48 protein-coding genes (2 of these 48 running past the window's edge) are annotated in these 57,671 nt (G+C 40.0%); 42 read left to right on the forward strand and 6 right to left on the reverse strand.

The window, feature by feature from the left end:
* From J7E81_RS18430 to J7E81_RS18495, 14 genes are all read left to right on the forward strand, one after another.
* Positions 1–462, forward strand: the 3' portion of a protein-coding gene (locus J7E81_RS18430; RefSeq protein WP_215044685.1) for a xylulokinase. It extends 1,137 nt beyond the left edge of the window; the window shows 462 of its 1,599 coding nt (coding positions 1,138–1,599); its start codon lies beyond the left edge, outside the window; it ends in the stop codon at positions 460–462.
* A gap of 356 nt (positions 463–818) precedes the next feature.
* Complete coding sequence (gene araD / locus J7E81_RS18435) at positions 819–1,514, forward strand: L-ribulose-5-phosphate 4-epimerase (protein WP_215044687.1); 696 nt, start codon at positions 819–821, stop codon at positions 1,512–1,514.
* A gap of 111 nt (positions 1,515–1,625) precedes the next feature.
* Entirely contained in the window at positions 1,626–3,113 is a 1,488-nt protein-coding gene (araA, locus tag J7E81_RS18440) for an L-arabinose isomerase (protein WP_215044689.1), read from the forward strand.
* A gap of 136 nt (positions 3,114–3,249) precedes the next feature.
* Entirely contained in the window at positions 3,250–4,752 is a 1,503-nt protein-coding gene (locus J7E81_RS18445) for an alpha-N-arabinofuranosidase (protein WP_215044691.1), read from the forward strand.
* A 20-nt stretch (positions 4,753–4,772) separates the two neighbouring features.
* On the forward strand, positions 4,773–5,045 hold the full coding sequence (locus J7E81_RS18450; protein WP_215044693.1) for a DUF6171 family protein: 273 nt from the start codon (positions 4,773–4,775) through the stop codon (positions 5,043–5,045).
* 64 nt (positions 5,046–5,109) lie between these two features.
* A complete protein-coding gene (arfA, locus tag J7E81_RS18455) occupies positions 5,110–6,621 on the forward strand; it encodes an arabinosylfuranosidase ArfA (RefSeq protein ID WP_215044695.1) in 1,512 nt (503 codons plus the stop codon).
* 87 nt (positions 6,622–6,708) lie between these two features.
* On the forward strand, positions 6,709–7,761 hold the full coding sequence (locus J7E81_RS18460; protein WP_215044697.1) for an aldose epimerase family protein: 1,053 nt from the start codon (positions 6,709–6,711) through the stop codon (positions 7,759–7,761).
* Between the two features lie 38 nt (positions 7,762–7,799).
* The gene (locus J7E81_RS18465) at positions 7,800–9,041 is read left to right on the forward strand and encodes a sn-glycerol-1-phosphate dehydrogenase (protein ID WP_215044699.1); all 1,242 of its coding nucleotides are present in this window, start codon (positions 7,800–7,802) and stop codon (positions 9,039–9,041) included.
* Positions 9,042–9,064: 23 nt separating this feature from the next.
* A complete protein-coding gene (locus tag J7E81_RS18470; protein WP_215044701.1) occupies positions 9,065–10,018 on the forward strand; it encodes a glycoside hydrolase family 43 protein in 954 nt (317 codons plus the stop codon).
* Between the two features lie 36 nt (positions 10,019–10,054).
* The gene (locus tag J7E81_RS18475; protein WP_215044703.1) at positions 10,055–11,020 is read left to right on the forward strand and encodes a glycoside hydrolase family 43 protein; all 966 of its coding nucleotides are present in this window, start codon (positions 10,055–10,057) and stop codon (positions 11,018–11,020) included.
* Between the two features lie 120 nt (positions 11,021–11,140).
* Positions 11,141–12,508, forward strand: coding sequence for an MATE family efflux transporter (locus J7E81_RS18480; protein WP_215044705.1), 1,368 nt, complete (start codon positions 11,141–11,143; stop codon positions 12,506–12,508).
* 27 nt (positions 12,509–12,535) lie between these two features.
* Positions 12,536–13,510, forward strand: a complete 975-nt coding sequence (locus tag J7E81_RS18485) for an aldo/keto reductase family protein (RefSeq protein ID WP_215044707.1) — start codon at positions 12,536–12,538, stop codon at positions 13,508–13,510.
* Positions 13,511–13,702: 192 nt separating this feature from the next.
* Positions 13,703–14,551 carry an MBL fold metallo-hydrolase gene (locus tag J7E81_RS18490; protein WP_215044709.1) on the forward strand — a complete coding sequence of 283 codons (849 nt, stop codon included), beginning with the start codon at positions 13,703–13,705 and terminating at the stop codon, positions 14,549–14,551.
* A gap of 138 nt (positions 14,552–14,689) precedes the next feature.
* On the forward strand, positions 14,690–15,637 hold the full coding sequence (locus J7E81_RS18495; RefSeq protein ID WP_215044711.1) for an ArsR/SmtB family transcription factor: 948 nt from the start codon (positions 14,690–14,692) through the stop codon (positions 15,635–15,637).
* Between the two features lie 46 nt (positions 15,638–15,683).
* Here the strand turns inward: J7E81_RS18495 and J7E81_RS18500 are convergent, their stop codons facing one another.
* Entirely contained in the window at positions 15,684–18,239 is a 2,556-nt protein-coding gene (locus J7E81_RS18500) for a LamG-like jellyroll fold domain-containing protein (RefSeq protein ID WP_215044713.1), read from the reverse strand.
* A 318-nt stretch (positions 18,240–18,557) separates the two neighbouring features.
* On the opposite strand from J7E81_RS18500, the gene J7E81_RS18505 reads away from it, so the two are divergent.
* Entirely contained in the window at positions 18,558–19,499 is a 942-nt protein-coding gene (locus J7E81_RS18505) for a family 43 glycosylhydrolase (protein ID WP_215044715.1), read from the forward strand.
* Between the two features lie 127 nt (positions 19,500–19,626).
* Here J7E81_RS18505 and J7E81_RS18510 read toward each other — a convergent pair whose 3' ends face one another.
* Complete coding sequence (locus tag J7E81_RS18510) at positions 19,627–20,526, reverse strand: AraC family transcriptional regulator (protein ID WP_215044717.1); 900 nt, start codon at positions 20,524–20,526, stop codon at positions 19,627–19,629.
* Between the two features lie 375 nt (positions 20,527–20,901).
* Between J7E81_RS18510 and J7E81_RS18515 the strand changes: the two genes are divergently transcribed.
* The 9 genes from J7E81_RS18515 to J7E81_RS18555 all read left to right on the forward strand — a co-directional run bounded on the left by J7E81_RS18515 (position 20,902) and on the right by J7E81_RS18555 (position 31,090).
* The gene (locus J7E81_RS18515; RefSeq protein ID WP_215044719.1) at positions 20,902–22,536 is read left to right on the forward strand and encodes an extracellular solute-binding protein; all 1,635 of its coding nucleotides are present in this window, start codon (positions 20,902–20,904) and stop codon (positions 22,534–22,536) included.
* Between the two features lie 194 nt (positions 22,537–22,730).
* Positions 22,731–23,588, forward strand: coding sequence for an ABC transporter permease (locus J7E81_RS18520; RefSeq protein WP_144566409.1), 858 nt, complete (start codon positions 22,731–22,733; stop codon positions 23,586–23,588).
* Positions 23,589–23,693: 105 nt separating this feature from the next.
* Positions 23,694–24,542, forward strand: a complete 849-nt coding sequence (locus J7E81_RS18525) for a carbohydrate ABC transporter permease (RefSeq protein ID WP_251028741.1) — start codon at positions 23,694–23,696, stop codon at positions 24,540–24,542.
* A gap of 117 nt (positions 24,543–24,659) precedes the next feature.
* Positions 24,660–26,942 carry a glycoside hydrolase family 127 protein gene (locus tag J7E81_RS18530; protein WP_215044723.1) on the forward strand — a complete coding sequence of 761 codons (2,283 nt, stop codon included), beginning with the start codon at positions 24,660–24,662 and terminating at the stop codon, positions 26,940–26,942.
* Positions 26,943–26,982: 40 nt separating this feature from the next.
* The gene (locus J7E81_RS18535) at positions 26,983–28,962 is read left to right on the forward strand and encodes a glycoside hydrolase family 31 protein (protein ID WP_215044725.1); all 1,980 of its coding nucleotides are present in this window, start codon (positions 26,983–26,985) and stop codon (positions 28,960–28,962) included.
* 57 nt (positions 28,963–29,019) lie between these two features.
* A complete protein-coding gene (locus tag J7E81_RS18540; protein WP_308162236.1) occupies positions 29,020–29,169 on the forward strand; it encodes a helix-turn-helix domain-containing protein in 150 nt (49 codons plus the stop codon).
* A 28-nt stretch (positions 29,170–29,197) separates the two neighbouring features.
* Entirely contained in the window at positions 29,198–29,839 is a 642-nt protein-coding gene (locus tag J7E81_RS18545) for a YesL family protein (protein WP_215044727.1), read from the forward strand.
* Between the two features lie 137 nt (positions 29,840–29,976).
* Positions 29,977–30,681 carry a DsbA family protein gene (locus J7E81_RS18550; protein WP_215044729.1) on the forward strand — a complete coding sequence of 235 codons (705 nt, stop codon included), beginning with the start codon at positions 29,977–29,979 and terminating at the stop codon, positions 30,679–30,681.
* A gap of 1 nt (position 30,682) precedes the next feature.
* Positions 30,683–31,090 carry a disulfide oxidoreductase gene (locus J7E81_RS18555; protein WP_215044731.1) on the forward strand — a complete coding sequence of 136 codons (408 nt, stop codon included), beginning with the start codon at positions 30,683–30,685 and terminating at the stop codon, positions 31,088–31,090.
* Positions 31,091–31,168: 78 nt separating this feature from the next.
* On the opposite strand, the gene J7E81_RS18560 is transcribed toward J7E81_RS18555, so the two are convergent.
* Complete coding sequence (locus tag J7E81_RS18560) at positions 31,169–31,252, reverse strand: YjcZ family sporulation protein (protein ID WP_215044821.1); 84 nt, start codon at positions 31,250–31,252, stop codon at positions 31,169–31,171.
* A gap of 232 nt (positions 31,253–31,484) precedes the next feature.
* Between J7E81_RS18560 and J7E81_RS18565 the strand changes: the two genes are divergently transcribed.
* Together J7E81_RS18565 and J7E81_RS18570 are read left to right on the forward strand one after the other, a co-directional pair.
* Complete coding sequence (locus tag J7E81_RS18565) at positions 31,485–31,760, forward strand: AbrB/MazE/SpoVT family DNA-binding domain-containing protein (protein ID WP_251028733.1); 276 nt, start codon at positions 31,485–31,487, stop codon at positions 31,758–31,760.
* Between the two features lie 77 nt (positions 31,761–31,837).
* The gene (locus J7E81_RS18570) at positions 31,838–33,517 is read left to right on the forward strand and encodes an ABC1 kinase family protein (protein ID WP_215044734.1); all 1,680 of its coding nucleotides are present in this window, start codon (positions 31,838–31,840) and stop codon (positions 33,515–33,517) included.
* Between the two features lie 63 nt (positions 33,518–33,580).
* On the opposite strand, the gene J7E81_RS18575 is transcribed toward J7E81_RS18570, so the two are convergent.
* The gene (locus J7E81_RS18575) at positions 33,581–34,027 is read right to left on the reverse strand and encodes a Dps family protein (RefSeq protein WP_215044736.1); all 447 of its coding nucleotides are present in this window, start codon (positions 34,025–34,027) and stop codon (positions 33,581–33,583) included.
* A 418-nt stretch (positions 34,028–34,445) separates the two neighbouring features.
* Between J7E81_RS18575 and J7E81_RS18580 the strand changes: the two genes are divergently transcribed.
* The 14 genes from J7E81_RS18580 (at position 34,446) to thrB (ending at position 51,212) form a co-directional block, all read left to right on the forward strand.
* Positions 34,446–35,003: a cell wall hydrolase gene (locus J7E81_RS18580; RefSeq protein WP_215044823.1), complete on the forward strand. Its 558-nt coding sequence runs from the start codon at positions 34,446–34,448 to the stop codon at positions 35,001–35,003.
* A gap of 331 nt (positions 35,004–35,334) precedes the next feature.
* Positions 35,335–36,687: an APC family permease gene (locus J7E81_RS18585; RefSeq protein WP_215044738.1), complete on the forward strand. Its 1,353-nt coding sequence runs from the start codon at positions 35,335–35,337 to the stop codon at positions 36,685–36,687.
* A 237-nt stretch (positions 36,688–36,924) separates the two neighbouring features.
* Positions 36,925–38,208, forward strand: a complete 1,284-nt coding sequence (locus J7E81_RS18590) for a Glu/Leu/Phe/Val family dehydrogenase (protein ID WP_215044825.1) — start codon at positions 36,925–36,927, stop codon at positions 38,206–38,208.
* A gap of 25 nt (positions 38,209–38,233) precedes the next feature.
* Positions 38,234–38,530: an SAV0927 family protein gene (locus J7E81_RS18595; protein ID WP_215044740.1), complete on the forward strand. Its 297-nt coding sequence runs from the start codon at positions 38,234–38,236 to the stop codon at positions 38,528–38,530.
* A gap of 11 nt (positions 38,531–38,541) precedes the next feature.
* Entirely contained in the window at positions 38,542–38,790 is a 249-nt protein-coding gene (locus J7E81_RS18600) for a biotin/lipoyl attachment domain-containing protein (protein ID WP_215044742.1), read from the forward strand.
* Positions 38,791–38,967: 177 nt separating this feature from the next.
* Positions 38,968–41,091: a sigma 54-interacting transcriptional regulator gene (locus J7E81_RS18605; RefSeq protein WP_215044744.1), complete on the forward strand. Its 2,124-nt coding sequence runs from the start codon at positions 38,968–38,970 to the stop codon at positions 41,089–41,091.
* Positions 41,092–41,307: 216 nt separating this feature from the next.
* Entirely contained in the window at positions 41,308–42,765 is a 1,458-nt protein-coding gene (locus J7E81_RS18610) for an aldehyde dehydrogenase family protein (protein WP_374104066.1), read from the forward strand.
* A 55-nt stretch (positions 42,766–42,820) separates the two neighbouring features.
* The gene (locus J7E81_RS18615) at positions 42,821–44,194 is read left to right on the forward strand and encodes a putrescine aminotransferase (protein ID WP_215044748.1); all 1,374 of its coding nucleotides are present in this window, start codon (positions 42,821–42,823) and stop codon (positions 44,192–44,194) included.
* A 77-nt stretch (positions 44,195–44,271) separates the two neighbouring features.
* Complete coding sequence (gene gabT / locus J7E81_RS18620) at positions 44,272–45,642, forward strand: 4-aminobutyrate--2-oxoglutarate transaminase (RefSeq protein ID WP_215044750.1); 1,371 nt, start codon at positions 44,272–44,274, stop codon at positions 45,640–45,642.
* Between the two features lie 37 nt (positions 45,643–45,679).
* Complete coding sequence (locus tag J7E81_RS18625; protein WP_215044827.1) at positions 45,680–47,101, forward strand: NAD-dependent succinate-semialdehyde dehydrogenase; 1,422 nt, start codon at positions 45,680–45,682, stop codon at positions 47,099–47,101.
* 142 nt (positions 47,102–47,243) lie between these two features.
* A complete protein-coding gene (locus J7E81_RS30615; protein ID WP_374104063.1) occupies positions 47,244–47,480 on the forward strand; it encodes a CoA transferase in 237 nt (78 codons plus the stop codon).
* Positions 47,481–47,564: 84 nt separating this feature from the next.
* The gene (locus J7E81_RS18635) at positions 47,565–48,689 is read left to right on the forward strand and encodes an HAD family hydrolase (protein ID WP_215044752.1); all 1,125 of its coding nucleotides are present in this window, start codon (positions 47,565–47,567) and stop codon (positions 48,687–48,689) included.
* A gap of 221 nt (positions 48,690–48,910) precedes the next feature.
* Positions 48,911–50,206, forward strand: a complete 1,296-nt coding sequence (locus J7E81_RS18640; RefSeq protein WP_215044755.1) for a homoserine dehydrogenase — start codon at positions 48,911–48,913, stop codon at positions 50,204–50,206.
* Positions 50,207–50,303: 97 nt separating this feature from the next.
* The gene (thrB, locus tag J7E81_RS18645; RefSeq protein ID WP_215044757.1) at positions 50,304–51,212 is read left to right on the forward strand and encodes a homoserine kinase; all 909 of its coding nucleotides are present in this window, start codon (positions 50,304–50,306) and stop codon (positions 51,210–51,212) included.
* Positions 51,213–51,251: 39 nt separating this feature from the next.
* Here thrB and J7E81_RS18650 read toward each other — a convergent pair whose 3' ends face one another.
* On the reverse strand, positions 51,252–53,786 hold the full coding sequence (locus tag J7E81_RS18650; protein WP_215044759.1) for a putative bifunctional diguanylate cyclase/phosphodiesterase: 2,535 nt from the start codon (positions 53,784–53,786) through the stop codon (positions 51,252–51,254).
* A gap of 65 nt (positions 53,787–53,851) precedes the next feature.
* Positions 53,852–53,995, reverse strand: a complete 144-nt coding sequence (locus J7E81_RS18655; RefSeq protein WP_215044761.1) for a hypothetical protein — start codon at positions 53,993–53,995, stop codon at positions 53,852–53,854.
* A 157-nt stretch (positions 53,996–54,152) separates the two neighbouring features.
* Here J7E81_RS18655 and J7E81_RS18660 point away from each other — a divergent pair, with 157 nt between their 5' ends.
* Together J7E81_RS18660 and J7E81_RS18665 are read left to right on the forward strand one after the other, a co-directional pair.
* A complete protein-coding gene (locus tag J7E81_RS18660; RefSeq protein WP_215044763.1) occupies positions 54,153–54,905 on the forward strand; it encodes a glucose 1-dehydrogenase in 753 nt (250 codons plus the stop codon).
* Positions 54,906–55,014: 109 nt separating this feature from the next.
* A protein-coding gene (locus tag J7E81_RS18665) for a winged helix-turn-helix domain-containing protein (protein WP_215044765.1) crosses the window boundary here: on the forward strand, positions 55,015–57,671 show its 5' portion. 619 nt of this gene lie beyond the right edge of the window; the window shows 2,657 of its 3,276 coding nt (coding positions 1–2,657); the start codon lies at positions 55,015–55,017; its stop codon lies beyond the right edge, outside the window.

Consider the following 57,671-nt stretch of genomic DNA (forward strand, 5'->3'; position numbering starts at 1 on the left):
GAGGGGCGTCCATTGTTTGTCCGTTCTTCTGATAGTAATTTCAACCTGGCTAATTTCATGCGTGTACATTTATTTACCGCATTGGGCGCGCTGAAGATTGGGATGGACATTCTTCTTAAACAAGAAAAAGTGGAACTAGATGTTATCCTAGGTCACGGCGGCTTGTTTAAAACAAAAGGCGTTGGACAGAACATCATGGCCGCTGCTCTAAATGTTCCTGTTTCTGTTATGGAAACGGCAGGAGAAGGAGGAGCATGGGGGATCGCACTGTTAGCATCTTATATGGTTAACAAATCCCAATATGAAACGTTGGAAGAGTATTTAAGCAGTCATGTATTTGCTGAAAGAGCTGGTACAACTGTGTCCCCTGTTCAAAAGGACGTTGAGGGATATGAGAGTTTTATGAAACGTTATACCAATGGACTTGCAATTGAAAGAGCTGCCATAGACAATTTAAAGTAAATCGTAAAAACGCAAATTAATTTTAAAAATACCATTGAAAAAAAACAGATAGATGGTAAAATTTAATCAAGGTTATACGTACAAGTTGGAGTTGTTGGCATAACTTATCGATAAGATTGTCAATATTATTAATTATCTTGTACGTATCATAATTATATTTTCATAGAATGACTGACTTAGCTATTCATCATCCTTAGATTAAGAAAATATTTTTTTAGATTTGTAAACGTATTCTTATTAAGGAATGTGATTTTCATTGAATAGGCCTGCCTATAATCAACTTTGATCGCAGCGAGAACAATGTGAAGAAAATGATTTAGAAAAAGTTCAATAGAGAAGAGGGAGGAAGAAACCGTATGTTAGAACGTTTGAAAAAAGAGGTCCTAGAAGCAAACTTAGCGCTTCCGGAGCATGGTTTAGTTACGTTTACTTGGGGAAATGTGAGCGGAATTGACCGTGAAACAGGCCTTGTTGTGATTAAACCGAGTGGTGTTCCGTATGATGAGTTACAAATTGATGATCTAGTTGTCTTAGATTTAGATGGAAACATCGTGGAAGGGAGTTTAAGACCTTCTTCCGATACACCAACACACCTTGCCTTGTATCGGGCCTTCCCGCAAATTGGAGGAATTGTTCATACTCACTCCCCAGGTGCGACAAGCTGGGCGCAAGCAGGGCGTCCAATTCCGGCACTCGGAACCACACATGCGGACTACTTTTACGGAGAAATCCCTTGTACGCGCACGTTGACTCAAGAAGAAATTGACAGGGGCTATGAGCTTGAAACGGGAAATGTCATTATTGAGACATTTGAAAAGGAAGGCCTTGACCCTGTGGCCATGCCTGGAATTTTATTATCCGGTCATGCTCCATTTAGCTGGGGGAAAAATGCCAACCAAGCGGTCCATAATGCAGTTGTTTTAGAAGAAGTGGCAAAAATGGCCTTAAACACATTTACGCTTAATCCGCAAATGAAGCCGATCGATCAATTCTTGCTTGATAAACATTATCTCCGTAAGCATGGTGCTAACGCTTATTACGGACAGAAGTAGTCTAACAGAATACTAAATGCCACTACTCCCGGATAACTTGTACGGATGATTAAAAATACAGTACAAATTTAATAAATTACTATCATATTTCCATACTTAGGAGGAATTGCAGTGTTAACTACAAAAGCATATGAATTCTGGTTTGTAACAGGAAGTCAATTATTATACGGAGAAGATGTACTTCGCCAAGTGGAAGAAAACTCAAAAACAATTGTAAAGGGTTTGGATAGTGATCCGTCTGTTTCCTATAAATTAATTTTTAAATCAGTAGTAAAAGATTCTGATTCTATCCGCAAATTGATTCTAGAAGCGAATGCGGATGAAAACTGTGCAGGCATCATTACTTGGATGCACACCTTCTCACCATCAAAAATGTGGATCGCAGGTCTATCTGCCCTACAAAAGCCTTATCTGCACTTAGCTACTCAATTTAACCGTGATATCCCTTGGGATTCAATCGATATGGATTTTATGAACTTGAATCAAGCGGCACACGGTGACCGTGAACATGGATTTATTGCAGCACGTATGAATGTAAAGCGTAAAGTTGTCGTAGGTCATTGGGAAAACCCAGAAGTTAGAGAACGTGTTGGCAGCTGGATGAGAACTGCAGCAGCGTTTGAGGAAAGCAAAAACCTTAAAGTTGCAAGATTTGGTGACAATATGCGCGAAGTAGCGGTAACAGAAGGGGATAAGGTAGAAGCGCAAATCAAGTTTGGCTGGACCGTCAACGGTTATGGTGTAGGCGATCTTGTTCAGCGCATGAATGATGTAACAGAACAAGAGATTGACCAGTTAATGGCTGAATACGAGGAGCAATATGATATTACCCCAGAAGGATTGACTGATGGGCCGGTTCGTGATTCCATCCGTTATCAAGCTAGAATTGAACTTGGTATGAAAGCTTTCTTAACAGAAGGCGGTTATACTGCATTCACAACTACTTTTGAAGATTTACATGGTATTCGTCAGCTTCCTGGTTTAGCCGTACAGCGTTTGATGGAACAAGGATATGGTTTCGCTGGTGAGGGTGACTGGAAAACAGCAGCTCTAGTAAGATTGATGAAAATTATTTCAGGTAATGAAGGAACATCCTTCATGGAAGATTATACGTATAATTTTGAGCCAGGGAATGAAATGGTTCTTGGTTCTCACATGCTTGAAGTTTGTCCAACCATTGCTGCAACTCGCCCAAGAATCGAAGTTCATCCACTTGGAATCGGCGGTAAAGAAGACCCAGCACGAATTGTATTTAATGGAAAAGGCGGTTTGACAGCATTGAATGCAACGATCGTGGACCTCGGACATCGTTTCCGTCTACTTGTAAATGAGGTAGATGCGGTAGAGATTGAAAAGGATATGCCAAAGCTTCCTGTTGCACGTGTACTTTGGAAGACTCAGCCATCTTTAAGCCAAGCGGTTGAAAACTGGATCCAAGCGGGCGGAGCGCACCACACTGGCTTCTCTTATAAGGTAACAACTGAACAGCTTAGAGACTTTGCTGAGCTAGCTGGAATTGAGTTCCTAGTAATCAATAATAATACAAACACTCATGCATTCAACAACGAAATCCGCTGGAACAACGTTATCTTTCGTTAATTAAAAAGGTTAAAGACTACTAAATAAAAATAACAGGGCTATTAGAAAATAATAGCCCTAATGTTAAGTTGAGACATATTTCGATTGTCTTCAAAACGATTAGGAATCGAATCAACGTTTCAGAAAACATCAAAAAATGGAGGCGTTTTTTTTGGCAAACAAAGTAATTATCAACGCTGATGTTCAAAAAGGGAAAATAAATAAGAATATTTATGGTCATTTTGCAGAACACCTTGGAAGATGTATTTATGAAGGTATTTGGGTAGGGGAGGATTCCTCCATCCCCAATACAAAAGGGATTCGCAATGATGTATTAGCAGCATTAAAGAATATTAAAGTTCCGGTTCTTCGCTGGCCGGGCGGATGTTTTGCCGATGAATACCACTGGAAAGATGGTATTGGTCCTAAGGAAAACCGCAAGCGCATGGTTAACACTCATTGGGGCGGTGTTGTCGAAAACAACCATTTTGGTACACACGAATTTATGCTTTTGTGTGAATTACTAGAGTGTGAGCCATATATTTGCGGAAACGTTGGAAGTGGTACGGTTCAAGAGATGTCTGAGTGGGTTGAATACATGACCTTTGAAGGCGAATCACCAATGGCCAACTGGCGCCGTGAAAATGGCCGCGAGGAGCCTTGGAAATTAACGTATTTCGGTGTAGGTAATGAAAACTGGGGCTGCGGCGGAAACATGCGTCCTGAATACTATGCAGATCTATATCGCCGTTATCAAACGTATGTAAGAAATTACGGCGATAACAAAATCTATAAGATTGCCGGCGGCGCCAATGTCGATGACTATAACTGGACAGAAGTATTAATGAAAAACGCCCACTGGTTAATGGACGGACTAAGCCTTCACTATTACACGATCCCAGGTGAATTCTGGACAGGGAAGGGCTCTGCTATTGATTTCCCTGAAGATGAATGGTTTATCACCATGAAAAAGGCGCTTCATATGGATGAATTAATTACCAAACACAGCACCATTATGGATAAGTATGACCCACAAAAACGTGTTGGCATGATCATTGATGAATGGGGCACATGGTTTGATGTGGAACCAGGCACAAACCCAGGCTTCTTATACCAGCAAAATACCATCCGTGATGCGTTAGTAGCCGGATTACACTTTAACATCTTCCACAATCATGCAGATCGTGTTCAAATGACAAACATTGCGCAAACGGTTAACGTACTGCAAGCAATGATTCTGACTGAAGGCGAGAAGATGATCCTTACTCCAACGTATCATGTATTTGATATGTACAAGGTTCACCAGGATGCAGAAGTTTTAGCAGTTGATTCTTCCTTCGGTGCTTATGAGTACAATGGTGAAACATTGCCGCAGGTAACGGTATCTGCATCGAAAAATGCCGAAGGCAAAATCCATGTAAGCTTATGTAATATCGATCACCAAAACGGGGCTGAACTAGATTTAGACCTGCGCGGTATTATTGCAGCGAATACAAAGGTGTCAGGCACCATTATCACTGCGGACACGATGAATGCTCATAATACGTTTGAACAGCCGGATGTTGTGAAACCAGTTGAATTCACTGGTGTAGTGGTTGAAAATGATAAATTAGCCATCAAGCTTCCAGCTATGTCTGTTGTGACATTAGTAATCGAGTAAAAGAAAGGCGGGGAATTACGGTGAATCAAAAAAGTCTTTGTAAAGGCTGCGTAGAAAGTGTGATGGTGACAGAAGAGGTCATTCAGGAACTAGTAAAAGAAGCTGAAGAGAATCCAACTGTAATTGTTTCTGACGAGGTCTATCTAGTAAGACTGAAGACTTGCGAGAGCTGTCCTTCCCTGCAATATGGTACCACTTGTGCACATAGCGGATGTATCGTCCGCTACCGGGCCAAGTTTAAAAACAAAGCTTGTCCATTTGCAGGTAAACCCAAATGGGATAAAGTCAGTTAACTAGAATTTATAGGATATTCTCAAGTACATGATCATTCATTTTGACATGGGAGGTAAAAGGAACATGACCACTACTAAAGCAAAAATGATTTTAGAAAAGGATTTTAAAGTATCTGAGATCGATAACCGAATTTACGGTTCTTTTATCGAACATTTAGGACGTGCCGTTTATGGCGGTATTTACGAACCAGGTCACCCTCAAGCAGATGAAAACGGCTTCCGCCAAGACGTGATTGAAATGGTAAAAGAACTGCAAATACCGCTTGTTCGTTATCCAGGCGGAAACTTTGTATCCGGATACAATTGGGAAGATGGCGTGGGCCCTGTCGAAAGCCGACCGCGTCGCTTAGAACTAGCCTGGCGTACAACGGAAACAAACGAAATGGGTACAAATGAGTTCATGAAATGGGCCCAGCTCGTAAACGCGGATGTAAACATGGCCGTTAACCTTGGAACACGCGGGATTGATGCTGCTCGTAACTTAGTCGAATATTGTAACCATCCTGGCGGCTCTTATTATAGTGATCTACGAATTTCTCATGGAGTTAAAGATCCATATAACATTAAAACTTGGTGCTTAGGGAACGAAATGGATGGTCCGTGGCAGATTGGACACAAGACTGCTGCTGAATATGGCCGTCTTGCCCAAGAAGCGGCAAAAGTAATGAAGTGGGTGGACCCATCAATCGAGCTAGTTGCCTGCGGAAGCTCAAACAGAAATATGCCTACATTTGCAGATTGGGAAGCTACTGTACTTGACCACACTTATGACCATGTGGAATTTATTTCGCTTCACCAATATTACGGTAATCGTGAAAATGAGATTTCAAACTATTTAGCCCTTTCCTTAGAAATGGATGATTTTATTAAATCTGTCATTTCTATTGCAGACTACATTAAAGCGAAAAAACGCGGCAAAAAGAATATTAATCTATCTTTTGACGAGTGGAACGTTTGGTATCACAGCAATGAGCAGGATAAACGAATTGAACCATGGAGCATTGCACCACCACAATTAGAAGATATATATAACTTTGAAGATGCTTTATTAGTAGGCTGTATGCTGATTACATTGTTAAAGCATGCGGACCGCGTGAAAATTGCCTGCCTTGCACAATTGGTGAACGTTATTGCACCGATTATGACAGAGGATAACGGACCTGCTTGGAAGCAAACGATTTTCTATCCATACATGCATACATCTGTATTCGGACGTGGAGTTTCGCTGAATCCTATCATTTCAAGTCCTAAATATGATAGCAAGGATTTCACAGATGTTCCATATTTAGAGTCAACAGCTGTCTACAATGAAGAGGAAGAAACATTAACCATTTTTGCCGTAAACCGTCACCTTCAAGAAGGCTTAGACCTAGAAGTCGATATCCGTAATTTTGAAGGCTACGAAGTAGTCGAGCATATTGTCCTAGAAAATGACGATCTTAAGCAAACGAATTCAGCTAAGGGAACTCCTGTAGCTCCTCATTCTAACGGAAATGCAAAGACCGAGAATGGCGGGGTAACGGCTGTGCTTTCAAAACTTTCTTGGAATGTAATCCGTTTAGCGAAACGTAAGTAATTCTTTCTATTCCATATCCTCATAGTCAACAAGACTACTAGGATATGGACTATTTTTTATTTGAATGATAGGAAAGGCAGGAGGAATATGAAGGTTATCCAAGAAAAGTTTGGTGAATTAAACAATCAAACTGTTAATTCTTATACACTCGTTAACGACCAGGGTATGGAGCTTACTTGTCTGAATTATGGTTGTATTATTACTAAAATCATCACTCCTGATCAGAACGGAAACTTTGAAAATATTGTTTTGGGATATGATACATTAGCAGAATATGTAAGTGGCAGTTATTTCCTCGGTACAGTTGTCGGACGGGTAGCCGGCCGTATAAAGGAAGGATCGTTTGATCTTGACGGAAAAACCTATACCCTCGCAAAAAATGAAAACAACAACCATCTCCATGGGGGAAATAAAGGGTTCGATAAAGTGATTTGGAATGCTTCTATTGATGAGAATGACGAAGAAGTAAGTGTTCAATTTTCCTACCTGAGCCCTGATGGTGAAGAAGGTTACCCAGGAAATGTAAATATAAAAGTAATGTATACACTTAATAATCAGAATGAACTAACCATCCACTATTCAGGAATTTCGGATGAAAAGACATTATTAAATCTTACCAATCATTCCTATTTTAACCTAAGTGGAAATATTAAACGGGATATTCTCAATCATTCACTATCAATTAAAAGTGATAAATTCCTAGAATTAAATGATGAATTGCTTCCAACCGGAGAATTGCTGGACGTTTTTGGGACACCGTTTGATTTTACTAGTGAACGATTGATTCAATCGGGGGTTGAAGCCAATCATCCGCAAAATCAATTAGCCGGCCAAGGATATGATCATCCCTTTTTACTATCATCCAACCATGACCAGGAAATTGTTCTTACAGATTCCGTGAGCGGACGTACATTGACCATTGAAACCGATGAGCCAGGAGTCGTTGTCTATTCTGGAAACCAAATGAAATCAGAAGGTGAGATCTACGGTGTTCCGTCCCGTAAATACCTGGGCATTTGTTTGGAAACGCAAGGGCTGCCAGATGCCATCCACCATCCTAACTTTCCTTCCTGGGTCTTAGAAAAAGACCAAGAGTACACATCTGTGACAAAGTATAAATTCGGAGTTGCAGCTAAATAAATAGGGGGAAAAAAGTTGAAGGAGCAGGAGAAACTATAATGGAAAAAATAATAACGGAAATGATGAGTTTAGCCAATAGTTGTGACTGCGGCAATCATCATAATCAGATTCCGATTGAGACAATTTTAGTAGGAAACAATGTTTTAGGGGATGCCGCTGCTTATTTGGAAAAGAAATCTTTTAAAAAAGCAATCATCATTGCAGACGATCAGACTTTTCGTGCTGCTGGGAAAGAACTAACCAAGCATCTATTCACAACCAAGGTCGGCTATTCTACCTGTTTGCTGCAGCCTGACGAGAATAATGATGTAGTGGCAGATGAAAAGTCTTTAGTACAAGCATTGTTGGAAACGTCACAAGATACGGATGTCATTATAGCCGTAGGTTCTGGAACTATCCATGATATCGCTCGCTTTACAAGTACGAAAATGAAAATTCCGTTCATTTCTGTTCCTACTGCTCCTTCCGTTGATGGATTTACATCAATGGGAGCCCCGCTAATTGTGAGAGGAAGGAAGAAAACCTTTCAAATGAAGGCGCCTATTGCGGTATTTGCTGATTTAATTGTATTAAAAAATGCGCCTAAGAAAATGATTGCGGCCGGATTTGGGAATATGTTAGCCAAATATACCTCTCTTGCGGATTGGCAATTTGGGCATCTAGTTTATGGTGAACCCTATTGTCCCCTTGTTGCAACTATTACGAGGGAGGCTCTTAATCTATGTGTTGAGAAAGCGGATAAAATTGCCGCCTCTGATGAAGAAGGGATCCGCTTTTTAATTGAAGCCCTTATTCAATCTGGATTAGCAATGTTACTATTTGGCCAATCCCATCCTGCTTCAGGAGGGGAGCATCATCTCTCACACTATTGGGAGATGGAATTTTTACGACAAAACCGCCCACAAGTCCTTCACGGGGTCAAGGTGGGGGTGGCGGTTGCTCTCCTGGCAGAAGTATATGAAAGAGAATTTATCCCATTTCTCTATATACTGAGAAAATTAGATGATACGATCAAAACAATTGAAGACTATAGTATAGTTCGAAATATTAAAGAAAACATTGAAGAAATTAAAGCGGCATACGCGGCTATCCCAAAAGCCTCTCAACTGCGTGAACTTATCGAAAAAGTTGAAGGCGAAATACTGCCGAGCCAACTGGGGATTGACGGAAATTTTGTCATGAGAAGTTTAACCGAAGCCCACCATTTAAGAGATCGTTTTACAGCGTTAAAGTTTCTAAATGAGGTAGTCAAAGTCAATCATCATGAAGAAGTGAGATAAATGAAAGAGAAAGGTGATCAAATATGCCTAAGATTGAAACATTAAATAATCCCATCGTCGAGCAGCGTGCTGATCCATGGGTCTATAAACATAAGGATGGTTACTACTATTTCACAGCTTCTGTACCGGAATATGACCGGATTGAAGTCAGAAGGGCTGCAACCATACAGGGGTTAGGTGAAGCAGAACCTGTCGTTGCTTGGAGAAAACATGAAGAGGGACCAATGAGTGCCAATATTTGGGCACCTGAAATTCATTACATTGACGGAAAGTGGTACATCTATTATGCGGCGGCACGGGCAGATGAGATTTTTGACCATCGCATGTATGTTATTGAAAATGATTCCGTGAACCCTCTGGAAGGAACTTGGGTAGAAAAGGGTCAAGTGGTAACAGGGTGGGAGTCATTCTCTCTGGATGCTACGACCTTTGAGCATAAAGGGCAAAGGTATTATGTTTGGGCCCAAAGAGACCCTAAAATTGTTGGCAACTCCAACCTTTACATCGCCAAAATGGTCAATCCTTGGACGATTGAAGGGCCTCAAGTGATGATCACAAAGCCTGAATATGATTGGGAAACCATCGGCTTCTTAGTAAACGAGGGTGCGGCGGTCTTAAAGAGAAACGGAAAGATTTTTATTTCCTATTCTGCAAGTGCGACAGATGACAATTATTGTATGGGTCTCCTTTCTGCAGATGAAAATAGTGATTTATTAGACCCTGCATCATGGAAAAAAACAGAAACCCCTGTATTCCAAACAAATGTAGAAAACAGTCAATATGGACCGGGCCATAACAGCTTCACAGTATCAGAAGACGGAAACCAAGATGTTTTGATCTATCACGCTCGTAACTATCGGGAGATTGAGGGCGATCCTTTATGGGATCCGAACCGCCACACTCGGGCTCAAGTGTTTACTTGGAATGAAGATGGAACACCGAATTTTGGTGTCCCAGTCGCTGATGCAAAAGAATAATCAATAGCTGACATTATGTTTGGAAGGAAGATTACGATGGTAAAAGTAACAATCGAACAGGCAAAAACAGCACAGGATCTGATTATCGAGCAGAGAGCGGATCCATGGGTCTATAAACATTCAGATGGATATTATTACTTTACCGCATCTGTTCCTGAATATGACCGTATCGAGGTTAGACGTTCAAAAACCATCCAGGGTATAGTAGATGCAGAACCTGTTACCGCCTGGAAAAAGCATGAAACAGGACCATTAAGTGCTCTGATTTGGGCACCAGAAATCCACTATATGAATGGCAGCTGGTACATTTATTATGCTGCTGCACCATCAAAAGAAATTATTAATGGTCTTTTTCAACATCGCATGTTTGTGATTGAAAACAAATCCGCTAATCCATTAGAAGGTACATGGGAAGAAAAGGGACAAATTAAAACCGATTGGGAATCATTTGCATTAGATGCGACAACATTCGAGCATAAAGGACAGCACTATCTTGTCTGGGCTCAAAAGGATCCTAACATCCGAGGCAATTCCAATCTTTATATTGCCCTGTTAGAAAACCCTTGGACGATTAAAGGGCCGCAGGTAATGATTGCTAAACCGGAATATGATTGGGAAACGATTGGATTCTGGGTTAATGAAGGGCCGGCAGTACTAAAGAGAAATGGGAAGCTCTTTATTTCCTATTCCGGAAGTGCTACCGATGAGAATTATTGCATGGGCCTTTTGACTGCGGATGAATCAAGGGACCTGTTGGACCCAAATTCATGGAGCAAATCGGAAGCACCAGTATTTAAAACTAATTATGAAGCAGGTCAATATGGTCCAGGACATAACAGTTTCACAGTTTCTGAAGATGGCAGCAAGGATATTCTTGTCTATCACGTAAGAAACTATACAGAAATTGTGGGAGATCCACTATATGATCCAAATCGCCACACTTGTGCGAAAGAGTTCACCTGGAATCCGGACGGTACTCCCAATCTAGGTTTTCCTAGTTAACTCTATTAATAATTAGATTCATATCTTTTTATGATATGAATCTTTTTCTGTAAAAATGAAGAGGCCGGCTGGTCTCGTTTGAGCTTTTATGATGTGAAATTTTATAAGGTGGACAGGAAAATGGCAACTTCAATTGATCAAAGAAACATGAGCTTAAGAACGATCACATGGCCTATTCTCATAGAGTTATTCTTGCAAACAATCATGGGCAGTACCGACACCATTATGCTCTCGCATATTTCTGATCACGTGGTAGCAGCTGTTGGTGTTGCCAATCAGCTTGTCTTTTTTACGATACTAATCTTCAGTTTTACTGCAACTGGGACGGCGGTTCTTGTTTCACAATATTTAGGTGCGGGTATGAAAAAAGAGGCAAAGCAGGCATCTGCGATATCCATATCCATTAATTTAGGAATAGGATTGGCAGTTAGTTTGTTAATGGTTACGTTTAAAGGGCCGCTTTTAGCATTGTTCCACCTTAAACCGGATATAGCTGAAATAGGTTACGAATATTTATCTATTGTAGGTGGGACCCTGTTTTTGCAAGCTGTCCTCGTTACGGTTTCCTCTATTTTAAGAGCACACGGCTTTACAAGAGAGGCCATGTTTGTCTCGGTGATGATGAATGTGATTCACTTAGCTGGCAATAGTATTGTTATTTTTGGATTATTTGGATTCCCAGTGCTGGGAGTTAAGGGTGTGGCTATTTCAACTGCATTAAGCCGGGCTGCTGCTTTACTTATTGCCTTTATCCTTATGTATAGGAGGCTTCCAATAGCTATAAGAAAGGAAGATTATTTTAACTTCCAACTATCACAAATTAAAAAAATCTTAAAAATTGGCATACCGGCTGCCAGTGAACAAATTAGCTATAATACGAGCCAGATGGCGATGACGGCTATTACCGCGATTATTGGAGCGGCCGCTCTTTCCACTCGAGTGTATACCTGGAATATCATGTCGTTCATCATGTTATTTGGATTAGCGATGGGACAGGGAACGCAAATTCTAATTGGATATCGAGTCGGAGCAGGAGATTTTGAAGGAGCTTATCGGCAATTACTGAAAAGTTTAAAATATAGCTTTATTATTACCATTTTCATCTCGATTATAGTTGCTATTTTTAGAGAAGATTTTATGCGCATCTTTACGCATGATAAAGAAATTATCCATACCGGTGGTAAATTATTGCTATTGTGTTTGATACTCGAACCGGGCCGGACCTTTAACATCTTGGTCGTCAACTCACTCCGCGCAACCGGTGATGCCGCTTTTTCGGTAAAAATAGGCGTGCTATCCATGTGGGGGATTGCTGTACCCATTTCTTATTTTTTAGGGATTCATATGGGATTGGGCTTGGCTGGAATTTGGATTGCCTTTATCGTCGATGAATGGGAAAGAGGCATTGTCATGTATTTCAGGTGGAGAAGCCGGGCATGGGAGAAAAAAGTATTGGTTGTTCATTCAAAAACGATAACGGCCGGATAAATCAATGAGTGTAAGGAGACTTGAATAATGAAATATCGCAGACTTGGAAACAGCGGTTTAAAGGTTAGTGAAATTGGTTTAGGAAGCTGGTTAACATATGGGAAGGCTGTCACTGACAATACGGCATATGATTGCATCCATAAAGCATATGAACTCGGTATTAATTTTTTTGATACAGCGAATGCCTACGAAGGTGGGAAAGCAGAAGAGGTCCTTGGGGAAGCACTAAAAGCGTATCCAAGGAGTAGTTATGTAGTCGCCACAAAGCTATTCTTCCCGATGGGAGATCGGCCAAATGAGCGCGGATTATCAAGGAAGCATATCGTTGAACAATGTGACGCCAGTCTTAAGCGGCTTGGCCTAGACTATATTGATTTGTACCAATGTCATCGCTTTGATCCAGAGGTGCCAGTTGAGGAAACACTATATGCTTTAGATGATTTAATCAGGCAAGGGAAAATATTATATGCGGGTGTCAGTGAATGGAGTGCTGCCCAAATTGAAAACGCGGTGGGAATCGGTAAGGCCAATCACTTACGGCCGATTATCTCCAATCAGCCAATCTATAACATGTTTGAGAGATATATAGAAAAGGAGGTCCTACCGGTTTGCACGGAAAAAGGAATCGGACAAATTGTTTTTTCACCGTTAGCCCAAGGAGTTTTAACAGGAAAGTATAAACCTAATACGGAGAAGCCTGAAGACAGCCGGGCAGCAAATGATTCGACTAACTGGGTGATTAATAGTTATCTTCGAAATGATGTTTTAGAATGTGTTCAGCAATTGAATGGCGTGGCTGAGGAGTTAGGTGTAACCTTAAGTCAGCTGGCACTCGCCTGGATTCTTCGACACCCTAGTATTAGTTCTGCTATTATTGGGGCCAGCCGTCCAGAGCAAGTAGTGGAGAATGTTAAAGCAGTGGATGTGGTATTAACTCAAGATGTTTTGGGTGAGATTGAAAACATACTAGAACAGGTAAAAGATTTTGCACCGTTAAGGTAAGCCACGGTTCACTATCTATTTACGGTGGTTCTATAGACAAAATCAATAGGTCCACCATATAATTTGTCTAATAGAAGTAGTCTAATAGAAGTAGTCTATTAGACAAAACCAATAGTCCCCCAAAGTAATTTGTCCAATAGAAGAAGGCCGCAATGCAGTAAGAAAAATATAAAAGGAAAATAGGTGAAATATATGGCAGCCATTTATAAAAGTGATCAAGAATTAATGAATGAGGTAAGACAAACAAAGATTTACGGAGAATCTGTTTCCTTTTGGAATTTAGGACAGGCAGGTATCCTCCTAAAAGGAACAGAAGAGGATGGACTTATTTGTATTGATCCTTATTTAAGCGGGAGTATTGAAGAACGGGATCCGGATACTGAATTTAAAAGAGCTTTTCCACCGGTTGTTGCCCCGGGAATGCTTCAAGACTTAGACGGTGTTTTAGTCACACATGGACACGATGATCATTTAGATCTTTTAAGCATTAAAGAGATTGCAAGAGCCTCTGACTCCGTGTTTGCAATCCCCGCACCGCTCACCTCATTAGTCCAAGAGCATGTGGCAAATAAATATATACATGCAGCTAAAGATGGTGAATCCTTTACTATGAAAGGATTTAAAATTACCCCTATTCCTGCGGCCCATACGGAATATGAAACGGATTCGGTAGGAAATCATGCATTTTTAGGCTATTTGATAGAGGCTAACGGAATTCGGCTATTTCACAGCGGGGATACAGTGGTTACACCTGAGTTGATTGAAAAAGTAAAAGTGTTTAAACCACATGTTGCTTTCTTGCCCATCAATGGTGGGGACTATTTCCGCACGGCACGAGGAATTGTCGGAAACATGAGTTCTAGGGAAGCAGCGGACTTTTCGGCTGCGGTTGGGGTAGACTTGGTTGTTCCGATTCATTATGATCTGTTTCCAAATAACCGCGACAACCCAGCTTATTTTGTCGATTACCTATTTCATCACTATCCTAATCAAAAATTTCATATGATGGTTCCTGGTGAAAGATTTATCTATCATAAATAAAGGGCATGCAGACATTTGCATGCTTTTTTTTTAGATTCACTAAATAAATTTCGAGTCCTATATTGAAAACATAGGAAATTAGTAGTATGTTATAATTGTTAATAAATTTATTAATGATTATTAAGGTGGAACAACTACATGAATTTAGATATATCTGAACAATCACTGCCTGTTTTTGAGGCCCTTGCTAGTAAGGTAAGAATGAAAATTATTCACCTTTTGGCGGAACAGCCTCGAAATGTAAAGGAGCTCGCCCAAAGCTTAGAGCTCACCAGCGCGATCATGACCATGCATGTAAAGAAATTAGAGAAAGCGGGAATCATCCAGTCGGAATTAGTCTCTGGTAAAGGCGGATTGCAAAAAAAGTGCTATCTTGTGACTGAAAAAATGGAAGTATTATTTCCTACAAAGGAACGTGAACTTAAGAAATTTCATGAAACAGAAGTGTCAGTTGGTCACTATACTGATTTTTCCATCGAACCAACCTGTGGAATTGCAACCACAGACACAATTATTGGAGAATTTGATGATCCAAGATATTTTCTCTATCCTAATAGAATGAATGCCAAGATCTTGTGGTTTGGGAAAGGGTACGTGGAATATAAGCTGCCAAACTTCCTGCTGGGCAATCAAGACCCAAGCGAACTTGAAATCTCTTTAGAGCTCTCATCTGAGGCTCCTTTTACGAACAGTAATTGGCCATCCGATATCCATTTTTACCTAAATAATGTGCTATTAGGGAAATGGACGAGTCCTGGCGATTTTGGTGATAGCAGAGGAAATTTCACACCTGACTGGTGGCCGAGTGAAATTAATCAGTATGGTTTGCTTAAACGGCTGCGAATCACTCCAGAAGGAACCTATATTGATGGACTCAAGATATCAGATGTCAGTCTGGATGATGTTAGTATTCGTGAGAAACAATGGACGTTCCGGATTGCCGTTCTGGAAGAGAGTCAAAATGTTGGTGGAGTCACTCTATTCGGAACAGGATTTGGCAATTATAATCAGGATATACTTTTCCGTCTCTATTACCATGATAGTGAATTATCCAAAGAAGAAACAGAAAAACTCTCCTATCAATAAAAAAATCGTATGGATTCTGGATATCCATACGATTTTTTTTGAAAAACTATTGAGCTAATTGAGCCACTTGAGCAGGTGTAAGGGCGCCATTATAGATTTTTAATTCATCCATTAATCCCTTGAATGGGGGATCCCACCAGTTAACTCCTAGGCTGAAGCTGGCATTGCTAGTTGTAAAAATATTCGAGAAGTTGGTACCTGTAAACTTTTCAACACCGTTCACGTACACCTTAATCGTTCCGTTATCAACGGTAAACGCTAAATGAGTCCACGCACCGGTCTTAATCGTTAATCCTGAAGAAGCATCGTACCATTTAGAACTGCCAGACCAAACCATCGTATTCCCGCCAGCAGGACCATTCGGAACTAGGCTGACCCAGTTAATCGGGTCTGCAGCACCAAAGAATGTGGTGGTATACATCGTTAGTTGTTCAGGTTTTAACCATAAAGATACAGAATATTTGTTACTTGAAATCAGTCCGTTTGGTAAGCGAATACCAGAGGCACCATTAAAGACGGCCGCTTCGCCGCTTTTGCCAGCAGCATAAGAAATAATCCCGCCCGTATTATCAATGCGATTACCAGTAATGCTTCCTGACCCAAATGTACCCGTTTTCTCATTCAGGTTATTTTCAAACGAGTATTGAGCTGCTAAGCCAGCCTCTTCATATGGCAGTACCTTAATCGAAAAGACTTTTTTGTCGGTTATATCCCCTTTGGTAATCGTTGCCGTAAGGGTAGCTGTAGCAGGTTCTGAACCTGCTTCCGGCCGCGTAATAACCCCTGTATTCGTTACCACATCGGCATTTGAAGTTTCCCAAGAAATCAAAGTATGACGAGTTCCTTCCGTTGGCAGTGTTAAATTGGAAATAACCTTGTCTGTATCACCAAGATGGAGGTCCTTAACGACTGCAGCAACAACTTCCTGATCTGTTTTATCGGCTAGTTTACTTCCCCAAACAGAAATTCCTTCGTTTGAAAGGGCGGTAAATGTCATCACCTTGCTTTTTGAAACAGGATCCCACTCACGGACAAATACTCCGTTATAGGTATGTCCATCAATGGTTAATTCGGCTTGGTTATGGCTGGTTTTCTTCCATGAACCAGTTACATCGCCAGTAATGGTGCCATCCTCATTTAATCGGATGTAAACAGATTTATTAATCGCAGCTGAATAATCTTTTCCTTGGTTAATAAATTGATAGTTGCCAATTAGGTCTTGTCTATTCACCTTGTCTAACGTTTCACCTGTATAGCGATACGGTGCAACCACTGGCCAGCCGTCTTTATTCATAAACATCTGGTGAACACGAAGTTCATGATATTCTCCTGACTGTGGAAACCGGCTGTGGAAAACCAAGAACTGCTGCCCCGTTTTCGGATCTAAGTAAACCGAGTTGTGTCCTGGAGAAAGATAACCAACACCGATTCCTGTTCCAGGGTCGCCAACTTTCCGTTCAAATAAGAAGTTCCCCATGATTTTATTTCCATAAGGAGTATTAGCGACATCACTTGGTAAAACGGCATTTTGACCTGAAGCATCTACATAAGGGCCATCTGGGCTCTTAGAACGGAATTGTCTCATATTATAGCCGCCGTCAGCGCCTAACCATCCATACGTGACATATAAATAATAGTAGTCAGTGTTCTTATCATAAATCACATAAGGTCCTTCACCGGATTTATAATATCCGCCGGCAATTTTTGTGCCAAAATAACGGTCAACTAGACGGCCGTCTGCGGTTTTTCCATCCTTGCCAGGATAAATGGCCTTACCTGTTTTTTCATCAATCTGCAGGACATAAATGCCGCCAGACCAAGAACCATAAGTCATCCACAGTTTTCCATCTTTATCATAGAAGACAGTAGAGTCAATAGCATTTGGGAAGTTGTAATTGTTGAAAGAGCCATCGTTATTAAACCAGCCATCTCTTGGACCTGCTAATGTACCGTTATCGACAAGTGGTCCGATGTTTGTATTGGTCCATTTTTTATTAACGTTACTGTTGGCATCTTTCGCATCATTTTTTGTAAAACCAGAATAGACGATCGTGTCAACATATTTATAAGGACCTTCAATATTTTGCGATACAGCAAAACCAATCGCAGAACGGATATACGTAGAGGAAGCACTATAATAAATCATATAGGCACCCTTTGTTCCGTCTTGATTAACATAGTTTTTGTTATAGAAAACATCCGGGGCCCATACCGCAAAGCCGCCTTTACTGTCAGAATCGTTTTCACCGGCCCATTTAAAAGAACCAGCAAGATTCTTTGATAAATCACCATATATCGCATTATTAGGTGTTGTATAGCCATTCGTAAAGGTTTGCCAGTGAATCAAATCAGTTGATTTGGCAGCCTCAATGTGGGAACCGAACACATAAAATGTGTCACCATCTTTTACAATGGATGGGTCATGGACAGATACATTTTGAAAATTTGGATCCACACCTGGATATTCAAGGTGTGGTTTATTGCTGTTTTCACTAGGCTGGGGATCGGAAGAATTTGTATCCTCCCCAAATACAGCACTTGGGATAATCAATAGGAGTGTTAAGAACATAAATGCAAACTTTTGAAATATGCGTTTACTCATTAGAATTTCTCCTCTCTTTATGTAACGGTAAGAAAAACAAATCCACGCTTCTAAAAATCACCACCTAATAGACTTTTTTTAACGCTTTCAATACTAATATTAACAAAAGTCTTAATAGATTAATAGTAATATAAACTAATAAAATACTCATGGGTATTTTATCATATTTTAAATAAATAGAATGGATAATCCATTTATTGTAAATTAGAAAAAGTTATAGAAATACCCGTAGTAAAGTCTTCTTTTTATAAAGGAGATTTGTTAATATTAATATTAACTAGATAAGTTAATTATTGATGATGAGAAAGGGGAAATACCATGGTTAAAATAGAACAATTTGGCGGAGTTAACTTTAATGAAATAGATTGGAAATTGCAAGGAGACTTATGGGCACATGATCCGGTCCTAGCAATGGAAGATTCGCGTTGGTATGTCTTTCATACAGGAAGCGGCATTCAAATGAAATCCTCTGAGGATGGCGTGAAATGGAAACAAGTCGGCCCTATTTTTCCTTCTTTGCCCGAGTGGTCAAAAGAGTATGTACCAGAAAAAGACGAAGATAGCATTTGGGCACCCGATATTTTTTTCCATAATGGTGTTTACTATATTTATTACTCTGTCTCTACCTTTGGAAAAAATACTTCCGCCATCGGTTTGGTAACGAATACAACACTTAATCCTGACAATCCAGAATACGAGTGGAAAGACAGAGGACATGTCATCCATTCAACTGAATCAGATGATTATAATTGTATTGATGCCAATTTAATCGTTGACGAAGAAGGCCAGCCATGGTTGAATTTTGGCTCCTTTTGGTCCGGCATTAAGTTGATTAAATTAGACCCTGAAACCATGAAGCCGGCTGAAAATGCCGAACTACTGTCCATTTCTAGCAGAACGGAACAGCCGAATACCATCGAGGCTCCGTTTATTGTCTATCGAGAAGGTTATTACTATCAGTTTGTATCCTTTGATTTTTGCTGCCGCGGCATTGAAAGTACATACAAAATTGTGGTGGGAAGGGCGAAGACTATTACCGGACCTTACTACGATAAAGAAGGGGTTTCGATGATGGAAGGAGGAGGAACGTTGATTGATGCAGGAGATGACCGCTGGATTGGTCCTGGTCACTGTGCTGTTTACTTTTCTGGAGACTCTAGTCTGCTCGTTAATCACGCATACGATGCCTTGAAAAAAGGCAAGCCTACCTTACAAATTAGACCATTATATTGGGGCGAAGATGGATGGCCGCATATTTAAGTTAATGAGAAAGTAGAAAAACTCACCAAAACTGTTTTTGGTGAGTTTTAAGTCTGCTGTTTTTAAGGCATTTTGAAATGATATCCTCAGTAGTAAAGTCCGTTTACGTATCAAAGAATAATAGATTTTATTCCCTATTCAAGGGTATACGATGATAGGCCTGGCGATATTCGGTTGGAGTAACTTTTTCGTACTTTTTAAAGAGCCTCATAAAATATCTTTCGTCATTAATCCCAACTAGGTGGGCGATTTTTCCAATATTCATATTTGTGCTAATGAGTAAATCTTTAGCTTTTGATAATTTAAGAATATGGATATATTCTTGTACGTTCATGCCGGTACTAGTTTTAAAAAAGCGAGATAAATAATCCCTATTATAATTAAAGGTTTTAGCAATAGAGTTAGTGGAAATATGACTATCCAATGCATTGACACGAATCCATTCTAATATTTTTACGAGTTTGCTGTCTGAATACGTGCTATTTAATGGGTCTTGAAAGTTTGTAATGGTTTGTTCAGATAATTCTATAAGTAAAGAGGTGGTTAGATAACCGGCTGCATAACGATTAAAGTAGTTTGCATGGGCTACATCCAATATTTGATTACATAAGATATTGATTCTATCAATCCGCTTTGGGGTTGAATAGATGGGTAATAATATGGAATGATTTGATTCCTTGGCGTAAGGATTAGATTGAAGAATTCTAGCTTGGTTTCCCATAGATATCTCATCCATTATGGTTAGATCGTCCGGCAAAAGTACATGAAACCAATAGAAGGAAAGCCCTGCCTGGCATTCCTTATAGCCTAGGTGGAGCTGATTTGGAAGTACAAATAACACATCACCCGGTTTCACCTCATACTCTATCCCATTACATTCCATATATAGTATTTCATTTATGCCAATAATAATCTCGCAAAGAGGCATTATTCGTTTCATATGAGTAAAGGGTTCAGTGGAAATTAATTTACCACCAAGAACAAATTCAATTGGGGAGCTAACATTCATTTTCAGGTATTCTATCATTAATTTCTCCTCTTCATGCCTGAAAGATTTCATTTCACAACTTTCCTAAACTTATTACAATATTCTAATTATATTTTGATATAGTCAATTTTGTCCACTAAATATACTTTGTTGGTTACTGACAGTATATCGACCCAATGGTATTCTTAAAACAACAAATGTAAGTGTTTACAACACGATTGAGAGCGGAAAAAATAATAGGGAGGTATACATAATGGAGTAGAGCCTCATTCTTTTCAGTGCCATTTTATAGTTTAATAGGCATTTTTCAGTGATTGACTTTAGTCAGGAAAGTCCATTTCTTTTGATCTGCAAGTAGTATCGTTAGGCGAAACATAAGGAGTGTTCTATAAATCATCGAAAAGGAGAAATCATATGAGAAAGAAAAAGTTTATAAAAGGTTTTCTGGCACTGTCCTTATCTGCATCTGTTTTAGCTGCTTGTTCTAATAACAAGGCCTCTAGTGACGGAAAATCAAACGGTGGTACAACAAAGGATGGAAAGGTACAATTGACAGCCCTTATAACAAAACATCCGTTAACACAAGACCTTAAAAAAATGAAATGGTTAACAGATGTTGAGAAACGTGCAGGTGTGGAAATTAAATGGCAAGAGGTAACAGCTGACTGGGATCAGAAAAAGGGTGCACTCCTTGCAAGCGGTGATGTTCCAGACTTAATTATTGGACCGAATGCCATTACGGATGCGGATTATGTACAATATAATGGCTTATTTGAAGATCTTTCTGATGATCTTGATAAGAGCCTACCTAACGTTAAAAAGATGTTTGAAGCTAAACCAGAAACAAAAGGGATTGCCACCCAGCTTGACGGAAAAATTTATGGCTTACCTAAATACCAAAGATTTTGGCCTGCAACAGCTACAAGACAATTTATCAATCAAAAATGGTTAGACAATCTAGGTTTAAAACAGCCAACCAATTGGGATGAATTATACGATGTTTTAGTAGCCTTTAAGGAAAAGGATGCTAATGGCAACGGCGATCCAAACGACGAAATTCCTATGGATTTCTCTCCGACAGGAACAGGTGGATTCGGGTTCTTCCAACCGACCGTTCTTTTGGGCAGCACCGGGATTACTTTAGGTGAAGGCAGCGGCCAAGGCTATTATGTTGAAGATGGTAAAGTCAAAAACTTCTTTACAGACGAACGTTATAAAGATTTTGTTAAGTTTTTAAATAAGTGTTATAAAGCTGGGTTAATCAGCAAAGAAGTATTTACTCAGGATTATACTAAATACCAATCTGTAGCCCGCGGTAATGGTGATGTGGCAAAAGTTGGTTATACGTATGGCTGGGAATTAACAGACAGATTCGGAAACACTTTGGCTCCACAATATAAAACGTTGGCTCCTTTAAAGCAGACGGCTGATTCAACTGCTAAATTATCCTGGACCTACGATTATAATTCCTTAAACTATGGTGCCAATATGATTACATTGTCAGCACAGAGTAAAAATAAAGAGGCTGCGATGAAATTTATCAATGAATTGTATGATCCAAAAGAAAGTATGCAAGTACTGTTTGGTTCAATGGGCACTAATATTGCCGATAACGGAGACGGCAGCTATAAAGTATTACCACCAGCAGATTCAAAGATGGACCCAGGTACATGGAAATGGACTTCTACATGGGCTGATAATGGTCCAATGTATATTGCGGATGATTTAAAGCTTGAGCTTGGAACAGATATGCAATCGGTTGGTAAACAAACTGAGCCGCTAAATGGCGCTCTCGATGCGATTGATAAGGATAATGATCTTTTCCCTGGCATGTTTATTAAGTACAGCAAAGAGGATAATTCAAAATTAGCTTTAAACAATACCAATCTTATGAATCTGGCGATGCCAAAATATTCTCAATGGATCACAAAAGGCGGTATTGATAAAGATTGGAACACATATGTGAAAAATGTGGAGAAAACAGGTTTGTCTGAAAACCTAAAGATTATGCAAAAGTATTATGACGATTACAAGAAGAATCAGAAATAAATAATTGTCAGAGAGATGCTATATCATGAAAGTGGTATAGCATCTTCCTTAAATAAAGGAGGGAATATTTTGTGGCCTTTATAAACGCTGAAACAAAAAAAATAAATGAAAATTTATCAAGTATCAACCGTGTGAAACCAACCAAAAAGGCAAATATATTGAACACGTTTAAACGCGACTATCAGTTGTGGCTCATGATATTGCCTGCCATTGTTGTTATTGTCATTTTCAATTACATACCGATGTATGGCATCCAGCTGGCCTTCCGCGAATTTGATTTTACGAAAGGCTTTACCGGCGGCGAGTGGGTAGGTCTTAAGTATTTTGATCAATTTATTCATAACTATATGTTTAAAGATTTAATGACTAATACTATTACCATCAGCTTAGCAACGATCATTTTAGGATTTCCGGCACCTATCATTATGGCTCTAATTATTAATCAAGTCTTTGGGAAAAGGTGGAAAAAAACCTTACAGACTACCGTTTACCTGCCACACTTCATCTCAATGGTAGTTATGGTTGGTTTATTAAATGTATTATTATCACCAGAAACCGGGGTGGTAGGCCATTTAATGAGAGCATTAGGACTGGGCGACATAAACTTATTAGCTTCGGAGAAAACCTTTGTACCAGTATATGTACTTTCAGACATATGGCAGCATGCCGGATGGAATAGCATTATTTATTTGGCAGCGTTGGCAAGCGTGGATCCCCAATTATATGATTCTGCGAAAATTGATGGAGCAAGCAGATGGCAAACGATTAGGTATGTGGATATACCTGCTATTGTTCCAACTATGATTATTCTCTTTATCCTTAGTATGGGAAATATCTTAAATACAGGTTTTGAAAAAATATTCTTAATGCAAAATCCATTGAATCTCCCAGTATCTGAGGTTATTGCGACCTATGTATATAAGATTGGTATTATTTCCAGTCAATTCAGCTACTCTGCTGCCATTGGGTTGTTTAATACACTCATAAATTTCGTATTCTTACTAGCAATGAATACAATTGCCAAGAGATTTTCTAATATTAGTTTGTGGTAAGCTGAATTTTCTCTTGCTTCGAATCAGCTCAACATGCAAGGAGGGAAAGTCATAGTGCTTTTTAATAGAAAAGGAAAAACGACTTCAGATCTTATTTTTGATTGTATGATTTTTGTATTTTGTGTGTTTATCTTTTTAATTATTGCTTATCCATTGTATTTTGTGGTTATTGCCTCTGTTAGTGACTCGACTCTAGTATCAACTGGTAAAGTTCTTCTCTATCCAAAAGGATTCAGCCTTTTCGGATATACAGAGATTTTTAAAGATACAAGAATCTGGGTGGGTTATAAAAATACTATTATATACACACTTCTTGGTACATTCGTCAATTTATTGTTTACGCTGCCTGCAGCCTATGTTTTATCAAGACAGGAATTTAAAGCAAGGCGGTTTTTAATGTTTGTGTTTGTCTTTACGATGTTTTTTAATGGGGGATTAATTCCTACTTATCTATTAATGAAAGACTTACATCTTACCAATAATATGTGGGTTTTTATTGTTCCATTTTCTGTGAATGTGTTCAATCTGATTATCACTCGTACATTTTTTGAAAGCTCACTGCCGAAGGAATTGTTTGAAGCTGCCCAAATGGATGGCTGTACACACTTTCAATTTTTCGGAAAAGTAGCGTTGCCGTTATCAAAAGCGGTTATCTCGGTTGTCGGTCTTTATTACTTAGTAGGGCACTGGAATGATTTCTTTACAGGACTGATTTACATTCGTGATTATAGCTTGCAGCCGTTGCAAATTGTTTTAAGAGATATCCTCATATCTAACCAAGTGTTTGCTGAAGGGGCCGGATCCGGAGGTGCTGCAGGCGGATATGCACAGAAATATGCAGATCAGATCAAATATGGTGTCATTATCGTGTCAACATTACCAATCTTGCTTGTTTATCCGTTCATTCAAAAATACTTTGAAAAGGGCGTTATGATTGGCTCAGTAAAAGGATGAATTGAAATGTTTCAGGTGATACGTACAAACCTGATGAAATCAAACATATATAGCTATCGATGAAATCGATAGCTATAAAAATATGATTCTAATAGAGACATTGAAGGAGAATACATAATGAAAAACGTTACATTATTAAATGGAATCTTTAAGGAGTCGCAGGAAAAGGGAAAGGAGTATTTGATTTACTTAGATGTTGACCGGTTAGTGGCACCTTGTTACGAAGCGGCTTCACAAACACCTAAAAAACCTCGTTATGGAGGCTGGGAATCTACTCCAATCGCCGGGCATTCCATTGGCCATTGGCTTTCAGCCGCTGCTACAATGTACGCCGTCACAAAAGATGAACAATTAAAGCAAAAATTGGACTATGCCGTCAACGAATTAGCTTACGTACAAAGCCTTGATGACAGTGGGTATGTGAGCGGCTTTACTCGCAGCTATTTTGATAAAGTCTTTACGGGGGACTTTGAAGTGGAAAATTTCAGTCTAGCTGGCGGCTGGGTGCCTTGGTACAGTATTCATAAAATCTATGCAGGCCTGATAGATGTTTATAACTTAACGGGTAATCAAAAGGCATTGAAGGTTGTGACTAGACTTGCAGATTGGGCAAAGAAAGGAACAGATAACCTCAATGAGGAGCAATTCCAAAGAATGCTTATTTGCGAACATGGCGGTATGAATGAGGCGATGGCCGATCTTTATACCATTACTAAAAATGAAGATTATTTAAAGCTTGCAATCGGATTCTGCCACCATGCTATCTTGGAGCCGCTCTCAAGAGATGTGGATGAACTAGAAGGAAAACATGCCAATACACAAATTCCAAAAGTCATTGGTGCAGCAAAGCTATATGAGATTACAGGAAATGAAGATTATAAGAAAATGGCCGTCTTCTTCTGGAATGAAGTAACCAAAAATCGTTCCTATATTATTGGCGGAAATAGTATTGGTGAACATTTTGGACCTATTAATAAGGAAACGCTAGGGATTACCACGGCTGAGACGTGTAATACCTACAATATGTTGAAACTGACGGAGCACTTATTCGCTTGGGAGCATAAGAGTGAGTATATGGATTACTATGAAAGGGCCCTTTATAATCATATCCTTGCCTCACAGGATCCTGAATCAGGAATGAAGACCTATTTTGTAAGTACACAGCCAGGACATTTTAAAATCTATTGCTCACACGATAACTCTTTCTGGTGCTGCACAGGGACAGGAATGGAAAATCCTGCCCGTTATACAAGAAATGTTTTCTATCAAGATCATGGAGATTTATTTGTTAATTTATTTATTGCATCTGAAATGGTAATAGCAGAAAAGAAGATAAAACTTAAACAAGAAACAGATTTCCCAAGGTCCAATCAGGTGCAGGTAATTTTTGAGGAGGCGGAAGATGCATTCCTAAATGTCCATATCCGTGTACCATATTGGGTGAATGGTGACATAACCGTCTTGGTGAATGGTGTTAAAGCAGCTGCTAATGCTAAAAATGGTTATCTTGTAATCGGAAGAAACTGGAGTGCAGGAGATACCATTGAATTTTCACTTCCTATCGGTCTTCATACTTATACGGCAAAAGATAATCCAACGAAAGTGGGGATTATGTACGGACCTTTAGTATTGGCCGGGGCTCTGGGAAGAGAGAATTTCCCAGATACGACGGATATCTTGGAAGATCACCTAAAGTTAAATAATTACCCATTAATTGATGTGCCAAATCTAGTTGCCGATAAAGAAAATTTAACGGAGTGGATCAAACCTGTTAAGGGAGAGACATTGACATTTGAAACGACAGAAGTCGGCCAGCCTGGTAATAGGAAGGTGACCCTGATTCCGTTTTATGATCTGCATCATCAGCGTTATACCTTATATTGGAATCTAATGGATGAAGAGGCCTATAAAACGTTCGTAGATAAGGAAAAAGAAGAACTTGAGAGATTAAGAGCGATTACTGTGGATGTGGTCCAGCCCGGCGAACAGCAGCCTGAAATCGAGCATGGCATACAAAGCAGCAGCTCCAGCACTGGTTATTTTAACGAGGTAGAACGGTCATGGCGGGACAGCCGCGGGGAAGGGTTTTTCAGTTATCAAATGCAAGTCGAGCCAGAAAAGCAACTGTATTTGCTAGTAACTTATTTTGGCAGAGATAAGATTCTCTTTACAGATGGTAAGGTATTTAAACGTGATTTTAGCATTCTTATTGATGGTGAATTAATCGCTGATCAAAAACTTGAGGGGAATCATGCCGATGGGCTTGTTGATATGTACTATGAGATTCCCTTAAGTTTGACAAAAGGAAAGCAAAAAGTTGAAGTTAGATTTCAATCTGGTGCAGGAAAAGCAGCAGGCGGGGTTTATGGGGTTAGAATTGTGAACTCTACTATATCTTAAAAAGTTTATAAAAGAGAGTAAAAGGAGGGAGAGTTTTACTGTGTTCCAAACAAAGGGTAATCGACTAATCTGGGAGTATGATGCAGAAAAGCTTTGGATTGAGCCTTGGGGAGAAAACGCATTTCGTGTCCGTGCGTCCTGTACTAATATGGAAGAGAATTATTGGGCACTTCTACCTTCTCCTGAAATAAAATCAGACATCATAGTGAATAAGGAAAGTGCAACCATTGTTAATGGAAAAATAAAAGCAGAAGTAACCAGTAGAGGCAGGATTACTTTTTATAATCAGGAAGGTGAAGTTTTATTAAAAGAAACAGAAAACACCTATCAGCTTAAGTACGGTGGCAGAGAGCTAATTCCTCATACAGGGAGCAGCGATTATCGTCTGACACTCCGCTTTGAGTCTAATCCAAAGGAAAAGCTCTTTGGTATGGGGCAGTATCAGCAGCCTTTTCTAAATTTAAAGGGATGCATGCTGGAACTAACTCATAGAAACAGTCAAACGAGTGTTCCATTTGTCATGTCAAGTCTAGGATACGGTTTCCTTTGGCATAATCCTGCAATTGGGAGAGTAAACTTCAATCTTAATGTAACGGAATGGACGGCTTCTTCCACCAAGCAAATGGATTATTGGGTTACCGCAGGCGATTCTCCTGCAGAAATTGAAGAATCTTATGCTTCTGTTACCGGAACAGTTCCGATGATGCCAGACTATGGTATGGGATTTTGGCAATGTAAACTTAGATACCAGACTCAGGAAGAACTGTTGGAGGTTGCAAGGGAATACAAGAGAAGAGGGCTTCCAATCTCGGTCATCGTTATCGACTTCTTCCACTGGACGAATCAAGGGGATTGGAAATTCGATCCACAATACTGGCCAAATCCTGAGGGAATGGTTAAAGAGCTGAAGGAAATGGGCATTGAACTAATGGTTTCAGTGTGGCCTACGGTTCAAACTGAAAGTGAAAACTATAAAGAAATGATCGAAAAGGGTTACTTAGTTCGATCGGATAGAGGGGTTCGTACCCAATTTAATTTTTTGGGTCAAAATGCCATATTTGATGCGACAAACCCCGATGCTCGAAAATTTCTTTGGAGAATTATTAAGAAGAATTATTATGACAATGGAATTAAAGTATTTTGGTTGGACGAAGCGGAACCTGAGTTTTCAGTTTATGACCATGATATTTATCGCTATCACCTTGGCTCAAGTTTACAGGTAGGGAATATATATCCAAGCAAATACAGTCAAACATTCTATGAGGGAATGGAAGAGGAAGGGCAAACGAATATTATTAATCTGGTTCGCTGTGCTTGGGCTGGCAGTCAGCGGTATGGTGCACTAGCATGGTCTGGAGATATTCATTCCAGTTTTGAAGTCCTAGGTATTCAGGTCAAAGCTGGATTAAATATGGCGATTGCTGGAATTCCGTGGTGGACAACCGATATTGGCGGGTTTCATGGAGGGAATCCGGACGATCCTTCATTCCGGGAATGCATTATCCGTTGGTTCCAGTATGGTGTATTCTGCCCTGTGTTTAGACTGCATGGGGATAGAATGCCTGCGAAGAAGCCGATTGGAACCACAGGTGGAGGGCAATGCCATAGCGGTGCAGCTAATGAAGTATGGAGTTACGGAGAAGAAGCGTATGAAATATTTGAGGAATATTTACACTTACGCGAACGACTCCGTCCCTATATTGCAGGTTTAATGATGGAAGCTCATGAAAAAGGTACGCCCCCAATGCGGCCGCTTTTCTACGATTTTGCAAAGGATGAGGTTTCATGGGATGTCGATGATCAATATATGTTTGGTCCGGAGCTACTAGTCGCTCCTGTCTTGCATGAAGGTCAAAGAAGCCGAAGTGTATATTTACCGTCAGGAGCAGACTGGACCAATCCTTACTCTGGCGAAATTTTCAACGGCGGGCAGCAGATAACCGTTGATGCTCCTTTGGATAGAATTCCGTTGTTTTTAAAAAACAATTCCGATCTTCCGATTATTTCGCCAAATAAATAGTCGAAATCTTTTCAGAGTTTAACATAGCAGTAAATGGCGGAGGAACTCACTATGTGAGTGACAATAAAGGATTTAGCAAAGTATTGTGGTGTTTCACCAGGTACGGTCGATCGAGCATTAAATAATAGGCCGGGTATCAAATTGAAAACAAACACTGAAAAGTTAACCACACTTGATTATAAAATTGTTATAGGAGAATCAATATAAAAACTTTTAATAGAATTGGGTGGTAGAAATGAATATATTAGATACCAGATTTTACGCGATAGTTGATCGGTTTTCCAATCTTTTTATATTAAATATCTTTTGGATTCTTTCTTGCCTTCCCATTATTACTATAGTACCTGCAACAACAGCTATGTTTAGTGTTGTCCGTCAATGGCAGCTGCATCAGGATACGAGTGTAGTTAGAAATTACTTTCGATACTTTAGAGAAAACTTTAAACATAGTTTTATCATAGGCCTAATCTGGACAGCCATATCCGTATTATTGTATTTCAATTATTTTTATTTGAATCAGGACCAAACAGGGGCAAAATTCATTATATTGATCCCTTTATTATTAGTAAGCTTATTGTTTACAGGTACTTCTGCCTATTTGTTTTCAGTTATGTCCCATTATGAAATTACTTGGAAGAGAGCCATTACAAGTTCCTTTTTTATGGCGATTGCAAACTTTCCAATTACCTTGATGATAGTTGGTATGTTTGCCTTACTTGTCGTTGTCCTAATGTACCTGCCTGTTTTTACTTTAATTCTATTTAGTATAGGAGCGTATATTAATTTTTCCCTGTGTAACCGTGTCTTTCATAAAATGGAGCTTACCGGTGTTCGTGATCATTTGTCTAATATGAGAGAAAAATATAAGCCCTTATAGAAAAGAAGCATTCGCCATTTGACGAATGCTTCTTTTCATTTGTGTAGCAAACTGTTTTATTTGCATTATCGTTTCAGTTTAGTAAAATTTAATGGTATGGATGTTGAAATTAGTAGTGAAAGATAAAGGAGTTCTATATGGCCAATAAAAAGAAAAATGAGAAAAGTGGAAGTAATTCATCAGCGAAGTTTACCTTTTGGGTAATTGGATTAGTAGTGGTCTGTATAGCCGCGTTTATATTTTTCGGGAATCATACCAAAAAACAAGAGGCGACCGTAACCAATAAGATTGATTATTCCAACCAGCCCTTTTTAGGAGAAAAGACAGCACCTGTGTCGATTATCGAATTTGGCGATTATAAATGTCCTAATTGCAAGAACTTCGCGACCAATGTGGTACCTGTGATTGAAAAAGAGTTGGTTGACACAGGAAAAGCTAAATTTTATTTTATGAATGATTCCTTTATTAATACAGATTCGATTCGTTCCGCTAAATTTGCTGAATCAGTCTTTAAGGAATTAGGAAATGAAACATTTTGGAAGTTTCATGAACTTCTCTATCAAAAACAACCAACAGAATCAAAATATGAGAAAATGGATGTTTTTACAGAAGATTTCTTAACGAAGACGTTAAAAGAAGTTGCCAGCGATCAAGAAGTAGATAAGGTTGTGAAAAACTTCCAATCGAAAAACAGTGAGGCTGCCTGGAACAAGGATATGGAATACGCTGAAAAATTGGGTGTAACCGGGACCCCAACCATTTTTGTGAACGGGGAGATGTTTAAAGGTCAAACCATTGATGATTTAAAGAAAATGGTCGAAGAAGCAGCGAAGGGGAAATAGAATGAATAAGCCTTTACTTCTATCTTGGGTCGCGGCCCTCATTGCCACGTTAGGCAGCTTATATTTTAGTGAAGTCATGCACTTTATTCCTTGCACCCTATGCTGGTACCAGCGAATCTTTATGTATCCGTTAGCGATCATATTAGGTATCGCCTTTTACCGTAATGACCAGGGGATTTATCGGTATGTTCTTCCGCTTTCTATTATTGGAATGCTTATTTCAGGTTATCATACGCTTTTGCAAAAACTTTCCTTTTTACAGCAATTCGAAATGTGTACAACGGGTGTACCCTGTTCCAAGGATTACATCAATTGGCTTGGGTTTATCACCATCCCATTGTTAGCATTTATTGCTTTTACAGTTATTACAATCAGTTTAGTCATGCTGGCGCGCCGCCCAAGAGTTTAATTCTACAAATAAAAAGAGCGAAAAAACGAGACGTTTTTTCGCTCTTTTTTCTTCCCTTTTAATTTAGCTTAATCAAGATTAGTACATCCAAGATGCACCAATGATAATTAAAAGAATGAACAATACAACGATTAAAGCGAAGCCGTTATTGTTGTTTCCCATAGTAATCCACCTCCTTTGTTGCTGTATTATAAGTTATGAAGCAGCGCATAAGATTGAAATGGACAAGTGCTTATAATTTAAAAAAATTAAAAAATATATCTTTTTATTAGGAAGTCCTGTGGATCATTGCAGGACTTTTTTTGCCATAAAATCGGCATATGTATATTGTGTGAAATGTATAGGTGGTTCGAAAAGTATGATGTATCCTACAAATGAGAGGTGAGTGATAATGATGAATCATGGAAAAATTTTTGGAACAACTAGTATGGGCGAAAGAGGCCAGGTTGTTATTCCATCGGAGGCCCGCGAGGAATTAGGAATTAAATCTGGGGAGAAATTTGTAGTCTTCGGTGATGCTAGGAAAGGTACTGTTATTCTCGTTAAATCAGAAATTATGAATAAGTTTGCTAATTTCTTTTTTAACAAGTCGAAAAGATTTGAGAAAATAGCTAAAGAGATCTTTGATAAGACTGAAACAGAAGTCGAAGAAGAGGAAAAGGAAGAGTAGAATAATTTTTCATTATTAAAACGTCAGTATACCACGCAGGCTTGTCCCGTGGGCAGAAATGGAAGGGGAGGACAAGAATGCGTGAGTTCATGCGCTTACTGTTCAACAAAAGGTTTAGGAACACCTTTTTTATGTTTGTTGGGGTCTTTATGCAATTTTGGTGGCTGGGGAAAACGAAGAAATTTATACATAAAGAGACCTCTGCAAAAAGATACAAGGCAGTCTATAAATCGCAAGCAGCCAAATTTGCTAAAGCTGCCGTCGAAATGGGCGGTTTAATCATTAAACTGGGGCAGTTTGTCAGCTCAAGGGTGGATATTTTACCAAAGGAATATACAGATATTCTCGCACAACTTCAAGATTCCGTTGCACCAGTGCCAACTCAATTAGCAGTCAGCCGGATTGAAGCGGAATTGTCGGGAACCGTTTTAAACCTGTTTACCTCGTTTACCCAAGAGCCAGTTGCGGCGGCATCACTTGGACAAGTCCACCGAGCTGTCTTGATAAACGGTGAGGACGTTGCCGTAAAAGTGATGCGCCCTGGTATTGAAGAGATCGTTGCTTTAGATCTGGCCACATTGAAGGTTTTGACCAACCTTGCCGGCCGCTTTACAAAAGTCAGCAGATTTGTAGATTTAAAGGATGTTTATCAAGAGTTTGAGGAAGTCATTACCGAGGAGCTTGATTATCAAAAAGAAGCAAAAAATCTCGAGGACTTTCAATCATCCTTCGATGAGTTTCCTGGTGTTACGACTCCGAAGGTTTATTGGGAGCTGACCACGAGTAAAGTACTTGTTATGGAGTTCATTGAAGGTGTAAAAATTAATGAAATTCCTCAACTAGACGGAACTTCTATTAATAAGAAAAGATTAGCATCGATTTTGTATCTTTCCTATTTAAAGCAGCTGCTAGAAGACGGTGTCTTTCATGCCGATCCCCATCCGGGAAACCTGTTGGTAAAACAGGATGGTACGCTTTGTTTTATTGATTTTGGGATGGTCGGAACCATTTCGCATCAGATGAAGGAAAATATGGTCAAGCTGGCGATGTCGATTTATCTGAAGGACGCAGGCGGGATGGTTGAGGCTTTTAACGAGCTTGGTTTTTTAAGAAAGAATGCAGATAAAGGTGCATTGGCAAAAAATGTTAAATTTATTCTCTCAGGCTTCTCTAATGGAAGTTTTAATATTGAAAAGATTAATAATGAGAGTTTCCTCGAAGAGTTACGCGAATTTTTATACGAGCAGCCGTTTCAAATTCCTTCACGAATGACCTTTTTAGGTAAGGCAATTATGACTGTTTTTAGTATTTGTAATGGCCTGGATAAGGATTTTGATATTGCAGCGAATACAAAACCTTATGTGGAAGATATAATGGACAGTAATCGTTCGAATCCTGCTAGAGAAACGGTGATCGATCAAGTTAAAAACACACTTTTTCAAGTTATCCCAACTGCCCGTAAGCTATTTACGCTTGTTGAGCAGTTTGAGTCGGGTGAAATTCGGATTCAGCCATCAAAATCGTTTGAAAAACAAATACTCAATCATCAGGCAGGAGAAACAAGGAAAATAGTATTGGCTGTGTTGGGGACAGGAGTATTAATCGCTGGTTCGCAGATCAACATGCAAAATGAGACAGCAGGACTCATTATGATGGTGGGCGGCGGGTTATTTACCCTGTTACAGGTTAGTAAACGCCCTTCTTCACGGCGAAGAAGGGCGCATCCAAGACCGCCGTTTATCGAGGAAAAGAATTAGCTACCTCTCCTGTAACGATGAGAAAAGTAAAAAGTCCAACAATTAGTTGTTGGACTTTTTACTTTACAGGGATTTACCAAGAAATGCTGACAGCATCCATACATGTTTTTCTAATCCGGAATGAATCGCTAGCAGCATATCGCCGGTTGTTTCGTCATTTACTTCCTCTGAAAGACTCATGCCTTCTTTTAGTTCTCCAATGACAATCGAGAAGTCATTGATCACTGATTGAACCATTTCATCTGCAGTTTCACTGCCAGATGCTTCACGGATGGAAGAAAGTTCTAGACATTCTTTCATCGTTGCGACCGGATTACCTCCAATTGCTAGTAACCGCTCTGCTAGTTCATCAACATGAAGGCCTGCTTCATTATAGAACTCTTCAAATTTAGCATGCAGGGTAAAAAACTGACCGCCTTTTACGTACCAATGATAGTTATGTAACTTTATATACAGAACAGACCAATTCGCAATTTGCTTATTAAGTACACTAACTAACTGATTTTCCATGATCGAATATCCTCCTTCAAATTAGCTTCAATCTTATTATTACCAAAGAATTGAAAGGAAATCCTGCTAATTTAAAGGAATTTGATGGCAATTTGGTGAAGAATGCAATCCCAAATGCTTTCTCCGTGATAATTTAGGTGTAAATATGGATTGTTACAACATTGAAACCTTTTGTAAAAATAGAACAATATTTTTCCTCCAAGTCGAATTTATGGAAATTCTAAGCTGATGGATAATATTAACTAATGATAGTTTAGTTGTTTAATAGCAAAGGCTAAGAGACACTATTGTGAATTGCTAAATTTTGGACGATGAATAGAAGTATTACATCTGATAGCCTAATAGTAGACAAACGAACGACTACTAGGAGGTAATATAGTTGAAAAAATTAAAAAAACTAATAGTAGCCGCTGGATTAATGTTATCAATTTCAGCATTTACTTTAACAAACCAAACCGAAGCCGCGACCACCACTCACAAAATCCAATATGGAGAAACCTATTGGAAGATCGCAAAGGGGTTCGGTGTACCCGTTAACAGCTTAATGGCGACAAATAAATCGGTGCCTCTTTATGCTGGCAGAAATATGTTACTACCAAACTCTCCTTACACGGCAGCCGAGAAAGACTTGATGGCCCGTCTTGTACATGCTGAGGCAGTTGGCGAGCCGTATGCAGGAAAAGTTGCGGTTGCGACCGTTATTCTTAATAGAGTAAGAAGTGCGGATTTTCCCAATACTGTAAAGGGTGTAATCTATCAAATTGCATATGGACATTATGCCTTTACTCCTGTAGAAAACGGACGAATTAATCAGCCAGCTGATGCGGCTTCTAAACGAGCTGTCAATGAAGCAATCGCGCTAACTGGAAAGGGAAATGGATCTTTATACTTCTACAATCCTAAAACCTCAACAAGTTCATGGATTACATCACGACCTGTAACCGTTACGATTGGAAATCACAGATTTGCACGATAATTAGTATGTCTAACAAAATAACTGCTATTCACGAAAAACAGCAAAATTCGGTTGAGAATTTTGCTGTTTTTTTATGCATCTCGGATTAGGTTATGCAAAACTACATAAATCATTGTGGAAGAAAAGGCAACTAGTAAGGGAATTTATAAAAAGTAGAGGTTGGCATAAAAATTGCATTATTCTAAATAGTAGGTAATTTATTTATGATAGGAGGAAAGGATGAACGGCTGATTGTTGATTTAAAAGTACCATCAGATAAAAAAATGAAACCGCTTTAAATTAATTGACTATTTGCACAATTTAGTAGAAATGAAAAGGAGAGTTGATAAAATTGGAGAATACCACTCTTAAACGGTCACTTGGATTATGGGCAATTGTCATGCTTGGACTTGGATATATGACACCAACAATTGTGTTCGATACATTTGGAATCGTGTCTAACGAGACAAATGGAGTTGTTCCACTTGCGTATATTGCAGCATTGGTTGTGATGTTATTTACAGCGATTAGTTACAGTAAAATGGTAAGCGTTTATCCGAGTGCTGGTTCTGCCTATACGTATACACGGGAAACCATGAGCCCCCATCTTGGTTTTCTTGTGGGCTGGTCGGCATTACTTGATTATATCTTGCTTCCAATGGTAAATGCCTTAATTATTCGAATTTATATGGTATCCGTATTCCCTAATGTTCCCGCATGGATTTGGGTTGTCGTTTATGTGGCAATCGTTACAGCTCTTAATGCCTGGAGCATGGGTAAAACCTCTAGTTTAAATTCCTTGCTGGTCGTATTTGAAGTAGTCTTAATTGCTGCCTTTATTGTTTTAGCCTTCATTCAACTTTCCAAAGGGATGGGGCAAGGGACTATTTTAACAGCCCAGCCATTATTCCACTCTAATGTCCACCTTGGTGCTGTACTAACGGGAGCTACCGTTGTTTGTTTCTCCTTTATCGGATTTGACGCAGTAACCATGTATGCAGAGGAAGCGATTGATCAAAAGGTCATGACGAAAGCGATCATGATGACCGTCTTTATTGGTGGAGCAATCTTTTTTGTTTGTAGTTATTTCGCGCAAGCTTTATTCCCAAATGTTTCAGGTTTCAAGGTGACCGATGATACGCTGCCAGAAATTGGCTTGTATGTCGGTGGAACCTTCTTTAAATTAATCTTCCTTTCCGGTGCTTTTGCGGCAACAGTCGCTTCAGGACTTGCTTCACATGCAAGTGTGTCCAGGCTCTTATATGTGATGGGGCGAAACGGTGTATTGCCGAAAGAAACTTTTGGCTATGTCCACCCAAAATTCCGAACCCCTGTGTTTAATGTCATCCTTGTCGGGGTGGTTTCGTTACTAGCCATTGCCCCAAGCCTAGAATTAATTTCTTCCTTTATTAATTTTGGTGCTTTAATTGCGTTTACCTTTGTTAACCTATCCGTAATCGCTCATTTTATCTTCAAACACAAGCGGTATAAAACAGCAAAAGATATCTTCTCTTACTTAATCATGCCGGTCCTTGGTGCCGGATTAACAGGGATTTTGTGGTATAACTTGCAAGCGGACGCTCTAATTGGCGGGCTTGTTTGGATCGGAATTGGAATTGTTTATATGCTCTTCCAGACACGATTCTTTACGATCAAAATTGCTGATTTAAATTTAGATGATGCTGAAAGAACGTCTTCCTTATAATGTCTAAACAATCGTCATTCAAAAAAAAATATCCGTCATGAAACGCATTCCATACAAGAATGCGTTTTTTTATTAGATTACCTCCTCACCACTTATGCAAAACGGAATAATCCAATCATATTTTCATAAAAACGGGAGGAATAAATTTTAAAAAGGCGCAAGGGAGCGCTTAAGCGAAGTTGGCACGAAAATTGCTATAAGAATAATAACAATAAAAAATGAGGTGTTAAAGTGTCAATCAAATCAATAGAGGTGAAAAAGAATGAGGCAGGTAAGGAAAAAGATAATTCCTTGATTGAGTTTCAGGAGACGCTTAGAGAAGCGGTAAACATTCTCAATTATCCTGCACAGGTATTTGAATTATTAAAGAAGCCGATGCGCTTTTTAGAGGTAAGTATCCCTGTTCGCATGGATAATGGAAATACAGAAATTTTCCAAGGCTACCGTGCTCAGCATAATGATGCCCCCGGACCGACAAAAGGCGGAATCCGTTTTCATCCCGACGTGACACCGGAAGAGGTGAAGGCACTAGCAGGCTGGATGAGTTTAAAATGCGGAATAACCGGTCTGCCATACGGAGGTGCTAAAGGCGGCATTGTCTGCGATCCTCGTCATATGAGTTCAGATGAATTAGAACGGCTGAGCAGAGGCTATGTCAGAGCGGTAAGCCAACTAGTTGGACCGACAAAAGATATTCCCGCACCTGATATGTATACCAATTCTCAAATTATGGCTTGGATGCTAGATGAATATGATCATATTCGTGAATTTGATTCCCCGGGATTTATTACCGGGAAACCCATTGCCTTAGGGGGATCAATTGGAAGGGAAACCGCAACTTCTAAAGGGGTTTTATATACACTTCAAATGGTCTGTGAATTGAAGAAGATGCAATTAAAGGACACCCGTATCATTATTCAAGGCTTTGGCAATGTCGGCAGTTATCTTGCGAAGTATTTATATGATTTAGGTGTTAAGGTAATCGGGATTAGTGATGTTTTAGGCGGGTTATATGACGCAAATGGTTTAGATATTCCTTACTTACTTGAAAGTCGGGACTCGTTTGGAATCGTATCTAATAAATTTAATAGCTCAATCACTAACCAGGAATTACTCGAGAAAGATTGTGATATTTTGATTCCGGCTGCAATCTCAGGAGTGATTAACAAATACAATGCTAGTAAATTAAATTGTCAAATTGTCATCGAGGCTGCAAATGGTCCAACAACCAAAGAGGCATTAAGTATCCTGGATCAACGTGAAATTCTGGTTGTCCCAGATATTCTGGCCAACTCGGGTGGTGTGATTGTCTCCTATTTCGAATGGTGTCAGAATAATCAAGGTTATTATTGGACAGATGATATGGTTGATTCACGTCTAAAGGAAAAAATTACGGCCAGTTTTTTAACTATATATAACACGTCAAAAAAATATAGCGTCAATATGAAAATTGCCGCCTATATTGAAGGCATTCAACGGTTAGCGGAATCATCCAGGCTCAGAGGATGGCTGAAATATTAATAACCACTATAGGGGAGGAACTTTTATGAAAATAGATATTTTATCGGAGCAAAAGGAAAATCAACTTTTACACTATTTTTGTTTAATTACGAATCATCATCGCTATGATTTAACAATTGGTTACTCGAGTTATTTTTTTGGTAAGGCAATGGTTACCTCGCTCCAGTCAGGAAATATGGTCCTTCTCTGTCAGGAAGATACAAGCCAAGATCAGCATTGGGCCGAACGTTTGGGAATTGAAGAAGAAGATATAACGGAATTACAGAATTTCTTCAGCTATGTCTTACAGACGCAGCCTTATCAGGAACAATATATCGAGTAGGAGTGAGAAATATGTATTTTGGAGTAGTTACAAGTCCTTGTTATGGAAAGGTGGAAAAAGTTTCAGTTAAAGATGAAGCCAGAATTTATGAATGGGAATCGTTATTCATGATCAAAACAGAAACAGGCCATCTAGAAACGATCCAAACAAATGTCAGTGGTGAAATAGAATCATTAGAAGTCCAGGAGGGAGATGAAGTGATTCCTGGGATGGTGCTTGCTTTTATTAAAGAAGACTTGTTTGTCACCGGCAGTGATTAATCGCCGGAGAGGAGATGTGGATCAATCCACATCTCCTTTTTAGGCGAAAGGCATCAGCCATAAGGGCAGCATGGTTTGATCTGCGCCTTCTATGACTTGACAATCAGCGAGTTTTTAAGAAAAATTCTGAAGAAAGTGGTAGTATGAAAGTATGAAGGTGAATAAGGGGGCTTCGTGATGTTTTCCGTGGCAAAAGAAAAGATCAAACCAATCATATCAGTTACAGTGGATGAAAGTGAGGAAGTCTTTCGTGCAACAATCAATAAACTAAAAGAACCCTTTTTATTTTTAAAAAAGCAAAATCAACTTTTTGCTTATTTACACATTGGCAGCCAGGAAAAAGAAGCAGCATCTGTTGAAGTCTTGCTAAAAAATGCAAAACCAATTGATGGTATCTGTTACCTTAGTGAACAAATTTCCCTGCCTGTTTTGTTTCAAATTATCGGTGAGCCCTTTGCCATTATCAGAGGGATCGATGGAAAACCAGCAGGTTACATACAGCGAGAAGATGTCCTCGCAGAGCTATTTAAACAGGAAAATAAGAGTGTTGACTTATTAAAAATTATCCTTACCTCGATTCCAATGGGGATTTTCGTATTAGATAAAGAAAAAACGATTATTAATTGTAATGATGCCGGTTTAAAAATGATTAAATCAACAGCTGAGAAGGTGTTAAATTTCCCGGCAGAAACTATTTTTAGCAAGGAGCGCATTCAGCAAGTCTTTTCAACTGGAAAGACGCTGCTAAATCATCTCGAAATAACGAATGAGATGGGGGTCCTTGTTGATTATAGTCCGATCTTAAATTATGACCATGAAGTGGAAGGCGTCATTATTGTGGTTCAGGATCTTCCTATGGTAGAAGAGATGGCTATGGAAATTGAATACATAAAGGATTTGAATAAGGACTTAAATGCGATTCTATCCAGTATTTATGATGAAATTCTTGTGGTCAACGCCAAGGGAGAACTAATCCGTTTTAGCGAAAATATTATACACGATTTCTGGAACGTAGATTTAAAGGAACTGATCGGTAAAAACATCTTGGAGCTAGAGGACCGGGGTCTATTTACTCCATCGGTTACCAGGATGGTCATTGAAAAGAAGAAAAAGGTTTCTGTTGTACAAGAAACACTTAACGGTAGAAAAATTTTAGCGGTTGGAAATCCGGTCTTTACTGAACAGAATGAACTGGATCGGATTATTGTGGCATCAAGAGATATTACGGAAACAACTAGGTTAAAGAGTGAACTGCAGGAAATGAGGAAAATATCAGAAAAGTATAAGAAAGAACTAGATGATTTCAGAACCAAGGACCGCTTTTTGAAAAAACTCATTTATTGCAGTCCAAAAATGGAAAAAATCATGCATCAGGTAAAAAAAATCGCAGATTTTTCCTCGACTGTCCTTCTTCATGGAGAATCCGGAGTAGGTAAGGAGGTCATTGCTCAGGCCATTCATCAATTAGGCAAACGTTCCGATAAGCCGTTCCTAAAGTTAAATTGTGGAGCGATTCCGGATAATCTACTTGAAAGTGAGTTATTTGGCTATGCAAAGGGGGCGTTTACCGGAGCCGATAAGAACGGTAAGGACGGATATTTTAAACAAGCGGACGGCGGGATTTTATTCTTGGATGAAATCGGCGAGATGCCGCTCCACCTTCAAGTCAAGTTGTTACGGGTCCTTCAAGAGCATGAGGTGATTCCAATTGGAAGTACCATACCCGTAAAGGTGGATGTCCAAATCATTGCCGCCACAAATAAAAACCTTGCTAAGATGGTCGAGGATGGTACCTTCCGGGAAGATTTATATTATCGGTTAAATGTAATTCCACTGATTATCCCGCCATTACGGGAAAGGACTGAGGATATCTCGCTGTTAGCGTTTCATTTCCTTCAACAATTAAATGAAAAATATGAACGTAATTATCATCTGACTCCTGACGCGATTAATGTGCTTGAATTTTATTCATGGCCGGGTAATGTAAGGGAGCTGCAGAATATTATTGAAAGATTAGTAGTGACCTCCGACCATTCTGCAATTGACGCCGAGTTTGTCAGTCAATTTTTATCACTTGGTTATGAACATAAAAAAATGAAGCCTGTCGTTACTCGGGTGATTCCACTACAGGAAGCGATTGATTATGTAGAGGAGCAGTTGATTGTAATGGCGATGAATCAATATAAGACTACCACGAAGGCAGCCAAAGCACTTGGAATTAGTCAGTCTTCTGTCAGCCGGAAATATCAAAAAATAGTAACCGAGAAAAATAGTAAATTGGAAAACTACTCATCCCTATAAATTTGAAGCTGATTCAGACCAAAATCTGAATCAGCTTTTTTATGCACGATGAAATAAAGTTATGCAGGATTGAATAACACCAAGCGGCTTTTTTGAAAAAAGGTTTAGAATTAGCCGCGTGTTATCTGTTGGCACGCTTCTTGCAAAAGTTATAGTGAGGGAAAAAAAGGAGGAAATAAAATGGTCGAAGTAAAAAACCAAGTAATAAACCTGAGGATGTTTTTTAATGGTGAGTGGAAAGATGCGGAAAATCAACAAACACGACTAGTTTACAATCCTGCTAATGGAGAAATCATCGCCAAAGCACCTGAAGGGACCATTATGGATGCCCGCGCTGCCATTAATGCCGCCCGTAAAGCTTTTGATACGGGTGTTTGGTCGGGAATTTCAGCTCAGGAGAGAGCTTCTTATTTATTAAAAATCGCCGATAAAATTGATACCTATGCAGAGGAATTAACCCAGCTGGAGACCATGGATAACGGCAAACCATTGCGAGAGGCAGGCTTTGATGTGGCCGATGCGGCAGCGTGTTTCCGCTATTATGCAGGATTGATTACAAAGCCTGATGGCCAGACCTATCATGTTGCTGACCCAATGCAGGCGATGGTAGTCCGGGAACCTGTCGGAGTTTGCGGTTTAATTGTCCCTTGGAATTATCCTTTGTTAATGAGTGTTTGGAAAATAGCCCCTGCCTTAGCAGCAGGTAATACAATTGTTTTTAAACCGTCCGAAGTCACCCCGGTTACTCCACAAAAATTATTTGAAATATTTGAAGAAGTGGGTCTGCCAAAAGGGGCGGCGAATATGGTCATGGGAGCAGGAGCTGTGGTCGGAAATGAAATTGTTTCCCACCCTGATGTGGATATGATCTCATTTACAGGTGGTACGAAAACGGGAAAACACATCATGAAGACAGCAGCTGACACCATGAAAAAAGTATCACTGGAGTTAGGCGGGAAATCGCCCAATATTATTTTTGCAGATTCAGATTTTGAAACGGCTGTTGATTATGCCCTATTTGGTATTTATGCAGGCTCTGGCCAAATTTGTTCAGCAGGCTCAAGGATTCTCGTGGAGGAAAGTATTTACGATCAATTTGTAGCCCGCTTCATCGAAAGAGCACGAAAAATTAAAGTAGGTCCTGGAAATGACCCTTCCACAGAAATGGGGCCGCTTGTCAGTGCAGAGCACCTTGAGAAAATTCTTTATTATATAGAACTCGGAAAGCAGGAGGGGGCAACCGTGGCCTGCGGTGGAAATCGGATCGTTACTGATGGCTTGGAGAATGGCTACTTTGTTGAGCCAACGGTTTTTGTCAATGTCGAACAAGAGATGAGAATCGTTCAAGAGGAGATTTTTGGACCCGTAGTAGTGATTCAAAAATTTAAGGATGAAGAAGAAGCGGTTAAGTTAGCCAATGATACTGTTTATGGCTTGGCTGGCGGTGTATTTACAAAGGATGGCGCTAAAGGACTACGTGTGATTAAGAAGCTCCGTGCTGGAATTACCTGGATAAATGCTTATCATCCTACTTATAACGAAGCTCCTTGGGGCGGTTATAAGCAAAGTGGGATTGGCCGCAGCCTTGGAACATTTGGACTTGAGGAATTTCAAGAAATCAAACAAATAAATATTAATTTGCAGGTAGAACCGGTCGGTTGGTTTTCCAACTGATCTGTATTTGAAAAATAAACCGGGACAAAAACAACACAAAGGGAGGAAGTATTTTATGAGTATCGATTATAAGCAGGAGTTAAAAAGTAAACAAAATGAACAGGTATCTGAATATATTAATAGGGTTCTAGAATTAATAGAAAAAGAGGAAATTAATGAAGAAGAAGCAGCTTGGATTACAAAAGAAACGGTTGATGGATTCCGTGAACATGTGAATCCAGGTTTCCTTTCCTACCGTAAAACGGTCACAAAGGACGGCCAATTTGCCGCAGTAGAATGGTCTGATAATGGTTCCTGTTTTAAGGACGTCAACGGCAAGGAATATATTGATTGTTTAGGCGGCTTTGGTATTTACAATGTCGGACATCGTAATCCTAAAGTTTTGAAAGCGGTAACCGATCAACTGAAACGTCAGGCTCTGCACAGTCAAGACTTGCTAGATCCGCTTCGTGCCATGCTCGCGAAAATTTTAGCGGACATTACACCAGGCGATTTAAAATATGCTTTCTTTACCAATAGTGGGACAGAAAGTGTAGAGGCAGCCTTAAAGCTGGCCAAAATGTACAGTGAACGGACTACCTTCATTTCCACGACACGGGCGTTCCATGGGAAAAGCTTAGGTTCGTTATCCGGGACAGCGAAGGGCATGTTCCGTAAACCATTTTTACCATTAATCCCAGGTTTCCGGCATGTTCCATTCGGCGATATCGACATGATGCGAAAAACATTTGAAGTATGTGCTTCAGTTGGAGAAGATGTGGCGGCCGTCATTTTAGAGCCGATTCAAGGTGAAGGGGGAATCATTCTTCCGCCGAAAAATTATCTCAAACAAGTCCGCGAGCTATGTAACCAATACGGCTCCTTGTTGATTTTTGATGAGGTGCAGACAGGAATGGGAAGGACAGGAAAAATGTTTGCCGCTGAATTATATGAGGTGGTACCGGATATTATTTGTCTTGCTAAAGCCTTTGGCGGAGGCGTTATGCCTGCAGGGGCAATTGTTGCCAGGGAAGAAGTATTTAAAAGCTGGTTCCCAAATCCATTTATGCACACCACTACCTTCGGCGGAAACCCATTAGCCTGTGCGGCCGCAATTGCGACAATTGGTGTTTTAATTGAAGAAAAGCTTCCTGAACGGGCTGCCGAAGTCGGTGAATATTTCCTCAAAGAATTAAAACAAGCTGCAAAAGGTCATGAGGATAAGGTCCAGGAAATTCGCGGTCAAGGTTTGATGATTGGCATCGAGTTCCATCAGGATGAAATTGGTTATGAGGTTTCTAAAGGAATGTTTGATAGGGGAATTCTCGTTGCGGGTACTTTGATCAACTCAAAAACGATTCGAATTGAGCCGGCATTAACCATTAGTTATGAAGAGGTTGATCAAGTTATCAGAAATTTTAAAGAAGTGTTAGAGCATGTAGAGGGATAATCGCCTTTTATATAGAAATGAACAAGGGGGATACTTTTATCCCCTGGGTGTTATTTTTTTAAAAGGAGGAGTACGAATTGGAAAGGAAATTTGTCAAGCTCCAAACAGAAATACCTGGGCCAAAATCGAGAGAAATCTTGGAGCGAAGAAATAAATTTGTTCCAAAAGGGATCAGTAACAACAGCCAATCGTTTGTTAAAAAAGCAGAGGGAGCACTGGTCGAGGATGTGGATGGCAATCATTATATTGATTTTGCCGGTGCAATCGGAACGATAAATGTCGGCCATTCACACCCGAGAGTGGTTAAAGCCTTGCAGGAACAAGCAAGCCAATTTATCCATACCGGTTTTAATGTGATGATGTATGAATCTTATATAAATTTGGCAGAGCGGCTTTGTGCGCTGGCCCCAGGTCAGTTTGATAAGCAGGCTGCTTTCTTTAACAGCGGTGCGGAAGCCGTTGAAAATGCTGTTAAAATTGCCCGCAAGTATACAAAACGTCAAGGGATTGTGTCGTTTACAAGAGGATTCCATGGCAGAACGTTAATGACCATGACCATGACAAGCAAGGTCAAGCCTTATAAATTTGGCTTTGGTCCATTTGCCCCGGAAGTATATAAGGCGCCATATCCATATGTATACCGCCGTCCGGAAGGAATGACTGAACAGCAATATAGCGGCATGATCATTGAGCAGTTTGAACAGTTTTTAGTTGCCGAAGCTGCTCCAGAAACGATTGCAGCCGTGGTGATGGAGCCTGTGCAAGGAGAGGGCGGCTTCATCGTGCCCGACAAGGCCTTTGTAAAACGAGTAAGAGAGATCTGTTCACAATATGGAATTTTGTTTATTGTTGATGAAATCCAAACAGGTTTTGCAAGAACAGGAAAACATTTCGCGATTGAACATTTTGATGTCGTACCTGACTTAATTACCATTTCAAAATCAATGGGGGCAGGTGTTCCAATCTCGGGTGTCATCGGCAGGGCGGAAATCATGAATACCCCTGAAATTGGCGAGATTGGCGGAACTTACGCTGGAAGCCCGCTTGGCTGCCAGGCAGCCCTGACAGTTTTAGATATTATCGAAGATGAGCAATTAAATGACAGAGCACGACTAATTGGCGAGCGAGTGATTGAAAAAATGCAGCTCCTATCCGATCGCTTTGAAGGGATTGGCGATGTCCGCGGCCTTGGGGCAATGTGTGCGATGGAAATTGTCAAGGATCGTAAGTCCAAAACACCTGATAAAGAGGCAGTTGGAAAAATGGTCAAAGAGGCAGCTAAACGAGGTCTTATGCTGTTAAGTGCCGGTATCAACAGTAATGTCATTCGTCTGCTTATGCCGATTACCATCACGGATGAGCAGCTTGAGGAAGGATTACAAATACTTGAAGAAGCAGTCGAAGCAGTCTATCAAAATAATCCTGCCTTATCTGTTGGAGGTGAATAATATGGATGTTCTTAAGCAGAATTATCAAATTTATCCTATGTATGTAAATGGTGAATGGGTGGGGAATGACTACGAGGTATTCACTGACATCATCAACCCAGCTACAAAGGAGGTGATTGGTGCTGTTCCAACAGGCGGCGCCTACGAGGCGAAGCAGGCTGTTGATGCTGCCCATAAGGCCTTTAAAAGTTGGTCAAAACGGACAGCGGAAGAGCGTTATCAGCTTTTGATGAAATGGTTCTATTTAATTGAAAAAAATAAAGAAGAGATTGCTAGAATTATGACCATCGAGCAAGGGAAGCCGTTAAAGGAAGCCTTAGGTGAGGTTTCGTATGCTAATGGCTTTATCTCCTGGTATGCCGAGGAGGCAAAGAGGGTCTATGGTGAGACCATCCCTGCATCAAGTCCAAATAAAAGAATCCTAGTAAGAAAAGAACCAGTTGGCGTCATTGCGGCGATTACCCCGTGGAATTTTCCGGCGGCGATGATTACAAGAAAAGTGGCTCCGGCTCTTGCGGCAGGGTGTACTGCTGTCGTGAAGCCGGCCAACCAAACACCACTTACGGCGTTAAAAATGGCGGAGCTGGCACATGAAGCCGGAATACCAGCAGGAGTGATTAACGTCATTACGGGACGATCCTCGGAAATTGGCGATGTTTGGTTAAAAGACTCCCGTGTAACGAAAATAACGTTTACCGGATCGACAGAGGTAGGAAAGACGTTAATGCGCGGGGCAGCTGAAAATGTAAAAAAAGTTTCGTTGGAGCTTGGCGGAAATGCCCCATTTATCGTGATGGATGATGCAAACTTAGCGAAGGCTGCCAGCGGCCTTGTCCTATCAAAATTTCGCAATGCCGGCCAAACCTGTATTTGTACCAATCGGGTCTATGTACAGGAAAGTGTCGCGGACGAATTCATTAAGCTCTTTCAAGCAGAATTAGAAAAGCTTAAAGTTGGCAATGGACTAGAGGAAGGGACAGATATCGGTCCGTTAATAGATAAATCAGCTTATAAAAAAGTAGAGTCATTGGTTCATGATGCCGTTAAAAAAGGTGGTAAAGTAGCGTATAGCGGTTTAAAGCCTGCAGATGAAAAGGGTTATTTCTTTGCCCCAATGATCCTTACCAACATCCATGATGAGATGGAGTGTATGAAGGATGAAATTTTTGGACCACTTGCGCCAATATCGACCTTTAAAACGGAAGAGGAAGTGATTGAAAGGGCCAACAATTCCTGCTACGGATTGGCTGCGTATGTCTATACGGAAAATTTAAGCCGCTCCTTTAGGATTACGGAACAATTGGAGTATGGAATTATCGGTTTAAATGATGCCCTGCCGTCAGTGGTTCAAGCTCCGTTTGGCGGCTATAAAGAAAGCGGCCTTGGACGCGAAGGCGGGCATTACGGGATTGAAGAGTATTTAGAAGTAAAGTATATTTCAATTGGATTGGATATCTAATTAAAATGAGTTTTAAATTGGAGCCAGTGAACCTTCAGTGCAGCAGCATTGAAGGTTCACTGGTTTTTTTATAGAAATGCTGGGGAAGGAGGAACCAGAGTGTCTTGACCGCTTTACGGATTAAAATAATCAATTTATCCGTGTGTTAGCAGGTCCATACTGCACGATGATGTTCGGCGACATGGGAGCGGAAGTAATCAAGATTGAGAGAGTTAGGAGGAAGAATCATGAATTTGGTATTTATTTACCAATTATTGTAGAATTAGTTTGGGATTTCGTAGAATTGTGTGGTAGTTTCGAAGAATTCTTCTTCCATCTTGTAGAAAAGAAGCTGATTCATGTAGAATTCCGAACTCCAATTCCCCTTATTTTTTTATAATAGTAGTCAAATACTTCAAAATACAACGCCCGCTGTGGTACGATAACGTATAAAAGTTAACCAAGAATCAAGGGGGTTGGGAATTTGATTAACACCGTTTTATTTGATGTAGATGGGGTGCTTTTGAGCGAAGAGCACTATTTTGATGCATCTGCCCTGACTGTTTGGGAGATGCTGATTAGCAGCAATTATCTAGCACTCGCACCGGAACAATTTACAACCGAATATACTGAAGCAGACATCAGCCGTATACGGGAAAATGTCTTCCAGAACGACCAGGTTCTTAAATTTATGAAATCGCGCGGCCTAAACGCAAACTGGGATATGATCTACCTATCCTTCGGCCAGCAGCTCATCCATCTCCTATCGCAAATTAAAGAGGATGAAGCTTCCAAAATAACTCAATGGCTAACGAATCCAATCCATTATGAAACCTTACGGGATATGGGCACGGTATTAAGTCGGTATCAAGTAGAATTGAATTTTAGCTTGTTCGTGGACGAATTCTCTCAATCAGATGCGACAAAGCAGGAATTGTTTCAATACTTGAATGTACTAGCCAAAGAGAAGCTAAACGTAGAAACATCGATTTTTCAAAAAGGGGAGCTTTGGTCCATTTGTGAGCATGTATCACAGGAGTGGTATGTAGGCGACGAACATGTCCTCGCTTCAACCGGCAGACCATCAGTCCAAACTGGTAAAAAGGGATTCCTTGCCAATGAGACGACGCTTGCTCCAGCGCAAGAAATAGCCGCTTTATTTCAGCAGCTTTCCTCATCTGGTATCACGATTGGAATTGGTACAGGAAGGCCAGAGCTAGAAACAATCCAGCCTTTTCACCATTTAGATTGGCTGAAACACTTTGATGAAAAACGAATTATTACGGCGGATGAAGTCTCCAAAGCGGAACAAGAGATAACAGATCCCCAATCCTTATCAAAGCCGCATCCTTTCACCTACATCATGGGTTTAAAGGGAAAAGGAACCTCTGCACTAGACTGCATAAATGCAACTTTGCCAATTCAGAATGGGGAAGAAGTATTGGTGGTCGGAGATTCGTTGGCAGACCTTCTTGCGGCAAGGCAGCTTGGCTGTCAATTTGCAGCTGTCTTAACGGGTCTATCCGGGAAAGATGCACGACACGATTTTGAACAGCATAAAGCCGATTATATACTAGACACTGTCCTCGATATTAGAACCATTTTATAAAATACAAAAGGGAGTGGCATTTGGCCGCTCCCTTTATTGAAACTTCACTATTCAGAAAAATTTTGCAACTTTAGAACAAACCATTTACAACAAGGAAAGAAGCGGTTACAGTTAAATAAATAAAAAATAAATCTATTGTAAAAAAATAAAGAGAGTCTTATAATGTCTACAATAGAAAAACAATTGTACGCTTAGGGTAGACAGTGGCAGGAGGAGAAAACATGGAAGCAATCTCGATTGGTCTCTTAGGGTTAGGTACGGTCGGTTCAGGTGTTGTACAAATTATTAAAAATCACCAAGATAAATTAATTCACCAAGTGGGGTGTCCGGTTGTCATAAAAAAAATTCTTGTACAAGACGTACATAAAAGCAGACCGGTTCATGTTGATCCCAATCTATTAACATCTAATTCAGATGAGATCCTTTTTGATCAGGATATTGACGTAGTCATAGAGGTAATGGGCGGAGTCGATGAAACAAAAGATTATTTGATCACCGCACTAAGACAAGGAAAACATGTTGTGACGGCAAATAAGGATTTAATGGCCCTGCACGGGTCAGAATTGTTGACTGTTGCTTCAGAACATGGCTGCGACTTATATTATGAAGCAAGTGTGGCTGGAGGGATTCCAATTTTACGCGGGCTGGTCGATGGTCTTGCTTCTGATCGAATTACGCAAATGATGGGGATCGTCAATGGTACAACCAATTATATTTTAACCAAAATGAGCGATGAAGGCCGCTCCTATGAAGAAGTATTAAAAGAGGCACAAGAACTTGGCTTTGCTGAATCTGATCCAACTTCTGATGTAGAGGGATTAGATGCAGCTAGGAAAATGACGATTCTTGCGACCCTTGGATTCTCGATGCATATTGACTTAGACGACGTGAAGGTCAGCGGAATTTCTAACGTGACAGAAGAGGACTTGCGTTACGGGAAACAACTAGGCTATACAATGAAACTAATCGGTTTTGCCCACAGAGAAGGGGAAAAGGTGGAAGTGAGTGTGGCCCCTACCTTTTTATCGAATAATCACCCGCTTGCCTCTGTCCAAAATGAATACAATGCTGTTTATGTATACGGGGAAGCCGTGGGCGAAACAATGTTCTACGGACCTGGAGCGGGAAGCCTGCCAACAGCTACTTCGATTGTTTCAGATTTAGTCGGTGTCATTAAGAATTTAAGACTTGGTGTAAATGGCAAGAGCGCCGTATCACCGCAATATCCGAAAAAGCTAAAGGAAAATGAAGAGAAGTATTCTAAATACTTTTTACGGATTCATGTGCAGGATGAAGTTGGAGTATTCGCAGATATTACTTCTATATTTGCCAAATACGGTGTAAGCTTTGAAAAAATTCTTCAGCTTCCAATTAAGAAACATGAAACATCTGAAATTGTGCTAGTGACACACAAGGCTTCGTTAACAAATTACGATAAAATTTTGATAGAATTATATGATCTACAAGCAGTTAAAGAAATCAAAAGTGCCTATAGAGTGGTGAGAAAATCACTATAATAGGGCAAGAGTTACTTGAGGTATATAAAGTAACTCGATCCAACTCCCTAACGTTAAATGGGCAGTTACAGAACAATTTTCAAGGAGTTGTACACGCATGACACTTCATGACCGTATAATGATTAAGGTCCCGGCAAGTACAGCGAATCTAGGACCTGGCTTTGATTCAATGGGCCTTGCGCTGGATTTGTACTTGACCCTGGAAATAGAGAAAAGTAAAGAGTGGCAATGCTATTCCATTTGTGAGGAGTTAAAGGACTTCCCAACGGGCCCGGACAACTTTATCGTTAACGTTGCCCTTCAAACAGCAGCCCAGCATGGTGTGGAACTCCCTCCATGTAAAATTAAGGTTGAGAGTGATATTCCGTTAGCGAGAGGGCTTGGTTCTAGTGCGTCGGCCATTGTAGCAGGGATCGAGCTGGCAGATGCAGTTGGAGGCCTGAACTTAACAAAACAAGAAAAGCTCCTTCACGCAACAGAATGGGAAGGTCATCCTGATAATGTGGGAGCATCGATTTATGGCGGATTTGTTATTGGCTGCTATAAGGATAATCAGGTCGACATGGTTTCATTTACAAACCTTCCAATTGAGGTGGTTGTCCTGATCCCTCAGGAAATCTTATTAACGAAGGCATCTCGGGATGTCTTGCCTGAAACTTACTCCCGTCAAGAAGCGATTGAAGCTTCTTCGACAGCCAACCTATTAGTTGGTGCCTTATTAACGCAGAACTGGGAGCTTGCCGGAAAAATGATGGAAAGTGATCGTTTCCATCAGCCATATCGTAAATCGCTTATTCATGACTACGATAAAATTGAACAAACAGCTAAAGCCAATGGGGCATTCGGGACTGCATTAAGCGGAGCAGGACCAACGATGATTTGTTTTACTGAAAAAGGCAGGGCGGAAGGCCTTGTGAAGGCTTTAGAAGCGGGATTTCCTGAAATGACTGCCAAAAAGCTATTAATTGATTATATTGGCAGCAGTGTGATCGAATTAGTAAAATAAAAAGGGCAGCTTATGAGCTGCTCTTTTTATTTGGCTTGATTACTTGTTTTCAAAATCAGCCAGAAACTTCTCAAACTCAGGGCTGCTTAAAGGCTTGCTAAACAAATACCCTTGCATGAGGATGCAATTTCTTGAAAGTAAAAATTCCTTTTGATACTCTTTTTCAACACCTTCTGCAATTACATCTAAATGAAGGCCGCGGGCCAGATTAATAATTGCCTCAGGGATTTCTGTGTTTTCTAAGCTCTCATTAATATTCTGGATAAAGGTTTGATCAATCTTTAATGTGTTAATCGGAAGATCTTTTAAATAACTTAGCGATGAATAGCCTGTTCCAAAGTCATCAATCGAAATAGAGATACCTTGATTTTGCAGTGTTTGAAGTGATTGGACAATCTCAGACGAATTATTTAACAAGATGCTTTCCGTTATTTCAATCTCAAAAAGGTGTGGCGGGAGATTTTTTTCAGCAAGAATCCTCTTAACTGTCTCTAGCATTAAGTCTGGTTCTTGAAATTGCCGGGCTGAAAAGTTGACTGAGACCGTTAAAGGATGCGAACGAGTTTGATTCCATTTACTCACTTGTTCACAGGCCTTAGTCATAACAAGCTCCCAAAGCGGCTGGATAAATCCAGTTTCCTCAGCTATAGGGATAAAAATGACCGGTGAAACATTTCCAAATTCCTCATCTGTCCATCTCACCAAAGCTTCTGCCCCAAAAACTACCCCTGTATCTACTTTAATTTTAGGCTGATAAAATACATCAATCTTTTTATTCTCAATTGCCCTTCTTAGGTGTGCTTCAAGCCGTGGCCGGTCAATGCTTGAATGCATCGACTTTTCTGAATAAAAGATGGCCCTATTTCCGCCATTCTTCTTAGCATTGTACATCGCCATATCCGCATAGCTGATCAGTGTATCCATGTTGGATGTATGCTCTGGATAGCGGCTAATTCCTATACTGGCGCCAAGGTAAAATTCATTACCATCTATCATATAAGGCTTCTTTAAGATATCAATTAACCGTTCGGCAGCCGCTTTTGTTTCCTCGTGATTATGGCGGAGGAGAAGGATAATAAATTCATCTCCACCTTGTCTTATTAAGATACTATTATCCGAATCAAGACCATCTTTTATTCTGGCGGCAATCATGTTTAAGAGCTCGTCACCCTTGTTATGTCCATAGGAATCGTTTACTTGTTTAAAACGATCCATATCAATGAACAAAACAGATACGGCTTCGTTATTTTCCTCTGCCTCAATCATAATGCTGTTCAGCTTTTCTTGTAAAAATCGTCTATTTAATAACCCGGTTAATGGATCGTGATTTGCCTGATATTCTATTAAGGTCTTACTTTGCTGCAGGTCCTCCACATATCGAAGTAAATCGGTCGACATCGCATTTACATTTTCGGTAAGAAGGCCTAATTCATCCTTTCTATTTACGTGTAAGTGTTTCCCGAAGTTTCCTTGAGCAATCTCATTTACTTGTTCAACAATATAGCCAATTGGCTCTGTTATGGAACGGGAAAAGATAAAACTGACAATTAACACGATCAGCATGATAACAAGCGAAAGGAGAATATGCATAAATAGTTCGTGTCGAAGCTCATCTTGAATAAGGCCATAATTATAGACAAGGCCAATAACAAAGGGCTGACCTGATTTCGGGGACACAGGAACAAAGGTTTTTAAAACACTTTTCTGGTTAAGGGTATCATTGTATGATTGCACTTTCTTTGTTTTAATTGCTTTCTTAATGTAGGCGGCATCTGTCTCGATATTACGGAATTTATAAGAACCATACCAAATCGGTCGAGCTGAAATGCGAATATAACTATTTCCATTAAGGTGAACCACTTCACTCTTTTTCCCAAAGTTTTTGGGATTAAATACGGATATTTCTAAAATGCCTCGTTCCTTTGTGTAACCTTCGATGATTTTCCCAGGACCAAATCGTTCCTCAAACTCTAACACCTCGTTATCCCGAAAATAGGGGTTGATGATATAGTTCGTTGTCCCGTCATAATAATAGCCCCATTTATCAATATGATCAGGATCGGATGAGGCAATTTCAATTGGGCCAGACCAATAGTGCGGCAGCGTTAACCCTTTTCCTACATTGACAGGTTTTAGGGCCAACAATTGTTGGTAGGCGTCATACCAGTAGCCCCAGCCTTTTGTTGACATGTTGATTTCTTCAGGGTCTGATGAACGGACTCCAATAATATCGTCCCTCGTTTTCGCTAATAAGGTGATGTGAGATACCCGGACCTCACTCGCTAGTTTTTTTAATTGATCGTTGGTTATTTGCTGATAGGTTGGAGGAAGAGATTGTTTGATTGCAAGGGATGCAATTCTCAAGTCTCTCCCTAGAATATTCTCAACATATAAGGAACCTTCTCTAGTCTTTTCCACCTGGAACGACACTTCATTGGTTATGACGGAGATTTCTCGTTCGTTATATTCCAGCAGCTGGTTTTTTGACCAAAAATAATGAAAGGTATTATTCGCAAGTAAGATAAACAAAACGAGCAGAAAGAAAATTAACGGAAGCTTTTTTTTAATGGACAAGAATGCAACACTCCAGTACCTGACTTGAAAAGGATCATGACAAACTTGTGGTTAGATGGAAGTAGTCATCCTTTTATCCCATGCAGCCATTCCCGGTAGCACTCATCACATAGCGCTTCATCTCTTTCTTGATTCATGGAAATAAAGGGGACATAGTGTAATTGCCTTTCCTCAATATCCTCTGTACAATAAAAACATTTTTCAGCCATAATCCGTCTCCTTTCATCTCATTTCTTTTTTGTAGTTTTTTCCGGTTTAGAGGTTTTATTACTTGGAAAAGTTATCCATTACATTCGAAAACTTTGTTTCTATATTTCTGACTATGCTATAAAGAAAGTGTAAGAGCTTAAAAGGAGGTAAAATTTAGTGGATTTTCTCAATAAGGTTGTCGTAATAACTGGTGCAGCGAAAGGAATTGGCCGAGGAGTAGCCGCTGCCTATTCCATAAAAGGAGCAAAAGTCGTTTTGGCAGATGTAGACCCTGAAGAAGGTGAACAAACCGTGACAGAAATTAGAAATCAGGGGGGAGAGGCTCTTTATGTCAAAACAGATGTTAGAAGTGAAACGGACATTATTCAATTGATGGAGGTTACCATTCAGACATTTGGCCGAATTGACATCCTGATCAATAATGCGGGAAAAGGTGTATTCAAATCACCCTTTGAGTTAACCATTGAGGAGTGGGACGATTGTTTGAACACCAATTTACGCAGTGTTTTCCTTTGCTCACGGGAAGCAGCCCGATATATGAGGGAAAATCCAACTGGAGGTGCGATTGTGAACATTGCTTCAACCCGTGCCTTAATGTCAGAGCCTAACTCCGAAGCGTATGGAGCCTCTAAAGGGGGAATCGTCGCGATTACACATGCACTGGCTGCTTCATTTAGTCAAGATATGATAACGGTAAATGCCATTTCTCCAGGCTGGATCCATAATGGTGATGAGGCTGAACTTTCACATGCTGATCATGAGCAGCATTTATCAAAACGAGTTGGAAAACCAAGCGATATTGCCAAGGCATGTCTCTATTTAACGAATCCTACTAATGATTTTGTAACTGGCATTAATTTGGTCGTTGATGGAGGAATGACCAGAAAAATGATTTATGTAGAGGAATAACAACACCCCCTGAAGCTCGCTTCCGAAAAGAGTTTCCCCTGCATGTTCTAAATATGGTAAAATAGTGTAAATAGTTTAAATAGTAAGAAAAAAAGAAAGGGGGTCAAAGATGAAGCTGCCGATTATTCAATCAAAGTTAAGTATCCCTGCTGTTAAGGATGATTTTATTAGGAGGGTGCAGCTTACCCGGAAGTTGCAAAAGATTCCGGACTATTCCTTGACTCTCCTTCATTCCGGCGCTGGTTTTGGTAAGAGTACGGCACTTGCCCTATTTTTGAGGGATGAAAGGCTTCCAGGATGCTGGTACTCCATTTCATCCTTAGATGACGACATCCTAACCTTCCTATCCTATCTCATTCAAACGATCCGACAGGAAGCTCCATCTTTTGGAACAACGTTATCAGTCTATATGGACAAAATGAATCATTATATTCGTGAAGAGGAACTAAGCAATTTAAGTTCCCTTTTTATTAACGAAATAATCGAGTGGAAGACCGAGATTACACTTGTCTTGGATGATTTCCACAAAATTGAACATTCTTATACAATTAATAGTTGGATGGAAAAACTGATCGAGCATATTCCAGCTAATTTACATATGGTTATTTCGAGCCGCAGCCGTCCCAATTGGAGGGTACTAACCAAAATGAAGGTGTGCGGCCAGTTACTTGAAATAACAAGGGACGATTTAGTTTTAACGATGGAAGAAATGGAATTATTGTTGACGGACCTTTATGGATTAGAGATGGAGGCAGAGTATCTGCAGTCCATTTATGAAATAACAGAGGGCTGGATCATTGCCCTTTGCATGATTGCCACACAAATACCATTACAAAACGACAAACCTAAGCTTTTTAAACATTCCTCTCAATCCCTCCAAGATTTTTTTCAGTATTTAGTTATGGAAGTCTTTTCGAAACAGCCGCCTATGATTCAACAATTTCTCGAGCAAACTTCCATCTTTGAGGAAATAGAGGAAGAAATTTGTGATGCAGTGATTGGAATTAACGGATCCGCAAGTTTACTAGAGCAGCTGAAAGACCGCAATTTATTTATCCAAAAGATTGGGCGAACCCAATATCGTTACCATGCCTTATTTAAAGAATTCCTTGAAGATATTTTTCAAAAAAATAATCTAACTGCTTATATGGGTCTTCATGAACGCTGCGCCCGTTATTATGAGCGTAAACAACAATGGGAGAAAGCGCTTCATCACTATAAAAAAATGAATCACCACAAGGCAATCTGCTCCATTTTACAAGAAAATGGTCTGAGGATGCTCGAAAGTGGAAAATTGGAAAGCTTGTACGATCAATTAATCCTCCTATCAGAAGCAGAAATGGAGCTTTATTATTTTCTCTATTATTTAAAAGCGGAAATTCATCGCTATCGTTCACAATACCAAGAGGCCCAGGAATGTTACGATAAGGCGTTTGCTGGTGCGGAAAAAACACAAGACCATCTGGGAATGAGCTTAGCGTTAGAAGGCAAAGCAAAGATATTCTTGGATACGATCCAACCACAGCGGGCAGAAAAACTTTTATATGAGGCGATTTTTCATCGAGAAAAAACGTTAGGCGCTGATGCTGAAAAAGGGGAATTATATCAATTGTTATCGGAGAATTTACTAAACTCTGGAAAGGCATCTGAGGCGGAGAACTGGATTCAAAAAGCTAAGGAAGCAAAACAATCTCATCCTGATGGGAACGTAGAAGCGAGATTATACTTAAGAACGGGCCGTTTTGAGGCTGCAAAGAAGGTTCTTTTCCTGAAAAAAGATGAATTAAAGGAGTCAACCATCCATACACTGCCGCAATCTCACCGTGAAACCGATTTATTACTCGCTTTAATCGAAGCCTTTATGGGAGAAGGTTTAAAAGCAAAGGCACTTGCCCAAGCAGGGATTCAGCAGGGAATCAGCTATAAGTCCCCTTATGTAGAAGCATGCGGCTGGATTCGCATGGGTCATGCCGTACAAATATTGAATAAGTATGATTCGAGTTTAGCAGAGAGCTGCTATCAAACCGCATTAGAAATCATGGAACAAATCCATGTGAATCGAGGGAAAGCAGAACCGCTTATGGGCTTGTGTATTTTATATGGGACAAGGGGAGAATTGGAACGAGCACTAGAGGCCGGCAAGAAAGCCCTGATGGAGACTGAAAAAGTACATGATGCGTGGCTTTCATCTCTTATAACACTTGGTATGGGAATTACCTGCCTATATAATGAGCGGGTTTCTAAGGGACATAATTTTTTAGTTAGAGCTGATGCCCTCTTTGGTCAGTGTGAGGATGGCTATGGACAAATGGTAGGGAAGTTTTGGCTTGCCTACGTTTATTACCTTGAAAAACAGCAAGGTTTGTTTAAAGAAACAATAGATGCGTTTTTAAATTTGGTCCAGATTCACGAATATGAGTTCTTTTTTCACAAAAGGACGGTATTTGGCCCACGAGATCTGCAAATTTTTGTGCCATTGTTGATTGAATGTTTGCGAGAAAAGATTCAGCCATCCTATGTCAAAAAGATCCTTCAGGATATGGGAATAACTGCTCATGATTCACATCCAGGCTATTCCATCAGAGTTCAAACCTTGGGGCACTTCAAGTTATGGCTTGGTGAAAAGGAAGTGGTCGACAAAGATTGGCAAAGAGAAAAGGCGAAGGAGCTTTTCCAATTATTGATTACCGTGAGTGAATTCATGGCTAAGGATGAAATTATTGCACTCCTTTGGCCTAATCAGGAGAAAAAAAGCGCAGACCGCGA

This window comes from Bacillus sp. ISL-18 (genome assembly GCF_018613415.1).
GTDB lineage: Bacteria > Bacillota > Bacilli > Bacillales > Cytobacillaceae > Neobacillus.

Excerpts from the sequence above, each read along its gene's own strand:
- araD (WP_215044687.1), top strand. The coding sequence starts at position 819 with ATGTTAGAACGTTTGAAAAAAGAGGTCCTAGAAGCAAACTTAGCGCTT.
- J7E81_RS18445 (WP_215044691.1), top strand. The coding sequence starts at position 3,250 with ATGGAGGCGTTTTTTTTGGCAAACAAAGTAATTATCAACGCTGATGTT.
- arfA (WP_215044695.1), top strand. The coding sequence starts at position 5,110 with ATGACCACTACTAAAGCAAAAATGATTTTAGAAAAGGATTTTAAAGTA.
- J7E81_RS18460 (WP_215044697.1), top strand. The coding sequence starts at position 6,709 with ATGAAGGTTATCCAAGAAAAGTTTGGTGAATTAAACAATCAAACTGTT.
- J7E81_RS18465 (WP_215044699.1), top strand. The coding sequence starts at position 7,800 with ATGGAAAAAATAATAACGGAAATGATGAGTTTAGCCAATAGTTGTGAC.
- J7E81_RS18470 (WP_215044701.1), top strand. The coding sequence starts at position 9,065 with ATGCCTAAGATTGAAACATTAAATAATCCCATCGTCGAGCAGCGTGCT.
- J7E81_RS18475 (WP_215044703.1), top strand. The coding sequence starts at position 10,055 with ATGGTAAAAGTAACAATCGAACAGGCAAAAACAGCACAGGATCTGATT.
- J7E81_RS18480 (WP_215044705.1), top strand. The coding sequence starts at position 11,141 with ATGGCAACTTCAATTGATCAAAGAAACATGAGCTTAAGAACGATCACA.
- J7E81_RS18485 (WP_215044707.1), top strand. The coding sequence starts at position 12,536 with ATGAAATATCGCAGACTTGGAAACAGCGGTTTAAAGGTTAGTGAAATT.
- J7E81_RS18490 (WP_215044709.1), top strand. The coding sequence starts at position 13,703 with ATGGCAGCCATTTATAAAAGTGATCAAGAATTAATGAATGAGGTAAGA.
- J7E81_RS18495 (WP_215044711.1), top strand. The coding sequence starts at position 14,690 with ATGAATTTAGATATATCTGAACAATCACTGCCTGTTTTTGAGGCCCTT.
- J7E81_RS18500 (WP_215044713.1), bottom strand. The coding sequence starts at position 18,239 with ATGAGTAAACGCATATTTCAAAAGTTTGCATTTATGTTCTTAACACTC.
- J7E81_RS18505 (WP_215044715.1), top strand. The coding sequence starts at position 18,558 with ATGGTTAAAATAGAACAATTTGGCGGAGTTAACTTTAATGAAATAGAT.
- J7E81_RS18510 (WP_215044717.1), bottom strand. The coding sequence starts at position 20,526 with ATGATAGAATACCTGAAAATGAATGTTAGCTCCCCAATTGAATTTGTT.
- J7E81_RS18515 (WP_215044719.1), top strand. The coding sequence starts at position 20,902 with ATGAGAAAGAAAAAGTTTATAAAAGGTTTTCTGGCACTGTCCTTATCT.
- J7E81_RS18520 (WP_144566409.1), top strand. The coding sequence starts at position 22,731 with ATGATATTGCCTGCCATTGTTGTTATTGTCATTTTCAATTACATACCG.
- J7E81_RS18525 (WP_251028741.1), top strand. The coding sequence starts at position 23,694 with ATGATTTTTGTATTTTGTGTGTTTATCTTTTTAATTATTGCTTATCCA.
- J7E81_RS18530 (WP_215044723.1), top strand. The coding sequence starts at position 24,660 with ATGAAAAACGTTACATTATTAAATGGAATCTTTAAGGAGTCGCAGGAA.
- J7E81_RS18545 (WP_215044727.1), top strand. The coding sequence starts at position 29,198 with ATGAATATATTAGATACCAGATTTTACGCGATAGTTGATCGGTTTTCC.
- J7E81_RS18550 (WP_215044729.1), top strand. The coding sequence starts at position 29,977 with ATGGCCAATAAAAAGAAAAATGAGAAAAGTGGAAGTAATTCATCAGCG.
- J7E81_RS18555 (WP_215044731.1), top strand. The coding sequence starts at position 30,683 with ATGAATAAGCCTTTACTTCTATCTTGGGTCGCGGCCCTCATTGCCACG.
- J7E81_RS18560 (WP_215044821.1), bottom strand. The coding sequence starts at position 31,252 with ATGGGAAACAACAATAACGGCTTCGCTTTAATCGTTGTATTGTTCATT.
- J7E81_RS18565 (WP_251028733.1), top strand. The coding sequence starts at position 31,485 with ATGAATCATGGAAAAATTTTTGGAACAACTAGTATGGGCGAAAGAGGC.
- J7E81_RS18570 (WP_215044734.1), top strand. The coding sequence starts at position 31,838 with ATGCGTGAGTTCATGCGCTTACTGTTCAACAAAAGGTTTAGGAACACC.
- J7E81_RS18575 (WP_215044736.1), bottom strand. The coding sequence starts at position 34,027 with ATGGAAAATCAGTTAGTTAGTGTACTTAATAAGCAAATTGCGAATTGG.
- J7E81_RS18580 (WP_215044823.1), top strand. The coding sequence starts at position 34,446 with ATGTTATCAATTTCAGCATTTACTTTAACAAACCAAACCGAAGCCGCG.
- J7E81_RS18595 (WP_215044740.1), top strand. The coding sequence starts at position 38,234 with ATGAAAATAGATATTTTATCGGAGCAAAAGGAAAATCAACTTTTACAC.
- J7E81_RS18600 (WP_215044742.1), top strand. The coding sequence starts at position 38,542 with ATGTATTTTGGAGTAGTTACAAGTCCTTGTTATGGAAAGGTGGAAAAA.
- J7E81_RS18605 (WP_215044744.1), top strand. The coding sequence starts at position 38,968 with ATGTTTTCCGTGGCAAAAGAAAAGATCAAACCAATCATATCAGTTACA.
- J7E81_RS18610 (WP_374104066.1), top strand. The coding sequence starts at position 41,308 with ATGTTTTTTAATGGTGAGTGGAAAGATGCGGAAAATCAACAAACACGA.
- J7E81_RS18615 (WP_215044748.1), top strand. The coding sequence starts at position 42,821 with ATGAGTATCGATTATAAGCAGGAGTTAAAAAGTAAACAAAATGAACAG.
- J7E81_RS18625 (WP_215044827.1), top strand. The coding sequence starts at position 45,680 with ATGTATGTAAATGGTGAATGGGTGGGGAATGACTACGAGGTATTCACT.
- J7E81_RS18640 (WP_215044755.1), top strand. The coding sequence starts at position 48,911 with ATGGAAGCAATCTCGATTGGTCTCTTAGGGTTAGGTACGGTCGGTTCA.
- thrB (WP_215044757.1), top strand. The coding sequence starts at position 50,304 with ATGACACTTCATGACCGTATAATGATTAAGGTCCCGGCAAGTACAGCG.
- J7E81_RS18655 (WP_215044761.1), bottom strand. The coding sequence starts at position 53,995 with ATGGCTGAAAAATGTTTTTATTGTACAGAGGATATTGAGGAAAGGCAA.